The sequence below is a fragment of the Amaricoccus tamworthensis genome (assembly GCF_049800875.1).
GTDB lineage: Bacteria > Pseudomonadota > Alphaproteobacteria > Rhodobacterales > Rhodobacteraceae > Amaricoccus > Amaricoccus tamworthensis.
Genome location: NZ_JBNAFV010000005.1, coordinates 223,573 through 280,450, shown reverse-complemented (window position 1 = coordinate 280,450; position 56,878 = coordinate 223,573). Strand labels below are relative to the sequence as shown.

General features: G+C 62.9%; 54 protein-coding genes (2 of these 54 running past the window's edge). 21 read left to right on the top strand and 33 right to left on the bottom strand.

Annotated features, from left to right (window positions below):
- A protein-coding gene (locus tag ACP15P_RS11740) for a Y-family DNA polymerase (RefSeq protein ID WP_424928651.1) crosses the window boundary here: on the top strand, positions 1 to 433 show its final stretch. Its footprint begins 1,208 nt before the window's first position; only the last 433 of its 1,641 coding nucleotides appear in the window; its start codon lies beyond the left edge, outside the window; its stop codon occupies positions 431 to 433.
- A gap of 101 nt (positions 434 to 534) precedes the next feature.
- Here ACP15P_RS11740 and ACP15P_RS11735 read toward each other — a convergent pair whose 3' ends face one another.
- Positions 535 to 717, bottom strand: a complete 183-nt coding sequence (locus ACP15P_RS11735; protein ID WP_424928650.1) for a hypothetical protein — start codon at positions 715 to 717, stop codon at positions 535 to 537.
- 92 nt (positions 718 to 809) lie between these two features.
- Here ACP15P_RS11735 and ACP15P_RS11730 point away from each other — a divergent pair, with 92 nt between their 5' ends.
- From ACP15P_RS11730 to hemA, 3 genes are all read left to right on the top strand, one after another.
- On the top strand, positions 810 to 3,611 hold the full coding sequence (locus ACP15P_RS11730; RefSeq protein WP_424928649.1) for an error-prone DNA polymerase: 2,802 nt from the start codon (positions 810 to 812) through the stop codon (positions 3,609 to 3,611).
- Between the two features lie 116 nt (positions 3,612 to 3,727).
- The gene (locus ACP15P_RS11725) at positions 3,728 to 4,927 is read left to right on the top strand and encodes an APC family permease (protein ID WP_424928648.1); all 1,200 of its coding nucleotides are present in this window, start codon (positions 3,728 to 3,730) and stop codon (positions 4,925 to 4,927) included.
- A 245-nt stretch (positions 4,928 to 5,172) separates the two neighbouring features.
- Positions 5,173 to 6,387: a 5-aminolevulinate synthase gene (hemA, locus tag ACP15P_RS11720; protein WP_424928647.1), complete on the top strand. Its 1,215-nt coding sequence runs from the start codon at positions 5,173 to 5,175 to the stop codon at positions 6,385 to 6,387.
- Between the two features lie 7 nt (positions 6,388 to 6,394).
- On the opposite strand, the gene ACP15P_RS11715 is transcribed toward hemA, so the two are convergent.
- Positions 6,395 to 7,411, bottom strand: a complete 1,017-nt coding sequence (locus tag ACP15P_RS11715; RefSeq protein WP_424928646.1) for a LacI family DNA-binding transcriptional regulator — start codon at positions 7,409 to 7,411, stop codon at positions 6,395 to 6,397.
- 82 nt (positions 7,412 to 7,493) lie between these two features.
- Here ACP15P_RS11715 and ACP15P_RS11710 point away from each other — a divergent pair, with 82 nt between their 5' ends.
- The 5 genes from ACP15P_RS11710 to ACP15P_RS11690 all read left to right on the top strand — a co-directional run bounded on the left by ACP15P_RS11710 (position 7,494) and on the right by ACP15P_RS11690 (position 13,479).
- Entirely contained in the window at positions 7,494 to 8,675 is a 1,182-nt protein-coding gene (locus ACP15P_RS11710) for a phytanoyl-CoA dioxygenase family protein (protein WP_424928645.1), read from the top strand.
- A gap of 83 nt (positions 8,676 to 8,758) precedes the next feature.
- Complete coding sequence (locus ACP15P_RS11705) at positions 8,759 to 9,706, top strand: TAXI family TRAP transporter solute-binding subunit (protein ID WP_424928644.1); 948 nt, start codon at positions 8,759 to 8,761, stop codon at positions 9,704 to 9,706.
- Between the two features lie 183 nt (positions 9,707 to 9,889).
- Positions 9,890 to 11,338, top strand: coding sequence for a xylulokinase (gene xylB / locus ACP15P_RS11700; RefSeq protein WP_424928643.1), 1,449 nt, complete (start codon positions 9,890 to 9,892; stop codon positions 11,336 to 11,338).
- A complete protein-coding gene (xylA, locus tag ACP15P_RS11695; RefSeq protein ID WP_424928642.1) occupies positions 11,335 to 12,645 on the top strand; it encodes a xylose isomerase in 1,311 nt (436 codons plus the stop codon). The genes xylB and xylA overlap by 4 nt, the downstream gene beginning before the upstream one ends.
- A gap of 72 nt (positions 12,646 to 12,717) precedes the next feature.
- A complete protein-coding gene (locus ACP15P_RS11690) occupies positions 12,718 to 13,479 on the top strand; it encodes a SpoIIAA family protein (protein WP_424928641.1) in 762 nt (253 codons plus the stop codon).
- A gap of 9 nt (positions 13,480 to 13,488) precedes the next feature.
- Here the strand turns inward: ACP15P_RS11690 and smpB are convergent, their stop codons facing one another.
- From smpB to ACP15P_RS11655, 7 genes are all read right to left on the bottom strand, one after another.
- Positions 13,489 to 13,971, bottom strand: a complete 483-nt coding sequence (gene smpB / locus ACP15P_RS11685; RefSeq protein ID WP_424928640.1) for an SsrA-binding protein SmpB — start codon at positions 13,969 to 13,971, stop codon at positions 13,489 to 13,491.
- Between the two features lie 82 nt (positions 13,972 to 14,053).
- Positions 14,054 to 14,881, bottom strand: coding sequence for a class I SAM-dependent methyltransferase (locus tag ACP15P_RS11680; protein WP_424928639.1), 828 nt, complete (start codon positions 14,879 to 14,881; stop codon positions 14,054 to 14,056).
- A 135-nt stretch (positions 14,882 to 15,016) separates the two neighbouring features.
- Positions 15,017 to 15,868 (bottom strand): sulfotransferase family protein, encoded by an 852-nt coding sequence (locus tag ACP15P_RS11675; protein WP_424928638.1) that lies wholly within the window; start codon positions 15,866 to 15,868, stop codon positions 15,017 to 15,019.
- 40 nt (positions 15,869 to 15,908) lie between these two features.
- Complete coding sequence (gene pnp, locus ACP15P_RS11670; protein ID WP_424928637.1) at positions 15,909 to 18,032, bottom strand: polyribonucleotide nucleotidyltransferase; 2,124 nt, start codon at positions 18,030 to 18,032, stop codon at positions 15,909 to 15,911.
- A gap of 211 nt (positions 18,033 to 18,243) precedes the next feature.
- Positions 18,244 to 18,513, bottom strand: a complete 270-nt coding sequence (gene rpsO, locus ACP15P_RS11665; RefSeq protein ID WP_424928636.1) for a 30S ribosomal protein S15 — start codon at positions 18,511 to 18,513, stop codon at positions 18,244 to 18,246.
- Between the two features lie 476 nt (positions 18,514 to 18,989).
- A complete protein-coding gene (locus ACP15P_RS11660; protein ID WP_424928635.1) occupies positions 18,990 to 19,541 on the bottom strand; it encodes a HEPN domain-containing protein in 552 nt (183 codons plus the stop codon).
- Positions 19,542 to 19,552: 11 nt separating this feature from the next.
- Positions 19,553 to 20,197 (bottom strand): DUF2238 domain-containing protein, encoded by a 645-nt coding sequence (locus ACP15P_RS11655; protein ID WP_424928634.1) that lies wholly within the window; start codon positions 20,195 to 20,197, stop codon positions 19,553 to 19,555.
- Positions 20,198 to 20,238: 41 nt separating this feature from the next.
- Between ACP15P_RS11655 and ACP15P_RS11650 the strand changes: the two genes are divergently transcribed.
- On the top strand, positions 20,239 to 20,958 hold the full coding sequence (locus ACP15P_RS11650; RefSeq protein ID WP_424928633.1) for an endonuclease/exonuclease/phosphatase family protein: 720 nt from the start codon (positions 20,239 to 20,241) through the stop codon (positions 20,956 to 20,958).
- On the opposite strand, the gene ACP15P_RS11645 is transcribed toward ACP15P_RS11650, so the two are convergent.
- Positions 20,948 to 21,472, bottom strand: a complete 525-nt coding sequence (locus tag ACP15P_RS11645; RefSeq protein WP_424928632.1) for a 2,4'-dihydroxyacetophenone dioxygenase family protein — start codon at positions 21,470 to 21,472, stop codon at positions 20,948 to 20,950. The two genes, ACP15P_RS11650 and ACP15P_RS11645, sit on opposite strands and share 11 nt — an antisense overlap.
- Before the next feature lie 13 nt (positions 21,473 to 21,485).
- The gene (locus tag ACP15P_RS11640; protein WP_424928631.1) at positions 21,486 to 22,190 is read right to left on the bottom strand and encodes an SDR family NAD(P)-dependent oxidoreductase; all 705 of its coding nucleotides are present in this window, start codon (positions 22,188 to 22,190) and stop codon (positions 21,486 to 21,488) included.
- Positions 22,191 to 22,496: 306 nt separating this feature from the next.
- On the opposite strand from ACP15P_RS11640, the gene ACP15P_RS11635 reads away from it, so the two are divergent.
- Positions 22,497 to 22,925 (top strand): hypothetical protein, encoded by a 429-nt coding sequence (locus ACP15P_RS11635; RefSeq protein ID WP_424928630.1) that lies wholly within the window; start codon positions 22,497 to 22,499, stop codon positions 22,923 to 22,925.
- 2 nt (positions 22,926 to 22,927) lie between these two features.
- On the opposite strand, the gene truB is transcribed toward ACP15P_RS11635, so the two are convergent.
- Together truB and rbfA are read right to left on the bottom strand one after the other, a co-directional pair.
- Positions 22,928 to 23,848, bottom strand: coding sequence for a tRNA pseudouridine(55) synthase TruB (gene truB, locus ACP15P_RS11630; protein ID WP_424928629.1), 921 nt, complete (start codon positions 23,846 to 23,848; stop codon positions 22,928 to 22,930).
- 24 nt (positions 23,849 to 23,872) lie between these two features.
- Positions 23,873 to 24,271, bottom strand: a complete 399-nt coding sequence (rbfA, locus tag ACP15P_RS11625) for a 30S ribosome-binding factor RbfA (protein ID WP_424928628.1) — start codon at positions 24,269 to 24,271, stop codon at positions 23,873 to 23,875.
- A 58-nt stretch (positions 24,272 to 24,329) separates the two neighbouring features.
- On the opposite strand from rbfA, the gene dapB reads away from it, so the two are divergent.
- The 4 genes from dapB to ACP15P_RS11605 all read left to right on the top strand — a co-directional run bounded on the left by dapB (position 24,330) and on the right by ACP15P_RS11605 (position 28,073).
- Entirely contained in the window at positions 24,330 to 25,145 is an 816-nt protein-coding gene (gene dapB, locus ACP15P_RS11620; protein ID WP_424928627.1) for a 4-hydroxy-tetrahydrodipicolinate reductase, read from the top strand.
- Between the two features lie 260 nt (positions 25,146 to 25,405).
- Positions 25,406 to 26,641 carry a multidrug effflux MFS transporter gene (locus ACP15P_RS11615; protein WP_424928626.1) on the top strand — a complete coding sequence of 412 codons (1,236 nt, stop codon included), beginning with the start codon at positions 25,406 to 25,408 and terminating at the stop codon, positions 26,639 to 26,641.
- Between the two features lie 16 nt (positions 26,642 to 26,657).
- Positions 26,658 to 27,230, top strand: a complete 573-nt coding sequence (locus ACP15P_RS11610) for an AAA family ATPase (RefSeq protein ID WP_424928625.1) — start codon at positions 26,658 to 26,660, stop codon at positions 27,228 to 27,230.
- A gap of 54 nt (positions 27,231 to 27,284) precedes the next feature.
- Positions 27,285 to 28,073 (top strand): EAL domain-containing protein, encoded by a 789-nt coding sequence (locus ACP15P_RS11605; RefSeq protein WP_424928624.1) that lies wholly within the window; start codon positions 27,285 to 27,287, stop codon positions 28,071 to 28,073.
- A 40-nt stretch (positions 28,074 to 28,113) separates the two neighbouring features.
- Here the strand turns inward: ACP15P_RS11605 and ACP15P_RS11600 are convergent, their stop codons facing one another.
- The gene (locus tag ACP15P_RS11600; RefSeq protein ID WP_424928623.1) at positions 28,114 to 28,563 is read right to left on the bottom strand and encodes a thiol-disulfide oxidoreductase DCC family protein; all 450 of its coding nucleotides are present in this window, start codon (positions 28,561 to 28,563) and stop codon (positions 28,114 to 28,116) included.
- 222 nt (positions 28,564 to 28,785) lie between these two features.
- Here ACP15P_RS11600 and ACP15P_RS11595 point away from each other — a divergent pair, with 222 nt between their 5' ends.
- Both ACP15P_RS11595 and ACP15P_RS11590 read left to right on the top strand, forming a co-directional pair.
- The gene (locus ACP15P_RS11595; RefSeq protein ID WP_424928622.1) at positions 28,786 to 30,720 is read left to right on the top strand and encodes an acyl CoA:acetate/3-ketoacid CoA transferase; all 1,935 of its coding nucleotides are present in this window, start codon (positions 28,786 to 28,788) and stop codon (positions 30,718 to 30,720) included.
- Positions 30,721 to 30,822: 102 nt separating this feature from the next.
- A complete protein-coding gene (locus ACP15P_RS11590; protein WP_424928621.1) occupies positions 30,823 to 32,232 on the top strand; it encodes a methyl-accepting chemotaxis protein in 1,410 nt (469 codons plus the stop codon).
- On the opposite strand, the gene ACP15P_RS11585 is transcribed toward ACP15P_RS11590, so the two are convergent.
- From ACP15P_RS11585 to ACP15P_RS11540, 10 genes are all read right to left on the bottom strand, one after another.
- Positions 32,220 to 32,735 carry a P-loop nucleotide/nucleoside kinase family protein gene (locus ACP15P_RS11585; RefSeq protein WP_424928620.1) on the bottom strand — a complete coding sequence of 172 codons (516 nt, stop codon included), beginning with the start codon at positions 32,733 to 32,735 and terminating at the stop codon, positions 32,220 to 32,222. The genes ACP15P_RS11590 and ACP15P_RS11585 overlap by 13 nt on opposite strands.
- Positions 32,736 to 32,748: 13 nt before the next feature.
- A complete protein-coding gene (locus ACP15P_RS11580) occupies positions 32,749 to 33,168 on the bottom strand; it encodes a DUF4345 domain-containing protein (protein WP_424928619.1) in 420 nt (139 codons plus the stop codon).
- A gap of 110 nt (positions 33,169 to 33,278) precedes the next feature.
- Complete coding sequence (locus tag ACP15P_RS11575) at positions 33,279 to 34,301, bottom strand: AraC family transcriptional regulator (protein WP_424928618.1); 1,023 nt, start codon at positions 34,299 to 34,301, stop codon at positions 33,279 to 33,281.
- Positions 34,302 to 34,342: 41 nt separating this feature from the next.
- Positions 34,343 to 35,164, bottom strand: coding sequence for an MBL fold metallo-hydrolase (locus tag ACP15P_RS11570; protein WP_424928617.1), 822 nt, complete (start codon positions 35,162 to 35,164; stop codon positions 34,343 to 34,345).
- A gap of 49 nt (positions 35,165 to 35,213) precedes the next feature.
- Entirely contained in the window at positions 35,214 to 36,008 is a 795-nt protein-coding gene (locus tag ACP15P_RS11565) for a transporter (RefSeq protein ID WP_424928616.1), read from the bottom strand.
- A gap of 36 nt (positions 36,009 to 36,044) precedes the next feature.
- The gene (locus ACP15P_RS11560; protein ID WP_424928615.1) at positions 36,045 to 37,919 is read right to left on the bottom strand and encodes an amidohydrolase; all 1,875 of its coding nucleotides are present in this window, start codon (positions 37,917 to 37,919) and stop codon (positions 36,045 to 36,047) included.
- Between the two features lie 203 nt (positions 37,920 to 38,122).
- On the bottom strand, positions 38,123 to 39,307 hold the full coding sequence (locus ACP15P_RS11555; protein WP_424928614.1) for an amino acid aminotransferase: 1,185 nt from the start codon (positions 39,305 to 39,307) through the stop codon (positions 38,123 to 38,125).
- Positions 39,300 to 39,881 carry a GNAT family N-acetyltransferase gene (locus ACP15P_RS11550; protein ID WP_424928613.1) on the bottom strand — a complete coding sequence of 194 codons (582 nt, stop codon included), beginning with the start codon at positions 39,879 to 39,881 and terminating at the stop codon, positions 39,300 to 39,302. The genes ACP15P_RS11555 and ACP15P_RS11550 overlap by 8 nt, the downstream gene beginning before the upstream one ends.
- Entirely contained in the window at positions 39,878 to 40,729 is an 852-nt protein-coding gene (gene sseA, locus ACP15P_RS11545) for a 3-mercaptopyruvate sulfurtransferase (RefSeq protein ID WP_424928612.1), read from the bottom strand. The genes ACP15P_RS11550 and sseA overlap by 4 nt, the downstream gene beginning before the upstream one ends.
- 64 nt (positions 40,730 to 40,793) lie before the next feature.
- Positions 40,794 to 43,283 (bottom strand): ATP-binding protein, encoded by a 2,490-nt coding sequence (locus ACP15P_RS11540; protein ID WP_424928611.1) that lies wholly within the window; start codon positions 43,281 to 43,283, stop codon positions 40,794 to 40,796.
- Positions 43,284 to 43,585: 302 nt separating this feature from the next.
- Between ACP15P_RS11540 and ACP15P_RS11535 the strand changes: the two genes are divergently transcribed.
- Entirely contained in the window at positions 43,586 to 45,484 is a 1,899-nt protein-coding gene (locus ACP15P_RS11535) for an alpha-amylase family protein (RefSeq protein WP_424928610.1), read from the top strand.
- 10 nt (positions 45,485 to 45,494) lie between these two features.
- Here the strand turns inward: ACP15P_RS11535 and ACP15P_RS11530 are convergent, their stop codons facing one another.
- The 3 genes from ACP15P_RS11530 to ACP15P_RS11520 are packed head-to-tail and all read right to left on the bottom strand — an operon-like array spanning position 45,495 to position 48,292.
- Complete coding sequence (locus ACP15P_RS11530) at positions 45,495 to 47,138, bottom strand: FAD-binding oxidoreductase (protein ID WP_424928609.1); 1,644 nt, start codon at positions 47,136 to 47,138, stop codon at positions 45,495 to 45,497.
- A gap of 22 nt (positions 47,139 to 47,160) precedes the next feature.
- Positions 47,161 to 47,787, bottom strand: coding sequence for a glutathione S-transferase family protein (locus ACP15P_RS11525; protein ID WP_424928608.1), 627 nt, complete (start codon positions 47,785 to 47,787; stop codon positions 47,161 to 47,163).
- A 28-nt stretch (positions 47,788 to 47,815) separates the two neighbouring features.
- Entirely contained in the window at positions 47,816 to 48,292 is a 477-nt protein-coding gene (locus tag ACP15P_RS11520; RefSeq protein WP_424928607.1) for a nuclear transport factor 2 family protein, read from the bottom strand.
- Between the two features lie 135 nt (positions 48,293 to 48,427).
- Here ACP15P_RS11520 and ACP15P_RS11515 point away from each other — a divergent pair, with 135 nt between their 5' ends.
- Together ACP15P_RS11515 and ACP15P_RS11510 are read left to right on the top strand one after the other, a co-directional pair.
- Positions 48,428 to 49,324: a LysR family transcriptional regulator gene (locus ACP15P_RS11515; protein ID WP_424928606.1), complete on the top strand. Its 897-nt coding sequence runs from the start codon at positions 48,428 to 48,430 to the stop codon at positions 49,322 to 49,324.
- Positions 49,325 to 49,457: 133 nt separating this feature from the next.
- On the top strand, positions 49,458 to 50,012 hold the full coding sequence (locus ACP15P_RS11510; RefSeq protein WP_424928605.1) for a hypothetical protein: 555 nt from the start codon (positions 49,458 to 49,460) through the stop codon (positions 50,010 to 50,012).
- Positions 50,013 to 50,026: 14 nt separating this feature from the next.
- Here ACP15P_RS11510 and recQ read toward each other — a convergent pair whose 3' ends face one another.
- From recQ to ACP15P_RS11495, 3 genes are all read right to left on the bottom strand, one after another.
- Complete coding sequence (gene recQ / locus ACP15P_RS11505; protein ID WP_424928604.1) at positions 50,027 to 52,096, bottom strand: DNA helicase RecQ; 2,070 nt, start codon at positions 52,094 to 52,096, stop codon at positions 50,027 to 50,029.
- Entirely contained in the window at positions 52,093 to 52,686 is a 594-nt protein-coding gene (gene rsmD, locus ACP15P_RS11500) for a 16S rRNA (guanine(966)-N(2))-methyltransferase RsmD (RefSeq protein WP_424928663.1), read from the bottom strand. Before rsmD ends, recQ begins: the two co-directional genes overlap by 4 nt.
- 108 nt (positions 52,687 to 52,794) lie before the next feature.
- A complete protein-coding gene (locus ACP15P_RS11495) occupies positions 52,795 to 54,021 on the bottom strand; it encodes an NAD(P)/FAD-dependent oxidoreductase (protein WP_424928603.1) in 1,227 nt (408 codons plus the stop codon).
- 85 nt (positions 54,022 to 54,106) lie between these two features.
- On the opposite strand from ACP15P_RS11495, the gene ACP15P_RS11490 reads away from it, so the two are divergent.
- Positions 54,107 to 54,592, top strand: coding sequence for a peroxiredoxin (locus tag ACP15P_RS11490; protein WP_424928602.1), 486 nt, complete (start codon positions 54,107 to 54,109; stop codon positions 54,590 to 54,592).
- A 173-nt stretch (positions 54,593 to 54,765) separates the two neighbouring features.
- Here ACP15P_RS11490 and ACP15P_RS11485 read toward each other — a convergent pair whose 3' ends face one another.
- From ACP15P_RS11485 to ACP15P_RS11475, 3 genes are all read right to left on the bottom strand, one after another.
- Entirely contained in the window at positions 54,766 to 55,050 is a 285-nt protein-coding gene (locus tag ACP15P_RS11485; protein WP_424928601.1) for a 4a-hydroxytetrahydrobiopterin dehydratase, read from the bottom strand.
- Positions 55,043 to 56,239, bottom strand: coding sequence for a GNAT family N-acetyltransferase (locus ACP15P_RS11480; protein WP_424928600.1), 1,197 nt, complete (start codon positions 56,237 to 56,239; stop codon positions 55,043 to 55,045). The genes ACP15P_RS11485 and ACP15P_RS11480 overlap by 8 nt, the downstream gene beginning before the upstream one ends.
- A gap of 69 nt (positions 56,240 to 56,308) precedes the next feature.
- Positions 56,309 to 56,878: the 3' portion of a glycerophosphodiester phosphodiesterase family protein gene (locus ACP15P_RS11475; protein ID WP_424928599.1), read on the bottom strand. The gene runs 222 nt beyond the window's last position; 570 of the gene's 792 nt are visible here — the last part of the coding sequence; its start codon lies off the right edge, out of view; it ends in the stop codon at positions 56,309 to 56,311.

Here is a 56,878-nt window from a genome sequence, read left to right as displayed (position 1 = left end):
CATGGCGGACCTGCTCGGCCGTCTTGGGTCGCGGCTTGGTCTCGATGCCCTGACGCGTCTGCACCCCGCCCAGAGCCATATTCCCGAGAAGAGTGCCCTGGTCATGGCTGCGGGTTATGCGGACCCCGCGACGGACTGGCCGACGGCGGCCATGCCCCGGCCGCTGACACTGTTCCCGCCGGAGCCCGTGAAGCCCGACGATGATGGCTCGCCTCCGTCCAGTTTCACCTGGCGTCGACAGCCGCAGACGCTGGCCGCCGCATATGGACCTGAGAGGATTGCGCCGGAATGGTGGCTGGACGATCCCGCCTGGCGGACCGGCGCGCGGGACTACTGGCGAGTGGAAACCGGTGACGGCACCCGGCTCTGGCTTTTTGAGGCCCATGGTGACGATCTGCCCGCAGGCTGGTTCGCCCATGGGGTGTTTGCGTGATGTGCGTAGTTTTGCCCGGTTCCGGTAAGCGGTCGGCGCTGCCCGGCGTTGCCGCCGGGCGTCACATCAGAAACAGGCGTTTTCGCCCAAAAAACCCGTCGTCAGGTCACCCGCGGCCCGCGCAGCTGATGGATTTTCGCCCGCACCCTCTGCCACTGTTCCGCACCCGCGGAATCGCCGTTTTCCTCAGCGGCCTTGGCCTTTTGGGCGGCCTCATACTCGGCCCTGTCGCCATGGGCGGCATACAGACGGCTCGCGTAATCGTCGATCTGAATCATGTCCATGGTGTTCCTCCATTTGTTTTTGGGAGACGACACTACCACAAATACGTGTGTTTTTACACCACCTGCCTGAACCGTGCGGGGGTCTGTTGAGCATGGCCTTCGCGGAACTCTGCATTACATCCAATTTCACCTTCCTGACCGGAGGCAGTCACCCCCAGGAATACGCCCGCCGTGCCCTTGAAATGGGCCTGCCCGCCTTCGCCATTGCCGACCGGAATTCCGTGGCGGGCATCGTGCGCGCCCACAGCGAGTTGCGCGAAATCCGGCGTGATCTGGGCGATTACGCGCATTTCGCCCCGCGTCTTTTGCCCGCCACGCGCCTTTGCCTGCAAAACGGGCTTGAGATCACCGCCATTCCGCGCAACCGCCCCGCCTGGGGACTGCTCTGCCAGACCCTGTCCCGCGGCGCACTGAAGGCCGAAAAGGGCGACTGTCTGCTCCAGCCCGCCGATCTCGCCGGTTTTGGCCCCGACATGCACCTGCTGCTTCACACGCCTTCAGGCTTTACGGGCGCCGACTGGCTGCCCGCCGCCCGTGCCTTTGCCGAACGGCATCCTCACGCTCATCTGGTTTTGAGCCCCCGCTATGACGGCCAGGACGCGCCGCGTTTCGACAAAATAACCCGCCTTGCCGCCGATCTGCGCCTTGTCACCGTCGCCTCGGCTGAGCCGATGATGCATCACGGGTCGCGCCGCCGTCTGACCGACATTCTCACCTGCATCCGTGAGGGGCTGAAAATCGACACCATCGGCCGCGCCGCCCAGGCCAATGCCGAACGCCGCCTGCGGTCCGAGGCCGAAATGCTGCGTATTTTCCACAACCACCCCGATGCCGTTCACCGTGCTGGTCTGATCGCCGACGACTGCACCTTTTCCCTCGACGAGCTGCGCTACGAATACCCGAAGGAAATCTGGGACGGTGAGGATCCGCAGGACCGTCTCACCCGTCTGACCGTGCGGGGTTTAAAATGGCGCTATCCCTCCGGCGTTCCGGAAAAGACCCGCGCCCAGGCCGATCACGAACTCGACCTGATCGGGCGACTGAAATACGCGCCCTATTTCCTGACCGTGCATGACGTGGTCGAATTCGCCCGCTCGCAGAACATCCTCTGCCAGGGCCGGGGCTCCGCCGCCAATTCCGTGGTCTGCTACGCGCTGGGCGTCACTTCCGTCAGTCCCGAAATCGGCACCATGGTCTTTGAGCGTTTCGTCTCCGAGGCCCGCGACGAGCCCCCCGACATCGACGTGGATTTCGAACATGAGCGCCGCGAGGAGGTCATCCAGTACATCTACCGCCGCTTCGGCCGCCACCGCGCCGGGCTCTGCGCCACCGTCATCCACTACCGTGGCAAACGCGCCATCCGCGAGGTCGGCACCGCCATGGGCCTGTCCCGCGACACCGTCGCTGCCATGTCCAGCCAGATCTGGGGCTGGGGCAGCGGCGATTTGCCCACGGCCCGCCTCCTCGAACTCGGTCTCGACCCCACCGACCGCCGCCTCGCCCAGACCATGCAGCTTGTGGACGAGATCATCGGCTTCCCCCGCCACCTCAGCCAGCATGTGGGCGGCTTCGTTATGACCGAGGGCCCGCTCGACGCTCTCGTTCCCATTGAGAACGCCACCATGGAGGACCGCACGGTCATCTGCTGGGACAAGGACGACATCGACGCGCTCGGCATCCTCAAGGTCGACGTGCTGGCGCTGGGCATGCTCACCTGCATCCGCAAGGCCTTCGACCTGATGGCCCAGCATTTTGGCACCCGCTATACCCTCGCCACCCTGCCTGCCGAGGACGCGCAGGTCTATGACATGCTTTGCCGTGCGGACAGCCTGGGCGTCTTCCAGGTCGAATCCCGCGCCCAGATGAACTTTCTCCCCCGCATGCGCCCGCGCTGTTTCTATGACCTTGTCATCGAGGTCGCCATCATCCGCCCCGGTCCCATCCAGGGCGACATGGTCCACCCCTACATCCGCCGCCGCCGCGGTGAGGAGGAGGTCAGCTTCCCCTCGGATGAACTCGGCGCGGTTCTCGGCAAAACCCTGGGCGTCCCGCTCTTCCAGGAACAGGCCATGCAGATCGCCATTATCTGCGCGGGCTTCTCCCCCGAACAGGCCGACCGCCTGCGCCGGTCGCTCGCCACCTTCAAGAAACACGGCAATGTCAGTGAATTCCGCGAGCTCTTTCTCTCCGGCATGGCTAAAAACGGCTATGAGGCCGACTTCGCCGAACGCTGCTTTTCCCAGATCGAGGGGTTCGGCTCCTACGGCTTCCCCGAAAGCCACGCGGCCTCCTTCGCCCTGCTGGTCTACGCCTCGGCCTGGATCAAATGCCACCACCCGGAGGTCTTCGCCTGCGCGCTCCTGAACTCCCAGCCCATGGGCTTCTACGCCCCGGCCCAGATCGTGGGCGACGCCCGCAAGCATGACGTCACCGTTCGCCCCGTCTGCATCAACGCCAGCTACTGGGACAACACGCTCGAACCCGACGGGCGTGGCGGCCTGGCCCTGCGTCTCGGTTTTCGCCAGATCAAATCCATGCGCGCTGACGAGGCCGACTGGATCACCGCCGCCCGTGGCAACGGCTACAGCGACGTCGCCGCCGTCTGGCGCCGCGCCGGTACCCCGCCGCGTCTGCTCACGGTCCTGGCCGAGGCCGACGCCTTCGCCTCCCTTGGCCTCACCCGCCGCGAGGCCCTCTGGCAGGTGCGCGGCATCGCCGGCGACAAACCCCTGCCGCTCTTCGCGGGCCTGGAAGGCGAGGGGGACCTCGAAGGCCCCGTCACCCTGCCGCCCATGACCCTGGGTGAGGAGGTTGTGGCGGACTATTCCTCCCTGCGCCTGACCCTCCGCGCCCATCCCATGGCCCTGATCCGGCCTTTGCTGGATGCGGGCTGATCCACGAAAAGACCTTGCCTCCACCCCGCCATTTGGCCAGTCTCCGGCACGGGTCACATCACCCGCACGGATGTCAAAAGGCGTATTGTTTTCCGCCTGTTCCAAATTGAGGTTCGGTGATTTTAAACGGACTGATCATCTTCGTAACCGTTTTCACGGGCGGGCTTCTGCTTCACCCAAAACTGGCGCAGGCCCGGATGTGGCGCGCCGCGATCACACCACTGGCTTCCATCATCGGCAGTGGTTTCCTCGTCCTCGGACCGGTCCTCGACGCCTCCTATGGCAAATACGCGCCCCTCGTGATGGGCCTGCTGTGCCTGACGGCCTATCTTTTTGGCTCGGCGATCCGCTTCAACATCGCCCGCATCGCGCAACATGGTCCAGGCCTCGATCCTGTCGGGGACCTCCTTGAGAAATCCGCGTCCTGGGTTCTTGCATTCGCCTATACGGTGTCCGTCGCCTATTACCTCAACCTGCTCGGCTCCTTCGCCGTCAGCCTGACCGACCTGAACGACGCCTACCACGCCAGGCTGGTCACCACCGGGGTGCTTGCCGTTATCCTGATCGTTGGATGGACCCACGGGTTTCGCGCGCTTGAGCACATGGAGCAGATCTCGGTGGGCGTGAAACTCGCCATCATTGCCGGGCTGCTGTTTGGACTCGGCTGGTTTTTCGCCGAGCGTGTCGCGACAGGCGATCTGGTTGTGAAACCGCCGCAACTGCACGGCTGGCCTGCCATAACCCTGATTTTCGGACTGCTCATCACCGTTCAGGGGTTCGAGACCTCCCGCTATCTTGGGGATGAGTATGACGCCCCGACACGCATCCGGTCCATGCGGCTGGCCCAGTGGATGTCGACCGGGATCTACATGGTCTACATCATTCTCATGTCGTATCTTTTCGCCCCCGACATGCTTCACCTCAGCGAAACCGCAATCATTGACCTTATGGCAATCGTTGCCCCCGTCCTGCCGGTTCTCTTGATCGCCTCCGCCCTCAGCGCCCAGTTCAGCGCGGCCGTAGCCGATACCGGTGGCACCGGCGGTCTGCTTGAGGAACTCACCGGCGGTCGAATTTCACCCCGTGTTGCCTACGCGATCCTGGTGGCCTTCGCCCTGCTTCTGACCTGGGTCATGAGCGTGTTCGAGATCATCAGCTACGCGTCACGCGCCTTTGCGCTCTACTACGCCTTCCAGGCCATGATTGCAGCCAGGGGCGCCTACCGACAGGCACGACTGAACCATCTGACACTGCTTTTCACCTTTCTTGCACTCCTTGGTCTGACCATCGCGGTCTTCGGAACGCCGGTCGAATAGCACGGGTGTTTGCTTAAACGACGGGTCCGTAGCCTCACGGGCCGAAATCCGGTAAATTTGATCAAAGTCAAGGACCGGGCTCGCAGTCCTGGGACAAAAGTCCGCGTAAAGTGAACGATACCAATACCAAAGACCCGGCCGCCCAGGCTGGACTTTTGGCCCCTGGAATGCCAAATCCCTGAAACCGGAAGTTCCGTGGGGCGGACGGTACGGCGACAAGGGGAACCGGAAAGAGGGTACGACCCATGGATTATGACGCTCTGTTTGAAAAACACCTGTCGGCTCTTCGGGATGCGGGAAACTACCGCGTGTTCGCCGAGCTTGAACGGTGCAGCGGCGTTTTCCCCCAGGCCAAATGGCATCACGACGGCGCCACATCGGACGTAACCGTCTGGTGTTCCAACGATTATCTCGGCATGGGCCAGCATCCCATCGTCACCCAGGCCATGCATGAAGCCATCGACCGCTGTGGTGCGGGCGCGGGTGGTACGCGCAATATTTCCGGCACGAACCACGACCATGTTCTGCTCGAGGCCGAACTGTCCGACCTCCACGGCAAGGAAGCCGCGCTGCTGTTCACCTCCGGTTACGTCTCCAACTGGGCAAGCCTCGGCACGCTCGGATCGAAGCTTGAGAACTGCGTGATTCTCTCCGACTCGCTCAACCACGCCAGCATGATCGAGGGCATCCGCCACTCCCGCGCCGAAAAAATGATCTGGCGGCACAATGACCCCGAGGATCTCGACCGCAAACTCTCCACGCTTTCCCCCGACCGTCCCAAGGTCGTGGCCTTTGAAAGCGTCTATTCCATGGATGGTGACATCGCGCCCATGGAGGAAATCCTCGACGTGGCCGAAAAACACGGTGCCATGACCTATCTCGATGAGGTTCACGCGGTTGGCCTTTATGGCCCGCGCGGCGGCGGCATCGCCGAGGAACGCGGCCTGATGGACCGCGTCACCCTGATCGAGGGCACACTCGGCAAAGCGTTTGGCGTGCATGGTGGCTACATCACCGGCTCCGCCGCCCTGATCGACTTTATCCGCAGCTTCGCCAGCGGTTTCATCTTCACCACCGCCCTGCCACCCGCCGTGGCCGCCGGTGCCCGCGCCAGCATCCGTCACCTCAAGGAAAGCAGCGTCGAACGCGACCTGCAAAAATCCAACGTGGCCCTGCTGCGCAAACGTCTCGATGCGCTCGGAATTCCCCATCTGCCGAACCCGAGCCACATTGTCCCGGTGATGGTCAAGGACCCGGTCAAATGTAAGATGATCTCGGACATTCTGCTGTCCGACTACGGCATCTACGTGCAGCCCATCAACTACCCGACCGTCCCCCAGGGCACCGAGCGTCTGCGCTTCACGCCGTCACCGATGCACACCACTGAGGACATCGACCACCTGACCCGCGCTCTCGGCTCCCTCTGGAGCCAGTGTGCCCTTGCGCGGTCGGTCGCCTGATCCACTGTCAGCCCACGTTCTCCGGCGTCAGAACCTGAACCGACGAAATTGCCGCCTCCACAGGTTCGGCCGACAACCCGTGATAGGCCAGGAAGGCGGCATACGCATTCCCCATATCCTCGCGCAGATCGTGGTGCAGGATGAAGTCCAGCCTCCGGACCCGGATAAGGGCACGGTTCTCCTGATCGAGGTCATGCGCCACATAGACCTGCGGGGCATGCCCGCTGTCGCCCAGCGTCTTCAGAATTGAGCGGTTGCCGCCTCCCATTGAATAAACCGCGCGCAAATCCGTCACGCCTTCCATGGCCCGGGCAAGTACCTTCGACGTCTCATGGCCGAGCCCTCCACCCCCCTGAACCGGCAGCATCCGCAGGTTCGGGCACCGGGCCGCCAACGTTGCGGCGAACGCGCTTTCCCGTTCCTCCTCCCCGAGAAACCGCTCGTGACTGCGCGTCGCCAGCACCGTACCGGGCCCGTCTCCAACAATTTTCGAGATGATCCAGCCCGCCGTCCGGCCCGCACCTGCGTTGTCGAGCCCCACATAAGCGAGGCGATCCGTGCCGCCCATATCCGTGACCAGCGTCACGACCGGAATTCGCGTGGCCATCAGCGCATTCACGGCCTCCCGAATTCGCGGTGTGTCCCGCGCTTTCAGGCACACCCCTTGGCTGCCACGCTTCAGAATGCGCTCCAAAACGCGGACGACCTCCGCCTCCTCCATCACTTCCTGCAGGACAAACCGTGGCCGGAACACCGCCGCCCCAACACGGGGCAGGATCGACTCGGCCGCCGCCCGCACCTCCCGGCTGAACCGCGCCGGAGCTTCCACCACAAAATCGACAAACAGCCGTCGGCCCCGGGCGCTCAGCTGCGCCTCCTGCGCCGTCAGTTCCTCAATGGCCGCCTTTACCCGAGACCTTGTCTGCGGGCTCACATTGGACCGGTTGTTGAGAACCCTGTCCACCGTAGCGGTCCCGAGCCCGGCTTGCCGGGCAATCTCCTTGATGGGAAAACGATGCGTCATTTGATGTATTTCTGATGCGTTTTCCCGTCCAAAGCAATCCCGGATCCGGCTATCCTGCTCCCAACAAACGGGAGGACCCATCATGAAAGACACCATCGACACGACCAGCGGCTACTACGATCCGGACGCCTGCGACCTGAACGACTTCCAGACCCTCATCGATCAGGTGACGTCCAGCGCTGATGTCCCGCGTGCCGCATCCATTGAAAAGAACATCCCCGTCTACGACATGGCGGACCTGCGCCCCGAGCTTGAGGATCCCCGGACCCGTCGCGGCATCATGGCCGAATGGGCCCAGGTTCTGCGCAGCGGCGCGGGCGTGGTGGCGCTCAAGGGCACCTATGCTGACACGTCCGTCCTGGATGAGGCCACGGACCTCTACCGGACCATCATCGCGAAGGAAAAGGCAGGCACCGGCGGCGGTGGCGACCATTTCGCGGCGGCCGGTGCCAATGATCGCATCTGGAATTCCCTGCAAAAACTCTGCGAGGCGTCACCACGCGTATTTCTCGACTACTTCGCCAACACGACCATTTCCGCCATTTGCGAGGCATGGCTCGGTCCCAACTGGCAGATGACGGCCCAGGTCAACCTCGTGCATCCCGGCGGCCAGGCCCAGCAGGCCCATCGCGACTATCATCTCGGTTTTCAAACCGCCGACATCAGCGCGTCCTATCCCGCGCATGTGCATGACGTGTCACCGATCCTGACGCTCCAGGGCGCCGTCGCCCATTGCGACATGCCTCTCGAAAGCGGCCCGACCAAACTGCTGCCCTTCTCCCAGGCCTATCGTCCCGGCTACGCCGCATGGCGTCGCGAGGATTTTCGCGCCCTGTTCGAGGAACGCCACGTCCAGTTGCCGCTGGAAAAAGGCGACACGGTTTTCTTCAACCCGGCCCTGTTCCACGCCGCCGGAGCCAATACCAGTGAGGACATCCACCGTTTCGCCAACCTGCTCCAGGTGTCCTCCGCCTTTGGTCGCGCCATGGAAACCATCGACCGCGACAAAATGTGCCGGCTGGTCTACCCCCATGCCGTCGAGGCCCGTGAGAGCGGGCGCCTTAGCCCGGCTGAACTCGACGCCGCCATCGCCTCCACCGCTGAAGGCTATTCCTTCCCCACCAACCTCGACCGGGACCCGCCCAAGAACGGTCTCGCACCGGAAACCCAGGCCGCGTTCTTCCGCCGCGCACTGGCGGAGGGCATGGACCCGCGGTATTTCGGCGAACACCTCGACCGCATGAATGCGGCGCGCCGGGCCTGATCGCGCAATCGGCGCCAAGCCTGTAGTTGTGCGGGCTCCGATCCGGGACTAGACTTAAGGTCCCAATAAAACCGGAGGCCGCCTTGTTTCGTCTGTCCGTCCTGACCACCTGTCTTGCCCTGACCCTGACCATCCCGGTTGAGGCCCAGGAAGACCGTCTGGTTCGCCTGAGCACGGGCAGCCTGGCGGGCGCCTATTTCCCGGTAGGTGTCGCAATCTGTCGCACCATCAACAAAACCCGGCGTGAACACGGACTGCGCTGCGCGGCCATCGCGTCCGATGGTTCACTCGACAACATCAACCGCCTGCGCGACGGCGCGGCGGAAATGGCGCTCGTCCAGTCCGACACCCAGCGCGCCGCGGTCAACGGCCAGGTCGACGCACCCTTCACCGAACTGCGCGCACTGCTGTCCCTGCATGCCGAGCCACTCACCGTTGTGACCCGGGCCGACAGCGGCGTGACCGGTATCCAGGATCTCTCCGGCAAACGCGTCAGCATTGGCGGCTCCAGCCAGCTTCCACTCTGGCGCGGCGCGTCCGAAGCCGCCGGGCTCCAACCCGACAGCTATGAGGAGGTCAGCGGCATCGCCCCCGAACAGCAGGCCCGCGCGCTCTGCGACGGTGAGGTCGACGCCTTCGCCATGGTCATCGGCCACCCCGCCCGCACCGTGCAGGAGGCGACCCTGGGCTGCGAGTCCCGTATCCTCAACATCTCCGGCCCCGCCGTGACCGATCTGGCCGCCGAAAACGCCGCCTGGTTTCCCGCCGATATCCCTGGCAAACTCTACCAGGGCAATCCCGAACCCATCGACACCATCGGAGTTGGCGCCACCCTCGTCACCACCAGCGCCGTGCCGGATGCCGTCGTGGAAATCGTGTTGAGCAGCATCTTCGACAATCTCGACCAACTGCGCGGTTTCGAGCCCGTATTGGCCGATCTGTCGCAGACATCCATGACAGGCATCGGCCTCTCCGCTCCCCTGCATGCCGCAGCCGAAGCCTTTTACGGCGACAGGGGCTGGACCGAATAAAAACCATCACACCCGGGTGGAAACCCCTTTCGGGTTCAGGCGCGTTTAATCGGTTGCGTCCCCGGTCCCGGTAAAGAATTATGCGCCGAAGACGGGCACCCGACCGGGTCGTCCGCAAGTGGGAGGGCAAAATCGTGAGCATCATCAATTGCGGCTGCGTGTCCGGAAGGGCTGTGCGGTAACATGTATATTGGAATTGATATCGGCACCTCATCGGTCAAGACCGTGCTGTTCGACGGCGACCAGTACCTCGTCGACCAGGCCTCCAAATCCATCGAGGTAACCCGCCCGCATCCCTACTGGTCCGAGCAGAACCCGATGGACTGGTGGACCGCTGCTGAGGCAACCATCGACACCCTGGCCGATCGCAGTTCCCTCGCCGATGTGCGCGGCATCGGCCTTTCGGGCCAGATGCACGGGGCCGTATGCCTCGACGCAGCAGACAACGTCCTGCGCCCCGCCATCCTTTGGAATGACGGACGCTCCTCCGCCGAATGTGCCGAGATCGAAGAGGCCTGTCCCAACAGCCGTAGCATCGCGGGCAACATCGCCATGGCCGGCTTCACCGCCCCCAAACTCGCCTGGCTCCGCAAGCATGAGCCGGAGATTTTCGAAAAAACCGCAAGGGTACTCCTGCCCAAGGATTACGTGCGCCTGTGCCTTACCGGCGAATACGTCTCGGAAATGTCCGACGCCGCCGGCACACTCTGGCTCGACGTGGCCAAACGCGACTGGTCCGACGACCTTCTCGCCGCAACCGGCCTCACCCGCGACCACATGCCGTCCCTGGTTGAGGGCAGCGCGGATTCCGGCAAACTCCGCTCCGAACTGGCCGAACGCTGGGGCATGACCGGCCCGGTTGTCGTCGCCGGTGGCGCCGGTGACAACGCCGCCGCGGCCTGCGGGGTAGGGGTCGTCAAACCAGGCACGGCCTTCGTCTCGCTCGGCACTTCCGGCGTGCTTTTCGTCTCCAACGCAAAGTTCTCACCCAACACCGAAGGCGCGGTTCACGCCTTCTGCCATGCCATGCCCGAAACATGGCACCAGATGGGCGTGATCCTGTCGGCCGCCGACAGCCTCGAATGGCTGGCGCGCCTCACTTCCAAAACGGCCGTGAACCTGTCCGACGCCATCGGGGAGATCGAGCGACCCTCCGACGTGATTTTCCTGCCCTACCTCTCGGGCGAGCGCACTCCCCACAACGATCCTGGTGCGCGCGGCTCCTTCACCGGCCTCGCCCAAAGCCACGGCCCCGCCGACCTGGCCCAGGCGATCCTTGAGGGCGTGGCCTACGCCTTCGCCGATTGCCAGACCGCCCTTGCCGGGGCAGGCACGGACTTCGAGGCGGCTCTGGCCGTTGGGGGCGGTGCCCGTTCCAAAACCTGGCTCAAAATCATTGCAAGCGTCCTGAACCGGCCGCTGCTCGTGGCCGCCGACAGCGATGTGGGCGCGGCCCTCGGTGCCGCCCGACTCGCCATTTGCGCGGCGGAGGGTGCCGACCCACAGGAGGTGTGTTTCGCACCCGACATAATAAGCACCGTCGAGCCCGACGCGGGCCTGGTGCCACAATATCAGGAGGGGCTGGCCCGGTATCGCGGCCTTTACCCCGCCATTAGGGAGAAAATGGAATGACAGACTTTTTTGCGGGTATCGACAGGGTCGAATACAAGGGGCCGGACAGCGATGATCCGCTCGCCTTCCGCTTCTACGACGCCAAACGCGAGATCATGGGCAAGACCATGGAGGACCACCTGCGCTTCGCCGTGGCCTACTGGCACAGCTTCGCCTGGCCCGGTGGCGACCCGTTCGGCGGCCAGACCTTTGAGCGCCCATGGTTCCACGGCGACCCGATGGAAGCGGCCAAACTCAAGGCCGATGTGGCCTTTGAGATGTTCTCCATCCTCAACGCGCCGTTCTTTACCTTCCACGACCGGGACATCGCCCCGGAAGGCGACACGCTTCAGGAATCGAACGACAATGTCAGCGCCATCGCCGACATTTTCGAGCGCAAAATTGAGGAAACCGGCACCCGACTGCTCTGGGGCACGGCCAACATGTTCACCAACCGGCGTTTCATGGCCGGGGCCTCAACCAACCCCGACCCGGAGGTCTTCGCCTGGTGCGCCGCCCAGGTGAAGCACTGCATGGACGTCACGCACCGGCTGAAAGGTGCCAACTACGTGCTCTGGGGTGGCCGCGAAGGCTACGAGACCCTGCTCAACACCGACATGGGCCGCGAGCTCGACCAGATGGGCCGGTTCCTGTCTATGGTCGTCGATTACAAACACAAAATCGGCTTCGAGGGCGCCATCCTGATCGAGCCCAAACCCCAGGAGCCCAGCAAGCACCAGTACGACTACGACGTTGCCACCGTGTTCGGCTTCCTGCAGCGCTTCGGTCTGGAAAAAGAGGTTAAGGTCAACATCGAGACCGGCCACTCCGTTCTCGCCGGCCACACCTTTGAGCACGAGATCGAAACGGCCAACGCGCTGGGCATTTTCGGCAGCCTCGACGCCAACCGCAACGATTACCAGTCCGGCTGGGACACCGACCAGTTCCCCAACAACGTGCCGGAAACCGCAGTGGCGATGTACTACATCCTCAAGGGCGGCGGCTTCACCACCGGCGGTTTCAACTTCGACAGTAAGCTGCGTCGTCAGTCTCTCGACCCCGTGGACCTCATCGCCGGTCATATCGGCGGCATGGACGTTATCGCCCGGGGCCTGATCGCGGCGGCGGCCATGATCGAGGACGGCGGCTGGGCCGATTTCGTCAAACAGCGCTACGCCGGCTGGGACAAACCGGAAAACCAGGCCATGCTGGCCGACGGCGCCGATCTCGAGACCATCGCCGCCCGTGTGCATTCCGAGGGCCTCGACCCTCAACCCGTCTCGGGTCAGCAGGAACGGCTGGAAAACTGGATCAACCGGTTCGTCTAGGCACCCGCTTGAAACCTCTCCGCGTCGGGCGCATGTTGGTAACAGCCAACATACCGCACGCGGAGGGGAGCCATGCTGTCGATTGTTGAGGATACCAACCACAACTGTTTCATCCTGGAACCAACGGGCAAGCTGACGGAGAAGGACTTCTCCCAGCTGACCGAGCGGTTCAACAAATGGGTCAACGAAACCGACAGCATTCCAAACATCGTTGTCCATACCGCTGAATTCCCGGGCTGGTCCGACTTTGCCTCATTCATCGGCCATCTCAGCTTCATCCGTGACCACCACCGCATGGTCGACAAGATAGCCCTTGTCTCCGACGCCCGCGTGCTGGACGTGGCGCCGAAATTCGCAAAGCATTTTCTGGCCGCCCGCATCCGGCATTTCCCGGCGGATCAGCTTGAAAAAGCCCTAAGCTGGGTCTCCGAACCCGACGCCAGCCCGAACCACATCACCGTTATGGAAGACCTGCCCGACGATGTGGTTGGCTTTTCCGTCCATGGTGTCATCACGGCCCGCGACTATTCCGATCGGATCGTGCCGCTCATCCAGGACAAACTGAAGGATCACCGCAAGATCAAGCTGATCTATCGCATCGGCCCGGATTTCAAATCCATGACCCCCGGCGCGGTCTGGAGCGACGCGCGCGTCGGCATCATGCACCTGACGCAGTTCACCAAAATCGCCGTGGTCTCCGACCTCGACTGGATCCGCCACGCCACCCGCGTTTTCGCGCCGCTCATTCCTGGCCACGTCCACGTGTTTTCCAATGATGAGTTGCAGGCCGCAAAAACCTGGATCAGCGACGACGCGCCGGAGGACGACGACTGACCCCCTGGGTCAGCCCCGCTCGCGCAGCAGCCGCGCCTTCTGGCGGTTCCAGTCGCGTTTCTGCTCGGTCTGGCGTTTGTCAGCCACGTTTTTACCCTTGGCTACGCCGAGCAGCAGCTTCGCCATGCCCTTTTCGTTGAAATAGAGCTTCAGCGGCACAATAGTCATGCCCTCGCGCGCGGTGTTCTTCCACAGATTGGCCAGTTCCTTGCGGCTGACCAGCAGCTTCCGCCGCCGCCGTTCCTCATGTCCAAAAGTCTTCGCCTGCTTGTAGGCCGGGATATACCCGTTAATCAGCCACAACTCGCCATCCTCGATGGAGGCATAGCTTTCCGTGATCTGTGAGTGCCCGTTGCGCAGGGATTTGACCTCGGACCCCTCAAGCACGATCCCCGCCTCGAGCGTATCCTCGATGGAATAATTGTACCGCGCCTTGCGGTTCTCCGCGACAAGCCTGTTGTTGTCGTCCGATTTTTTCTTTTTTGCTGCCATGGTCTGCCGCATCTAACCATTGAAGGGGCTGCTGTCCAGCGGTGCCCAAAAATAGTCCAGCGACTTCAGACCAATTGCCGGGTCAAATGCGCGCTGCCGATACAACGACCGAAGGCGCGGCCACGCGATACCCATCGCCGGTTACCTCACCCTCACGCCGGACGCGCGCCGCCAGATCCGCCCGAATGGCGTTGCGCAGATCACTTGACTGTCCGCTCAGCAATGAGGCGGCCCGAACCGCGCCACGGTCAAAGGCATCAAATAACGCCTCGGGTTGCGGCACATCCAGTTCCGTCGCCACCCGCTCCGACGCGATATCCCGAAATCCCGCTTCGCCAACCATGTCCCGCGCAGTCGCATCATCCGCCAACTGATGCGCGTCCGGCCCCTCTGGCAGGGACACCGTGGGATCGCCCAGACGTCCCACCGCATCGAACAGCCATCCAAATGCACCGTTCGATCCCTTACCCTCCCAGATCGAAAACGCGATCCGCCCGCCGGGCTTGAGCACCCGGGCCGCCTGCTTCAATCCCGCCATCGTGTCGGGAAAATGCGGAACGCCGTACCCAATTGTCACCGCATCGAACGTGGCATCCGGGAATTCGAGCGCCATGGCGTCGCCCTGAACAATCCGCGCATCCGGTGCCGCGACCCGCGCCAGCTCAATCATGGCCTCAGAGAAATCCAAACCGGTCACTCTGGCCCCGCGTGACAGAAGCTCCGCCGTGATCAGCCCAGGACCACAGCACAGATCCAAAACCTCCATATCGGGACCCGCCGACACCGCATCCGCCAGTCGTTGCGCCATAAACCGTGACGCGTTTGAGAACCCTTTCGCGTATCCCGCAGCCGTGGACGGCTGGGACCATCCGTCCAGTTCCATTTTCTCAAATGCGGTCGTGTCCGGCATGATTTCTCCCCCGGTTCCCACTCAATTTAGCACAAATTTGCCAAAATTTGGAGACACCGCGGCCCCAGGGCATATGCCAAACAATAAAGGCCGCCCCATGGAGCGACCTCAAAACATCGAAAAAACCCGGAGTTGCTACGCCGGATCCGCCAATTCGGGTTCATCCGGCGCACACTCCGCGTGCCGATCCAGAAGCTGGCGCCACAGCGGTCCACACGCCGCCTCGACCCGGCGGACCTCCTCTTCTGTCAGTCCGGTACGCCACTTGCCTGAATTGGCCCGGATCGGCTGGCCCACCTGCTTCGTGCGCAACTGCATGTTGGGGGATCTGTGCTGTTTGCTCTCAAAAACCGTGTTTTCCGCCGACACAACCGCACCGTCAAATTCCAGCCCCATGAACGCGAGAATCCGGCCCAGCTCCCCGTCCGGGCGCTCCGTCAGCCGCTCGAAAAACGTGAAACAAACACCGTCCCGCCCGGACAGCGCGAGCGCCGCCTCATTATCGATCACCCAACGCTCAATCCCGTAATTCAGATCGTTGAACCGGGTCTTGAATGAGAGACAGGTGTCATACGGATTGCGCAGAGCCACAATCACCCGCGCATCGGGCAGGATGCGTCGGATACGCTCCACCGAATGCACATGCTTCGGCGTCTTTTCCACCAGACATGCCGCGCCTACATCCGTCGCCTCTTCCAAATACTGAGAAATACGCCTCCTCGCCGTGGAAAGCCTGCGTTTGACCTGAAGAAACATGCTGGTTTCTTCGGGGATCGCCATAATTTTGGGATGGCTGCCAAGACGCGCCGCCAGCAGCGTCGTACCGGAATGCCCGCACCCGACCACAAAACAGGTTGATACAGGACATATTCCGGAGGGAATGGGCTGCACGCCGCGATCAAGCGCCGTGAGCAGTTTCATGGTCAGCCGGTCCAGCTGAACCTTGGCCCAGGTCCGGTTATGGCGAATTCTGTATGGGTTGATCATACGTCACATTCCGCCATGTCCGGCCCGGGCCGCAATGGGATCAGGCGTCCTCGGAGATTTCCTCACCGGTTTCCTGGTTGACCACTTTCATGGACAGGCGAACCTTGCCACGGTCGTCGAAGCCCATCAGCTTGACCTTCACGGACTGACCCTCGGACACGACGTCTTTCGGGTGGCCGACGCGCTCGTTGGACATCTGGCTCACATGAACCAGACCGTCGCGCTTGCCGAAGAAGTTCACGAATGCACCGAAGTCCATGATCTTGACGACCTTGCCGGTGTAGATCTTGCCGGGCTCCGGCTCGTCCACAATGGAACCGATCATCTCACGGGCTTTCGCGATCGACTCGGCATTGGCGCTGGCGATCTTGATGATGCCCTCGTCATTGATGTCGACCTTGGCACCGGATTCCTCAACGATGGACCGGATCACCTTACCACCGGAACCGATAACCTCACGGATTTTGTCCGTGTTGATCTGCATGGTCTCAATGCGCGGTGCGTGTGCGGAGAATTCCTCACGACCGGAGGTCAGGGCCTGGGACATTTCGCCGAGGATGTGCATCCGGCCGGCTTTCGCCTGTTCCAGAGCCTGCGACATGATCGCGGGCGTAATGCCTGCAACCTTGATGTCCATCTGGAGCGAGGTGATGCCGTTCTCGGTACCCGCAACCTTGAAGTCCATGTCGCCGAGGTGGTCCTCGTCACCCAGAATGTCGGTCAGAACCGCAAAGTCCTCACCTTCCAGGATCAGACCCATGGCAACACCGGCCACCGGCGCCTTGAGCGGAACACCCGCATCCATCATGGACAGCGAACCGCCACAAACCGACGCCATCGAGGACGAACCGTTCGACTCCGTGATCTCGGAGACAACGCGGATGGTGTAGGGGAAGTCGGTTGCCGCCGGCAGAACCGCCTGAAGCGCACGCCATGCCAGTTTACCGTGACCAATCTCACGACGGCCCGGACCAGCCATACGACCGGCTTCACCGACGGAGTAGGGCGGGAAGTTGTAGTGCAGCATGAAGTTCGAGCGGGTCGTACCCTGCAGCGCGTCGATCATCTGCTCGTCGTCACCGGTGCCGAGCGTGGACACGACCAGGGCCTGCGTCTCACCACGGGTGAACAGGGAAGAACCATGCGTGCGCGGCAGGATGCCAACCTCGGCCACAATCGGGCGCACGGTGGTCAGATCACGACCGTCAATCCGGCGGCCATGGGCCAGGATGTCACCACGAACAACGCTGGACTCCAGCTTCTTCATCGCGGAGCCGAGGTTTTCGTCCTCCCGCTCTTCCTCGGACAGCGCTTCGAGGATGGACTCCCGGGCTGCAGAAATCGCGGAGGTGCGCTCCTGCTTGTCGGTGATGGCGAAAGCCGAACGCATCGCGTCCTCACCAACGGATTTGATGCGCTCATAGATGGCGGAGTAGTCGGGAGCCTGGAAATCAAACGGCTCTTTCGCGGCCTCCTCGGCCATGTCGATGATCATGTCGATAACCGGCTGCATCTGCTCGTGACCGAACTTCACGGCACCCAGCATCTCAGCCTCGGACAGCTCATAGGCTTCCGATTCGACCATCATCACGGCGTCTTTGGTGCCCGCAACAACCAGGTCGAGACGCTGCTCGGGGTTTTCCCGCAGCTTTTCCATGTCGTCAGCGGCCGGGTTCAGAACGTAGGAGCCGTCAACAAAACCAACCCGTGCGGCCCCGATGGGTCCACGGAACGGTGCGCCGGACAGGGTCAGGGCGGCGGAGGCTGCGATCATCGCAACGATATCCGGGTCGTTCTCCATGTCGTAGGACAGAACGGTACAGATCACCTGGGTTTCGTGCTTGAAGCCTTCCACGAACAGCGGGCGGATCGGACGGTCGATCAGACGGGACGTCAGCGTTTCCTTCTCCGTGGGCCGCGCCTCACGCTTGAAGAAACCGCCGGGGATCTTGCCGGCCGAGTAATATTTTTCCTGGTAATGGACGGTCAGCGGGAAGAAATCGAAGCCCGCTTTCGGTTTTTTCTCAAATACCACCGCCGCCATTACGGTGGTTTCGCCATAGGTGGCGATGACGGTTGAATCCGCCTGGCGCGCAATCTTCCCCGTTTCGAGCGTGAGCGTATCATGGCCCCACTCGATGGATTTTTTCACGATATTGAACATGTTTTTCCCTTACATGGCGGTGGAACCCCCTGGTTACGCACCGCTTGATCCGGCCTCATGCCGGTGACCCCGGTTCGGTGATCCAGCCTTGTCTCCGGGGTCGGGAGGGGCTGACGGACATGTGCCGCAGGTAGGGGCGTGTCCCCCGGCGCCGGCACGGACGCCTTTTCGATGGCAAAAGCGCGCCACAGGGGCGCGCTTCAAACCTTGTTCAGCGACGGATGCCGAGGCGTTTGATCAGGTCCTGATACCGTGCCTCATCCTTCTTCTTTACATAGTCCAGCAGTTTACGGCGCTGGGACACCATTTTGAGCAGACCACGGCGGGAATGGTTGTCCTTTTTGTGGGTCTTGAAGTGCTCGGTCAGGGTGGTGATCCGGCTGGTCAGAATGGCAACCTGAACTTCCGGCGAACCCGTGTCGCCTTCCTTGGTTGCGTATTCCTTGATCAGCGATTCTTTTACGTCTGGCGTAATCGACATCGATTCATCCTTGTATAAAACGTGAAAATTCCCTTTTGCCCTCGGCCACAGCCGGGATGTCGTCCAGCAGGGTCACGAACAAAAAGGGCTGCGCAAACGCCTGGGCATTCCGCAGCCCGCGCCGTATAGCGCCTTTCGTGTTGTTTGGAAAGGGGGGATGGTGCGGCCGGAACGATGCGACCGTTATTGGATTCTCCGGCCCGTCTTGTCCCACGCTTTAGCTCGTACGGTGAGGGCAGCGTCGATGGGCGTGGCGCATTTGCTCCGCTTGGCGGCAGGTTTGAGCAGGCTGGCGCGAACGCAGAGCGGAACGGCGGAGATGCGCTTGCTTGGAGATCACCTGACAGCGGATACGCACCACAGGTACAATTCCCGTCCGGCGGCAATATATCGGCGAAAAACTTATCAATTGTTGAGAGTTCGCCATGTTTGAACGCGTCCATTTTGGCCGCAAAACGAACCGCATCGCAAATTGTTCATGCACCCGAACCGAATTTGGACAATTCGAAATCTCTGGGGTTTCTCACAAAATCTTCTGAGACGTGCCAAAGGGTTTTTACTAATAAAGGAGTCCTTGGTGCCAGTGGGTCAGGTTCAGAATAATACCGAAGCGCGTAGGGTTGCCCACCATGCAATTCCCCGAGACGAAGAATGGCTTGCTTGAACATAGGCAAAATCTCGTCCTTTGGAGGAACATCAGGATAGTCTCCGCTCGCGCGGTCCTGCTCGGCAACGCGTGCGGCTTTCGAAAATGCAAGGCGCCGAACTGGCTCGCTTTTGGCGTCATTCCATAGACCATTGATGTCGTGACCAGCCTTTCCGCTTGTTGGTGGTTTGCCGCCGTTCCAGAGAATGCAGGCTTTCAAAATCAGTTCCAAACCTTGACCGGCCAGATGCAAAGTAGGCCGGAATATTATCTTCCGCCTGCGCGCATCAAGGTTTGTGTCTTCGAGGATCAGTGCGGCTTCCATGAATTGTTTCGCCACCATTGCGCATTTGCCGGCCTCTGTGTCGAAAAAATCCGTCATGTTGCCACCCCTCAATCCTTCTTGCGCAGCTTCCCGTAGAACCGCTGGTTGGCGTGCACAAACTGCTCCATCACACGGCCCAGGCCGCCAAGCTGCCGCTCCTTGAGATATAGAAACCCAAACAGAGCCCCCAGAGCCGCCCCGAATGTGTCGATGATCAGATCCTTCATCGTGTCCATGAGCCCCGACTTCTGCATGTTCATCCCGAAGATCTGGTCCATGCTGAACTCGAAAATCTCCCACAGCGCCCCGATGGACAGCCCCACGCTGAACGCCAAAACCGACAGCGCCCAGGGCGGCGCGGCATAGCGGTCGCCCTCAAACAGCATGAAGATGAGCAGAAACCCCATCAAACCAAAGGTCATGGCGGATGTGAAATGAAGCACCACATCCCACCACCAGAACCGCTCATAGAAATCCGCCATCTCACCCAGGAACATCGAGGCAAAGATAAAAACCACAATCGCCGTCAGGATCGATCGCGGCAGCTCAATGCCCAGCATCCCCGCAAACCGCTGCGGCAGAAACGTGAGGCCCAGCGTCGAGGCCGCCACAAAGACCGCCGACCACGTCCGGGTCATCACACCGGTCATGATCTCCATCACCAGGACGCCCTGGATGATCAGAATGAGTATGGCGCTTTTCGATCTCGGCATTGGGCCTTCCAAATTTCGTTTTCCGGTCCAATATAGGGACCATGTCGGATTTCGCACCCCTGCGGCTCGCCAGTTACAACATTCGTGCGGGCCTTGGCACTGATCTGCGCCGCGACCCCCTGCGCGTGCTGTCGGCCATCTCCGCGTTCGATGCGGATATCGTCGTTCTTCAGGAAGCTGACTTTCGCATGGGGGAGCGCCCCTCGGCGCTGCCCCGCGACATGATCGAACCCCATACCGGACTGCGCCCGCTGCCCGTGGCCGAAAACGGTGTCAGCATCGGCTGGCACGGGATTGCCATGCTGGCCCGCCCGGATCTCGAGGCCGAAGTCGTCAACCGCTTCCCGCTGCCCGGGCTTGAGCCACGCGGCGCCATTGCCGTGGATCTGCCACACCTGCGCGTGGTCGGCGTCCATCTCGGCCTCCTGCGCCATTCCCGGCGGCAGCAGCTCGACCACATCCGCGATGAGCTTGAGGCGCTCCCACAAATGCCCACCGTGATCCTTGGGGATTTCAACGAATGGTCCCGCAAGGTCGGCCTCGGCCGCCTTGCCCGCAGCTACGCAATTCTCACGCCTGGCCGCACCTTCCCGGCAAATCTGCCGCTTGGCGCCCTCGACCGCGTGGCCCACTGTGATGCCCTGAACGTGCGCATGATCGATCCCCCGCGCCGCGCGAAAGGCAGTCATCCCTCCGACCACCTTCCCATTCTCGCGGAGGTCACCCCGGTGCAGACCGCACCCGTCCCGGTCAGCGAATAAACCGCTCGACGTAGTCCTCACCGAGACCCACCTCGGCGAAATGCTTCCAGCACATGTCGATCTTGGTGAAAACGTCCTCGTATCCGAGCACCTCACCCCAGGGATCGACGTAACACATCACGCCGTTCACCTGGAAAAACGTGATCATTTCCTCCACGTCCTCCGGCACGACCAGCGTGTGCGTCTCACCTGGCGGCTCAAAAACATAGCCGCCTTCCTCCGCCACCCAGTCATGCTCCAGGTAGTGCCAGCGCCCCTTCAGAACAAAGCCATGTACCGGCTGCGGATGCCTGTGGCGCGACAGAACACCGGCCTTGCGCACCCGCAGAAGGTTCATCCAGTACCCCTGCGACCGGTTCAGGCACAGCGGCCGAAACCAGACATTGTCCGCCTGGGGCACCCAGAGCCTCTCATCGGTCGGCACCGCATCCGGAATGACAATCTCCTCCAGCGCATCCTTCGGGAAGGGCAGCTGATAGGGCATCCTTGGGTCGTTTTCTTTTCCGTCCGCCATCGTAAGTCTCCTTTTAAACCGCCAGATACCCGCCATCGACCGGATAGACCGACCCGGTCACGAACCCGGCCTCATCCGACAGCAGCCATTTGACCAGAGCGCCGACCTCGCTGGTCTTGCCCCAGCGTTTCAGCGGCGTGCGCTCCATGATACCCGCTTCCCGCTCCGGCGCGTCCCGCAAACCCTGGGTCATTTCCGTCTCGATCCAGCCCGGCGCAATCGCGTTCACCCGGATCCCATCCACCGCCCATCCGGCCGCCAGCGCCTTGGTCAGCTGCGCCACGCCTCCCTTGGACGCGGAATAGGCCGGCACAAGCGGCCCGCCAAAATAACTCAGCATCGAGGCCGTGTTCACGATCGCCCCGCCGGTTTGCGCCAGCAAAGGCCGCGCCGCGAGACAGCACCGCATGGTCCCGGTCAGGTTCACGTCGATGACCTTCTGAAAAACCTTGATGTCATATTCGTCATTGCGAATGAGTATGCCCGCGCAGTTCACAAGCCCCGCCAGATCCGTCAGACCGCCGAAGAAGACGTTTACGGCCTCCGTATCGGTCACATCCAGCAGGCGCGGCTCAATCCGCTCCACGCCCTTGAACGCCGCGATCTCCGCTTCAGAAACAGTCGCTGCAATCACGTTATACCCGGCCGCCGCCAATACCTCCGCGGTCCCCGCACCAATCCCGCGCGTTCCGCCCGTCACCACGACTGTCCCGGTCATTTTCTCCACCCCTGTCGACTTTTTTACCGATGGTTAGCGGTTGCACTCCGTTATGTCCAAGTCTTTGTGCTTTCGGACTTTCCCGCCATTCCGCGTCGCGCGCATGTTTGCGAGTGCCCAACGCCTCCATCAGGCAATTTTCGCAATTCCGCAGTCCATCCAGCGCAATTTTTGCACCAGTTACCCTGGTTGACGTTACGGAAATCTGACGGATTCCGCCTGGCTCTGTGATGGCATTCACAGTGTCCGGGCGGCCATACACGTAAACAACTCCCTAATGACAGCAGTCGTAAAGGGAGTAATTCAATGCTGAACTTTTCGTTTTCGGACCATCGAATAAACACCCGAACGTGGGAGGAGGATGGGACCAAAGTCCGCAGCCACACGCTTGAGTTGTATTCAGAAGATGGCAGTCGCGACCAGGCCATCCTGGTTTTCGACGCCGAACTGGACACCGACCGGCTGGGCGCCATCGTCGGCTACGTCACCCATGAACAGGGGCAGGGCACCTCCGTTGTCGGCTGGTTCCCGCTGGAGGAATTCGGGAAATACAAACGCATTCTCGAACGCGGTGGCGATCTCAGCGTACATTACCGTCTGCGCGAGGGTGAAACTGACAACGGATACCTGGAACATCTCGGCATCGGACCGACCAAAACCATCATGTCGGTCGCCCGGGCCTGCGAACCCGCCAACAAATCCGCGGCACCGGCCCGCGCCCTGGCCCGCATGTGATGTTACGCGCCCGGTTCAGACACCAGTATGCGCTCGGGATGAAACCGTCCTCCCGAGACCCGGCCAAGGCCCATGGCGCGGCCCGCGTGACGGATCCACACCGGTTCATCCTCCGCCGGTTCCGCCCCTGGCAGGACCATCACCGGATTGCCGTTACGCAGGCGCTCAATCTCACCCGGCAGGCAGTCCACCACCGGTAGGTCCGCAAGACCGTCCTCCACCGAGACCAGGTTCCGCTCCAGGTCGCTGCCCCGCTCCGCACCGGTCAGCCTCTCCCAGTCGATGGCCTGATCGAGCGAAAACCGCCCGCTCCGCAGCCGCCGCAGGCTCAGGACATGACCCAGACAGCCCAGTGTTTCGCCCAGGTCGCGCGCGATCGACCGCACGTAACCGCCCTTGCCGCAGGTCATCTCGAACACCGCCGTATCCGCGTCCGGGCACTCGACCAGCTCCAGACGTGACACGTGCAGCGGGCGCGGCTCGATCACCACGGTCTCCCCGTCGCGCACCCGCGCATAGGCCCGCTGTCCGTCGATCTTCACCGCGGACACCTGCGGTGGCACCTGCATGATGTCACCGCGGAAGTCATTGAGTGCTGCCCGGATCGCCGCCTCACCCGGCCGCGCCTGGGATGTTGCCGTGACCTCACCCTCCGCATCATCCGTGGAGGTCGAGGCCCCCCAGCGCACGACGAACCGGTAGGTTTTCTCGCCATCCATCACATGCGCCACGGTCTTGGTCGCCTCGCCAAAGGCAATCGCCAGAAGCCCGGTCGCCGCCGGATCGAGCGTCCCGGCATGCCCCGCTTTCCTCGCGTCCAGCATCCATTTGGCCTTCGCCACCGCAGCGGCCGAGGACACCCCGGCAGGTTTGTCGAGGATCAGCCAGCCATGCACCGGCCGGCCACGTTTGCGTCGTGCCATGGCGTCCGTCCCGTTCGCGCGATGTCAGTCTTCGTCGAGGTCGCGCCGGACTTCCGGCGAATTGAGCAGATCGCGCGTGCGGTCCATGCGGTCAAAACTCTCATCGGCCTGAAAGCTCAGCATCGGCGAGTATTTCAGTTCGATCTGTTTCGTCACCTGTCGCCGGATCTCGCCCCGGTTCCGGTTCAGCGCCGCCATGACCTCATCCGTGTTCTGCCCGCCAAGCGGCAGAACGAACACCGTCGCATTGCGCAGGTCCGGCGAACAGCGTACTTCCGACACCGTGACCGACACATGCGCGAGGTCAGGGTCGTGAACGTCACCGCGCGCAAACACGTTGGACATCGCACGGCGGATGACTTCCGCCACACGAAGCTGTCTCTGGCTCGGCGCACTGCTGGATTGGGGTCTTGAATTTGCCATGCGGCTCACATCCTATCGCGCGGAGCAGGAGTCAAGGGCGGGAAGAAGGAGAAATGCAATGACCGACACCCCAGGCATCGCGGTTGTGGGCGCATCGGGCCGCATGGGTCAGATGCTGATCAGGGCCGTAAACGCCACCGAGGGCGCCCGGATCAGTGGTGTCACTGAGCGTCCCGGCCATGACTGGATCGGCCGCGATTTGGGCGAGGTCATGGGTGGCGTCCCCTCCGGCATCACCGTGCTCGACGACCCGCTGGAGGTCTTTGCCCATTCCCAGGCCGCTCTCGATTTTACCACGCCGGACGCCACGGTGCACCACGCCGAACTTGCCGCCCAGGCCCGCCTGACCCACGTGATCGGCACAACCGGGCTGGAGCCCGCGCATATGGAACGCCTCGAGGCTGCCGCCCGCCACGCCGTTGTGGTTCAGGCAGGCAACATGAGCCTCGGTGTCAATCTCCTGACCGTTCTCACCCGCAAGGTCGCAGCGGCGCTCGACATGGATTTCGACATCGAAATCGTCGAAATGCACCACCGCCACAAGGTCGACGCCCCCTCCGGCACCGCGCTGATGCTGGGCGAAGCCGCAGCGGCGGGCCGCGGCGTCAGCCTCGACACCACCCGCGACAGCGGCCGCGACGGCATTACCGGCGCCCGCAAACCCGGCGACATCGGCTTCGCAGCCCTGCGCGGCGGCGATGTCGTGGGCGAACACGAGGTCATCTTTGCGGGCGAGGGCGAGCGCATCAGTCTCAAACACGTCGCCTCCGACCGCATGCTCTTCGCCCGCGGCGCCGTTAAAGCCGCTCTCTGGGGCCAGTCCAAAGGCCCCGGCCTCTACAGCATGATCGATGTGCTGGGCCTCGGGGACTGAACGGGCAAATGCCAGTTCCAGCCTGTCCGCCCGTTGCCTGAGGGCAGCGCAAACCGCGGGCGAAGCGGAGCGCCGCCCATTGGGGGCGGTTGGCGCTGCCCGGCGTCATCGCCGGGCGGGACGGCTGAACTGACCGATACCAATCAAATACTCGACCCCCCAAACCAAAACCCACAACCCCGGGATGGTAAAATCCATCCCGACGGACTACCTTCCGCCAGCGGACGGATTTTTGGGTTCCGCTGACTGGACCAGCATCAATGACGACAAGCTCCGGGCCGACACCGGCCAAAATGTTCGACCGCACGACGCCGCCCCATATTCTGACCCTGGTTCTGATGACCGGGCTGGCGACGCTCAACATGAACATGGTGCTGCCCTCCCTGCCCAGTCTCGCCGACTGGTTCAGCGAGGATTACGCGGTGGTTCAGCTTGCGATCTCCGCCTATCTCGCCATGACCGCGGTGCTGCAGCTCTTCATCGGCCCCATGTCCGACCGGTTCGGCCGCCGCCCCGTGGTGCTGGCCTCATTTGGGCTGTTCCTCGTCGCGACCATTGGCTGTCTCTTCGCGCCCAGTTTCGAGACCTTCCTCGCTTTCCGCCTCATCCAGGCCAGCGTCGCCTCCTCCATCGCGCTGAGCCGCGCCATCGTGCGCGACATGGTCCCGCCCGAGGAGGCCGCCAGCATGATCGGCTATGTCACCATGGGCATGGCCGTGGCCCCGATGATCGGCCCCATGATCGGCGGTGTCCTCGACCAGATTTACGGCTGGCAGGCCGTGTTCTGGATGACCTTCATCTTCGGCGCCTTCGTCTACGCCATGCTCTGGCTCGACCTCGGCGAGACCAACGACCACCGCACCGCCGATTTCGGGGCGCAGTTCCGCGCCATGCCGGAACTGGCGACCTCCCGCCGGTTCTGGGGCTATTCCGGCACAGCCGCCCTGGCATCGGGCGCGTTCTTCGCCTTCCTCGGTGGCGGGCCCTTTGTTGCCACGCAGATCCTCGGCCTCTCCTCCGCCAGTCTCGGCGCGTATTTCGGCATGATCGCGCTGGGCTACATGCTTGGCAACTTCGTCTCCGGCCGCTACGCACGGCGCATCGGCATGAACCGCATGATGCTGCTCGGCACGGTGTTTTCCACCTTCGGCACGGCCTTCATCCTGCTCCTGTTCATGCTGGGTTTCGTGTCCGCGCCGATATTCTTCAGCTCCATGTTGCTCGTGGGCTTCGGCAACGGCATGACCCTGCCGAGCGCCAATGCCGGCATGGTCTCCGTCCGCCCGCATCTCGCCGGCAGCGCCTCCGGCCTCGGCGGCGCCATGATGATCGGCGGCGGTGCCGCGCTTTCGGCCCTTGCCGGGGCATTGCTGCACGACGATTCCGGGGCCTGGCCGCTTCTGTACATCATGCTCGCCTCCACCTTCCTCGCGATCCTCTGCGCGCTGGACGTGGCCCGCACCGCCAAACGCAAGGGCGAACTGGGGATCCAGTAACCCGCCCGGATGTCAGATGTCCGATCGCCTTCACATCATCACCGGTGGCCCCGGATCAGGCAAAACCAGCCTGATCGCGGCCCTCGCCGGACACGGCATCGCGCACATGCCCGAGGCCGGTCGCGCCATCATCCAGGCCCAGGTCAGGATCGGCGGCACCGCCCTGCCATGGGCCGACCGGGCCGCATTCGCCGAACTGATGCTGCTGTGGGAACTCCGCTCCCACGTCGAGGCCACCGCCATGTCCGGACCCGTCCTCATGGACCGCGGCATCCCGGACGTTATCGGCTACCTCACCCTCTGCGACCTGCCGGTCCCGGACCACATGCACCGCGCCGCCCGCCTTCACCGCTACAACCGCCGCGTCTTTCTCGCGCCGTTCTGGCCGGAGATTTTCACCCAGGACGCCGAGCGCAAACAGGACCTGGCCGAGGCCGAAGCCACCTGTGAGGCGATGCGCGCCACCATGCTCCGGCTCGACTACGACATTGTCGAACTCCCCCGCGCACCGGTGGCCGAACGCGCCCGGTTTGTCCTCGACCACCTCCAAAAACCTCCCGGTTCTAAGGCTTTTTTCACCCCGGCATGATCTACCCGCTCCCAATCGTCCTGTCCAACCGCAACATCAGGAGGGGAGCCCGCAATGTCAGGGACATCCAACCCGAAGCCGTGTGACCTCTGCTCCACCCGGCCGGGCTCGAAATTTACCGAAGACATCACCATGGCCTTCCAGCCCATTTTTGACACCACCACCGGGCGGGTCTACGCCCAGGAGGCGCTGGTGCGCGGCGCGGACGGGCGCGGCGCCGGTCAGATTTTCGAGCATGTCACCGACGCGAACCGCTACCACTTCGACCAGACCTGCCGGACCACCGCGATCCGGGTCGCGACCGAACTCGGCATCGACAGCCCGATCTCGATCAACTTCATGCCCAACGCGGTTTATGAGCCCAAAAACTGCATCAAACAGACCCTGCGCGCCGCCGAACGCTACGATTTCGACATCCGGCGCATCATCTTCGAGTTCACCGAAGCTGAAAACGTCATGGATTCCAGCCACCTGATTTCCATCATCGGGACCTATCGGGAGCTTGGTTTCCGCACCGCCATCGATGATTTCGGCGCGGGCTATTCCGGTCTGAACCTGCTCGCCGATATCGTACCCGACATCATCAAACTCGACCGGCATCTGATCATCGACATTGACCGCGACCGCACCCGCCAGATCCTGGTTCGCAATTTGATAAAGATGTGCGGCGATCTCGGCGTCGTGCCCATCGCCGAGGGCATAGAGACCGCCGCCGAGCTGGAAACGCTCCAGTCACTCGGTCTGCGCCTCATTCAGGGCTACTACCTCGCCAAACCGCTGTTTGCGGATTTCACGACGGAACCCCTCAATCCAATCCGCCCCGGTACCAGCGACGCGGCCTGATCCTGACCAAAAAATCGGTCCGGGCGCCCAACACCTCCGCTCACCCGATCAGCCGCTTCTGAAACTCCGGGTCGGGCACGGCGCACATGTCGCCCTTGCCAAACAGCCTGTAACGGTTCCGCGCCACCAGCCGGTAGACGCGCTTCCGCAAAAACCGCGGCAGGATCAGCATCAGCGACGCCAGCCGCCCCCAGCCGCCAAACGTGCGGCCCACCTGGATCAGAGCATCCATATCCGAATATGCAACGCCATCCTCAATAAACAGCCAGCTGTCCGGGTTCTCCGCCCTGTATCCGTAATGCCGCATCAGCCCCGTCCCCAGCGGCGACTGTATGGGACAGATCCGCACCGCACCGCTCCGGTCCATCCCGTGGATCGTCCGCGCCCCCCAGCTGCACAGCGCGCAGTCCGCATCCATCACCACGACCGGCTCCGCATCATCAAACGGCGGAACCTGCGGATCATCGCGGTACGAATACGGCTCTCTCATGGAGCCAACTGTCGGCTACCCGATCCCCCAACGCAAGCCGTGTTTGCGCCGGACCGGGGGGTCCGGTCCGGCGCAGGCACGGCGGGGCTTCGCCCCTGGATTCCGTGCCCAGGGTCTCCCGGCACAAACGTGGTTTACCACCGCGTCCATCCCACGCCCCGTATTGCGCAAACGCACAAACCGGCCCTAAACTTCCCCATCGGGACCAGCGGGGGCCAGCCCATGAAAAAGATCATCACCGCCGCCGAGGCAGCGGCACTGGTGCGCAGCGGCGATACCATCACAACATCCGGCTTCGTGGGCATCGGCGTCCCGGATGAGCTGCTCAAAGCCATCGCCGACCGCTTCCAGGACACCGGCGATCCCCGCGACCTCACGCTTTTCTTCGCGGCGGGGCAGGGGGATGGCAAAACCCGAGGCCTCAACCGCCTCGGCGCCGACGGCCTCCTCAAACGTGTCATCGGCGGCCACTGGGGCCTGATCCCGAAGGTCGCGGAACTGGCCCTTTCCGGCCGGATCGAGGCCTGGAACCTGCCCCAGGGCGTGATCAGCCACATGTACCGTGACATCGCCGCCGGCAAGCCTGGAACCCTGACCCGCGTCGGCCTCGGCACCTTCGTCGATCCCCGCCGCGACGGTGGGCGCATTAATGACATCTCCACCGACGAAATCGTCCGCCTGATGCCCGTGGATGGCGAGGATTACCTCTTCTACCGCAGCTTCCCCATCGACGTGGCGCTCCTGCGCGGCACCACCACCGACGAGGATGGCAACATCACCATGGAGCGTGAGGCCCTGATCCTCGACAACCTTTCCCAGGCCATGGCCGTCCACAACTCCGGCGGCGTGGTCATCGTTCAGGTCGAACGCGTCGCCGCCGCGCGCAGCCTCGATCCCCGCCGGGTCATCCTGCCCTCCGCGCTCGTCGATGCCGTGGTCATCGCCAGCCCCGAAAATCACATGCAGACCTACGCCACGGCCTATTCCTCCACCTTTTCCGCCGCGCTCAAGGCGCCGGAGGGTGCGCTGCCGCCCATGGCGCTCGACACCCGCAAGATCATCGCCCGGCGCGTCTCCTTCGACCTGCCGGTCAATGGCGTCGTCAATCTCGGCATCGGCATGCCCGAGGGCGTGGCCTGTGTCGCGGGTGAGGAGGGGCTCCTGAACCACCTCACCCTCACCACCGAGCCCGGCGTCATTGGCGGCCAGCCAGCCTCCGGTCTCGATTTCGGCGCGGCCGTGAACACCTCCGCCATCGTCGCCCAAAACCACCAGTTCGACTTTTACGACGGCGGCGGCCTCGACATGGCCTGCCTCGGCATGGCCGAGGTCGACCGCGAGGGCAATGTCAACGTCTCCCGCTTCGGCCCCAAACTCGCGGGTGCGGGCGGCTTCATCAACATCAGCCAGAACGCCCGCGAGGTCGTCTTCGCCGGCACCATGACCGCCGGGGGGCTGGAGGTCGCCATTACCGACGGCGAGCTGAAAATCGTCACCGAGGGCCGCGCCCGCAAGTTCATCGGTGACGTGGAACAGGTCACCTTCGCCGGTCGCCTGGCGGCGGAGTCCGGCCGTTCGGTCCAGTACGTCACCGAACGCTGCGTCTTCAACCTCACCTCCGACGGCCTCGAACTCACCGAAATCGCCCCCGGCATCGACCCCGAACGCGACATCTTCCCGCAAATGGGGTTCCGCCCCATCTGGTCCACGCCGCTTCAGATGGACCCGCGCATCTTCCGCGAGGGACCGATGAACCTCAAAAACGACCTGCTTCACCTGGACCTGGTCGACCGCCTGCAACGGGACGACGCCCGCAACCTGCTCTACTTCAACTTCGAGAAAATGCGCATCCGCACCCCTCATGACATCAAACAGATCCAGGACCGGGTCGAGCAGCTCTGCGCGGGCCAGACCCGCCGCGTCGATGTCATTGCCAATTACGACGGCACCTATATCGCCGAGGAGGTCGAGGATGACTGGAGCGACATGGTCGCGGGCCTGACGGACAAATACTACGGCACCGTCACCCGCTATTCCTCCTCCGCGTTTTCCCGCATGAAACTCGGCAAAACCTTCGAACGCGACCGCGCCCTGCACATCTTCGAGCGTGCCGAGGACGCCCGCGCGTTTCTCTCCTCCCGTCAGACCGGAAGCTGAAAAAAAGGCACGGCGTACCGGTACCGTACCAAAAGCGCGTTATACTTAACGGGTGGCTAACCCTTTGGGACTACCTCTTCGCAGGATTGCAGGGAGGCAGAATTGAATACCCGTGCGGTAGCTCATCACCAACAGAACGATTTCGCGGAACGCCTTACGATACTGGCCGAGACCGCGTCCCGGCTGGGGTTTGAAATTGTCGATGTGGCTGGATTCCTTGACCATATCGAACACAGCTCCTTCGATCAGCTCGCCCTTCTCGATACCGTCAAAAACCGGACCGAACAGGTCATGGGCGCCAATGTCTCGGTGCGTGAGGCGGTCCAGGCCGTGGTTGATTCGACCGACCAGGCCATGGGCGTTGTCGACGGAACCGTCAAAAACGTCCGCCAGGCGGGCGACCGCACCCAAAAGGTCGCCTCCTGGGTGTCGGAACTGAACGCGCGCATGGAATGCGTGGCAAAGACCCTGCGCGACGTGGAATCCAACACCGCAGGCATCGCCAAAATATCCACCCAGGTAAACATCCTCGCCATCAACGCCAAGATCGAGGCCTCCCGCGCCGGTGATGCCGGTCGCGGCTTCGCCGTGGTGGCGGAGGCCATCGCGGATCTCAGCCGCCAGACCGACGCGGAAGCCGCCAATATCAACGACAACATTTCCCGCCTGGCCGAGTGGATCAAGGAACTCGACCGGGAAAGTTCCGAGATCGGTCGCGAGGCGGACTCGGTGATCGAGGAGGCCAAACAGACCGACACCGACCTCTCCCGCATCTGCGAGGGCGTCTCAACCGCCCGCGACGGCGCCTCCCGCATCGCCTCCGAGGCCGACCAGGTCCGCGAGGCCATCGACACGTTCGGCCCCGCCATCAGCAGTATTCTCGAGAGCGTCAACAAAACCGCCAACGGCATCAAACTCGCCCATGAACGCGTCGAAAATCTCGTCGACCAGAGCGAGCGCATCGTTCAGACCAGCGTCGAATTCGGCGGCGCCAGCAGCGATTCCCCCTTCATCAACCGCGTGATTGGGGACGCGGACCGGATCGGCAAAATCTTCTCCGCCGCCGTCACCTCGGGCCGGATCAGCATGGAGGAGCTGTTCTCCCGCGACTACAACCCCATCCCCGGCACCGATCCGCAGCAGTATCACACCTCATTTGTCGATTTCACCGACGAGGTTTTGCCCAAAATTCAGGAGGCCGCGCTCGACTTCATGCCCGAGGTCGTGTTCTGCGCCGCTGTAAACCCAGACGGTTTCCTGCCCACCCACAACCTGAAATTCGCCAAAACCCCCGGCGACGATCCCGACTGGAACCAGGCAAACTGCCGCAACCGCCGCATCTTCAACGACCGCGTGGGCCTGAAATCCGGCAACAACACCGAGCAGTTCCTGCTCCAGGTCTACCGCCGTGAAATGGGCGGCGGCGAGTTCGTTCTGATGAAGGACGTCTCCGCGCCGATCTTCGTCAACGGCCGCCACTGGGGCGGTCTGCGCCTCGCCTACCGGACCTGACCGGCCTCATCCGCCCGATGCACCACCAGGGTCAGCCCCTCTTCCGGTGAGGGCGGCACGAAGTATTTGGTAATCTGCACAAACTGTTCCTCCGTCGCCGCGAACGGATGATCCCCCTGCGCATTCCGCGCCTTCAGGCGCGCGAGGCACACCTCATCCGGCACGTCCAGGTAATGCAGCCGGTGATCCACGCCCGCCGCCTCCGCAACGCCGTGCATCCACCGCCGCGCGTCAACCGTGTTGGCCTGAAAATCCAGAACCACTGACATGCCCGCCCGGAGCAGCCCGGCCACATGCGGCCCCATGACCTGCCGCAGCCTGCCCGAACAGCGCACGAAATCCCGCGGCGTGGCCATCTCATCGCCATAAAGCGCGTGCAGCCACTCATCCTCCGCAATCAAAACCGTCCCCGGTTCCTCAAGCAGCCTCGCCGCCAGGGTCGATTTCCCGGCGGCGATCTTCCCGCACAGCATGTGCAGCGTTGCAAAATTTCCCGGTGTCATCCCGCCTCCTGTTTCAACCAGGCACTCCAGCCCCGGGCATCGCGGCCCGTCTCCGCCAACCAAACGCCGCAAACAGCAGCAATCCGATCAGTATCTCAATCGCAAGTGCGCCAAGTATCCCACCCGAGGGCATCCCGTCCAGGATCAATCCCATGATCCGCCCCGCCGGAAATCCAGCAAACACGATAAAGGCCACCACAACCGCGGGCCTTGTCCATGCCGTCCACATGATACCCGCCAGCATCAATATCCCGGATGCGAGCAGACCCGCCGCCGGTGCGCGCAATTCGCTCAGCAGGCTTGCATTCGTGCCCAGCTCCACACCATAGCCCGCATAAAACGCATGCGGCGCGACCAGTATAAACGCCGCAATGCAGCTCGCGGTCAGCCCCGCGATGGCGAGAGCGGTTTTCTGAAAAAACGTTAGGTTCATGGCTTACCCCCTGTCGGTCGTTACCCCCCGAACCTGGCAGACCGACCGCTCCCGTGTATGTGCGCCCGCCGCCAGAGCCTGTGCTTTCCGCGCCAAAACAGGCCTGTCTCCTACTGAATTCGCTCCCTGCGCCGATACCCCGCCGGTGTCAGCCCGTTCCAGCGTTTGAAGGCCCGGCTGAACGTGCTCTGGTCCGAGAACCCCGTCAGAAACGCAACCTCCGTCAGCGCAAACTCCGTCCCTGTCAAAAGCTTCCCCGCGAGGCTTCGTCGCGCCTCAGTGACAATGTCCTGAAATGCGAGATCCTCCGCCGCCAGCCGCCGCTGCAATGTCCTCCCGCTCATCCCCATCCGCCCCGCGATCTGCGCCAGCGTCGGCACACCCCCACTCAGGGCATTCAGCACTGCGTCAAACACCTGCGCGCGCAGGTCGTCAAGCTCCATTAGACTGACCAGCCTTTCATTCAGGTGATCATCGAAAAACCCGGAAACACCCTGGTCCCCCAGCCGGTTCGCGCGATCCAGCACCTCATCGGGCAGCACCATTCCCGTCCGTTGCGCTCCGTACTCAACCGGACATCCCAGATGTTCCGCCAAGCCCACATCTCCGCCCGGATCGTCATGAGCAAACTCAACCAGCACCGGCGCAAAACCGGCCTCCGATACCTCGCGGCAGATCTGCACCGCCGCCGCAATGGCCAGCTCATCTGTCATGAAAAGCCCCAACCGCGTCTCCCGCCCCGGAATGATCTCCATGACGACGTCAGTATCCTCATCCACCAGCCTGAAGTTCGAAATCGACGTCACAACCCGCCCATACCGCTCCACCCGCCCCAGAGATTCACGCAGGGTAGGCGCCGTTTTGAATGCAAGCCCAAACGCGCCATAGTCGTCACAGCGCATCGCCGCCCCCATCCGCCATGGAATATGCCGTCCCGCCGGATGTTCTTCGGCAATCCGCTCCAGGAACCCGAAATACCGCTCTTCTGATATCATCCGACCCGGATCGACCGCCTCACCCGGCTCAATCCCCGCGGTCAGCAACAGCCTTCGCTGGGCAGCGTCAGGCAGGTCACACGTCTCCCCCAAAGCCTCCACCGCCCTGTAGGCAAAAATCACGGAAATCCATCCCATGGCTGGATCGTAAAACCACCCCGCCCAAGGTCAAGCGCCTCTCAGATCAGGTCGTCGTGCCGCCCCGTGATCCAGTCGATATGCCGCCGCGCCGACACCCGCACTGCCTCATCCGCATCTTCCAGGATCGCGCTTTTGAAATTCGCGTACATCCGCTCAAACGGATGGTCCCGCACCGCCGCGACCGCGTTTTCGACCGCCTTCACGGACAGGGGAATGCGGTTGGGAAAGCTCCGCATGAAACACGCGGTTCTGCCATCCGGGTTCGACCCGATGGAATCGCTCCCGAGCAGCACCCCGCGCCCTTCCGCGCCATCGGCCCAGTGGATCACCGCGCTGCCCGGAAAATGCCCGCCAACCCGAATGAGCCGCAGGCCCGGCACCAGCTCAAAATCCCGGTCCCAGATCACAATCGCCGCGCCATCCCGCGCCAGCCAGTCCTGGTCCGCGGAGGCCACCAGCACCGGCGCATCCGCCAGCGCCCGGCTCCATTCCAGCTGCACCCCGAACATGTGCGGATGGCTTGCAACTATGGCCCGAACACCGCCCAGACCCTCGATCCTCCGCACCGCGTCGTCATCGATAAACCCGACCGGATCCCAAAGCACATTGCCCCCCGGCGTCACGATCAGAAACGACCGGTGCCCTATGCCCACACCCGGCTCGGTGGAGATCGACCACAGGTTCGGCTCGACCTCCTCAAATGTCACGCGCACGCCGTCTGCACGCATCTCCGCCAATGAGGTCCAGACCTGCCCACCACGCGGCACGTACTGCCGCTCATCCGCGCAGATGTGGCAAATTTCCGCGCCCGGCGAATGCTCCACCCCACAGGTGGCACAGATCATGAAACCGTCAGCCAATGTCACATCCCTCCCGTTGGCTCTGGTACCGAGATGCCGTGGACCCGATCTAGGCCGGAAACAGGAACGTCATGATAAACCGCGCACCCCAGCCTTCAGGCCCGTTCGGCGCCGGATCAGCCCAGTACCGGATACCCCCGCCGAAACTTACGGGCTGGTCACCAAACTGCACCACCTTTGTCACCACGCCGTTGAGCGGGACCGACCACTCCTCGCTCTCCCAGTCATAGGTGGATTCCGAGTTGAGCGTGAAGGTCCAGGCCTCCGGCGTCGTATAGCTCATGAAGGGCTGCATAAACGTGGAGCTGATATCTGTATCGCCGCTCACATCCCAGATATGGTTGGCGAGGCCGCCATAGGTCCAGGGCCCGCTCTGACGCAGGACCACGCCCGTCACACCGGCACCCCATTCCCCGACGCCGAACCGGTCATCGGTCGATGTCGGCACCAAGAAAGCCGGCCCGGCCCCAACGATCCAGCCACCGCCGACCGTGTCCTTTGGCGAGAAAAAGAAACTCTGCACCGTATCGGCCAGTCCCGTATGCGTCCCGCTGCCCGGCGGCAGACCATCGGTCGACACCACCGGAAGGATCGTGCGCGAAATCAGGTTCCAGTCGTCATTCAGCGAAAACGGAATGACCGGCTGAATGTTCAGCGTCCAGCGCGATCCCCCGTCGTCCGGCCCGATATTGTCGTCGTAGTTAAGCTGAAACGGAACGCTGATCAGATCCGCCACCGGGTTGGACAGATCCTTGGCCAGTTCCTCCGCATCCTGTGCCTGTGCAAAGGACGCGCCGCCAAGCGAAAGGACAAGGGCCAACACTGCCGTTTTTGAAATCATCATAAAGCGGGTTTCCTCATTAATACGTGTCAAAATTACCTACATCGGTTGCGCGAAAGCCCCCAGAAGGCGCCGGCACTGCGCCTCTGACAGCATGCAGCCAATACGCCGCTCCACGCCCAGCCCCTGGTTCATCGCATGAAGGATCCGGTGCGCGGTATACGGATCATTGAGGAGCGGCTGATCCCGCAGGTCGGTTTTCTTCACATCCCCCGCCGCGTCGTAAATCACCTCACCGTCCTTGATCGTCATTTCGATCTCAATATCGGCCAGCGTTTCCGGGTCCACCGCCGTGGGATCGTCCGACAGGATCACCAGGTCCGCGATCTTGCCCACCTCGATCGAGCCCTTACTGTCCTCCTCGAAATGCTGCCAGGCGGGCCAGATGGTCAGCGCTTTCAGCGCATCCATCACACTCACCCGCTGCGCCGGCCCCAGAATATCGCCCGACCGCGTGCGCCGCGTCACCGTCGCGGACAGAACCCGCATGCTGTTGGGGAACGCCACCGGCGCGTCGTGGTGGGAGCCAAAAATCATGTCCCGCTGACGCACCCAGCCGGTGGGCGAAATATTGTCCGCATTGACCGGCCCAACCGTATGATCCCGGTGCCAGTCCCCCCAGTAAAACGTGTGCATGGGAAAGAGCGACGGGAAAATCCCCAGCTCCTTCAGGCTGTCGACCTGATCCTCGCGCAGAAACTGCCCATGGATCAGAACCGGCCGGTTGTCCGCACTCCCATGTTTTTCCTCCGCCGCCCGCACCGCGGCGATCAGCATGTCCGACGCGCCCTCGCCATTGGCATGGGTCAGAATCTGAATGCCGCGCTCGTAGCACCAGTCAACCGTGTCATTGGTCTGCTGCTCGGTAATCGCGGCATAGCCCCGGTAGCCTGGCGGATAATCCCCCACCGGATCGTAATAGGGCCGGTCGCGCAGGGCCGTGAACCCCTGGGGCGACCCGTCAATGGTCAGCTTGCAGCCGCCGACCCGGACATTGCCCTCGTAATCCCCGGAAACGTTTGCCTCGATAAAGTCGCGGTTCTCAAGTGCATCGGGAAACGCCACCACATCAATCGGCAGCTCGCCGCGCGCATCGACCGCCCGCAGCGCGTCGACATTGCCCGCACTCGACCGCCCTTCCTGGCCGGTCGTGTAGCCGAACCGCGCCCACATCTCCGCACCCGCCTTCGCGAACTGCTCAAACCCGTCCGACCCCAGCCGACCGAGCAGAGGCACCAGAGCCCCGAAAAAGGCATATTCCTCCAGCACACCGTCCGGCTCGCCATCATCCCGGCGGCGGATCACCCCACCTGCCGGGTTCTCGGTCTCGGCCGTGTACCCGACGATTTCCAGAGCTTTGGAGTTCAACGCGCCAAAATGCCCGGACTGATGCACGATCAGGATCGGCACCTCCGTCGACACCGCATCCAGATCCGCGCGCGTCGGATGCCGCAATTCCGCAAGCTGCGCCGGATCATACCCGAACCCGATCACCAGCTGCGTGTTCTCCACCGCTTCCTGATTTTCAGCGATCCAGTCGCGCAACGTCTGCTGAACGCCCTCAATATCCGTGGCCTCACCATCCGGCGGCGCCAGCAGATTGGCCGACAGGGCCTGAATCCCGCCCAGGACCACATGGCCGTGACTGTCGACAAATCCCGGAACCATCGTGCGCCCGGCCAGATCCACCATGTCCGTGGCGTCACCCGCAAGTGACGAGACCTCGTCCATCGGCCCCGCGGCTACAATCATGCCGTCCCTGACCGCAACGGCCTCCACCGAGGGCTGATCGTCATTGATGGTGAGAATGGGCCCGCCGGAATAAATCGTGTCGGCCACATCCTGCGCGGCCGCATGTGTGCCCCAGGCCACCGCTCCGATCACCAGGGCGGTTCCGGTAAATCCTGCCGCCATTTCAAAGCCTCCCCAATGACAAAGCAAACATCGACATGGCCGACCGCAAAACCGGCCACCGGCGACATTTGAGTACGGTAACCTCCCGATCACCGCACGTCATATCACTTTTTGGGTTTTGGCCCGTGGATCAGGTTCCGCCCGATCCACGCTGTCCCGTCACATGGCCGGACCTGAATGGTCCCGGCCACGTCGTGGGATTATCAGATTCCGACCGCCACAATGGCTTTGGCGAGATCGTCGAGACCATCTTTGGGAAGTCCCGCAATATTGATGCGTCCGGTGCCGACCATGTAGACACCATGCTCCTCGCGCAGCGCCTTCACCTTCTCGACCGTGCCACCAAGCTGCGTGAACATGCCGCGATGCTCGGCGATATAGTCAAAGCGGTCCGAGTTGGATTCCCGGCGCAGTGCCTCGGCCAGACCCTCGCGCAGCGTCAGCATGTTCTGCCGCATGTCCTCCAGTTCCGCCTTCCAGTCGGCGGTCAGTTCCGGATCGTTCAGGATGATCGACACGACCTTCGCACCGTGATCCGGCGGAAACGAGAAGTTCAGACGGTTCAGCGTCGCCAGATTGCCCTTCGCCACCTCAGTGGTCTCCGCATCCTTGCCAATCAGGATCGCAGCGCCCACACGGTCGCGGTACAGACCGAAATTTTTGGAGCAGCTCGCGCCAACCATCATTTCCGGCATGTGGTGAGCCATGTAGCGCACGCCCTCGGCATCCGCATCCAGACCGTCGCCGAAACCCTGGTAGGCCAGGTCCACCAACGGCACCAGCCCCTCGGCCAGACAGATCGCCGTCACCTGCTTCCACTGGTCCAGCGTCAGGTTCGCACCCGTCGGGTTGTGACAGCAGCCATGCAGGATCACCACGTCACCCGGCGCCGCACTCTTCAGCGTCTCGGCCATCACGTCGAAGCTGACCTGACCGGTCGCCGCGTCATAATAGCTGTAGGTCTTCGCGTTCAGCCCAACATGCTTGAGGATCGCCGGATGGTTCGGCCAGGTCGGATCGGAATACCATACCGTTGCATCGGGCGAACCCTTGCGGATGAGCTCACAAAGCTGATGAATCGCGCCCGTGCCGCCAGGGGTTTGCGCGCCACAGATCCGCTCCTTCGCCACCTCACCCGCGAAGATCAGATCAACCATGCCGTCCACGAAGGACAGATCGCCCAGCATGCCCAGGTACGCTTTCGTATCCTGCTCCGCCACCAGGCGACGCTCGGCCTCCTTCACGGCCCGCATCACCGGGGTTTTGCCGTTCTCGTCCTTATAGACACCAATGCCCAGGTCGAGCTTCTGCTCACGGGTATCCGCAGCATAAAGTCCGATCAGCTCAATGATCTTGTCCGGCGGCGTCGGGGACAGGTTTTCAAACATTCTGCGTCTCCTGGGTTGGCGGGTCGATGAGATCCCGGTCTCTGGTCAGCACCCGGCTGACCGTTTCCCGGCGGTATGGCTCAAATCCCACCTTCTGGTAAAGGGGCAGGGCGCGTGGATGATCCAGGGAACAGGTGTTTACCGTCACGCGCTCCGTCAACGGTATGTCCCAGGCCATGTGAACGGCGGTCGAGAGCAGATACTGCCCCACCCCCCGGCCAATCGCCTGCGGCACCAGCCCGAAATAACTCAGGTCAACAACGCCCTCTTCGCGCGCATCGAGAATGAAAAAACCGTGCGGCCAGCCGTCGCGAACGAGCGAAAACAGCGTCACGTCCTTGTGGTGCAGAAACGCCTCGATCTCCTCCGTGCTCTGCTGATGCCTGTCGGTCCACTCATATTCGGACCCGACCGCGTCATAAAGGCTCAGGAAATACCAGGCCGGTGGAGTATCCGCCGCCACCAGGGCCGACACCGGCCCGCTTGGCATATGCGGCCGCGCCACGTCCGGACGCGCGGTCATCTCAAGATACGTGATCGCATACTCAACCGTTTCTCCGGCCCTATGTCTCATCCCGTCTCCACTTTCAGATCGGGGTAGGCCCCCCATTCGGTCCAGGAGCCGTCATAAAGCGAATGCTGACGGTTGCCCAAAATCTCCAGTCCCAGCGACAGAACCGCCGCCGTCACGCCCGAGCCGCAGCTGGTGATCGCGGGTTTGCCAACATCGACACCCCCCGCCTCAAACGCGGCCTTCAGCCCCTCGGGGCTTTTCATGGTGCCATCCTCATTCAGAAGCGTCGTGAACGGCACGTTCTTCGAGCCCGGAATATGCCCGGACCGCAGCCCCTCACGCGGTTCCGGTACCTCGCCCCGAAACCGCTCCGGCGCGCGCGCATCCACGATCTGCACATCCCCAAGCTTGGCCGAGGCCGCCACCTGCGTCACGTCCCGGATCAGCCCGGAATCCCGCCGCGCCGTGAAATGCCGCGCCCGTGGCAGAACATCCGTGTCATCCACCGGTTTGCCTTCGGCCTTCCACTTCGGCAGACCGCCATTCAGAACCGCGACATCATCCTTGCCAAAGAGCCGAAACATCCACCACACCCGCGCGGCGCTGAAGAGGCCCTGACTGTCATAGACAACGACCCGGTGGCCGTCCCCAATACCCATCCCCCGGACCCGCGAGATGAATTTCTCAATCGGCGGCGCCGTATGCGGCAGGTTCGAGGCCGTATCGGAGATGTCGTCAATATCGAAGAAAACGGCCCCTGGAATGTGCTCTTTGGCATACTCCGCCCGGCCATCGCGCCCGGTCGCCGGCATGTGCCAGCTGGCGTCGATCACTTTCACGTCCGGGGCGTCGAGATGGCCGTAAAGCCAGTCGGTTGAAACCAAAAGCCGGGGATCGCTCTGCCGCATGAGTCCCGTCCGCAAGAATTACATGAATTCCCCGAATATCCCCGAAACCCAACGGGAGCAAGCCTCAGAACCCGACGGCCGTCCGGTCCATATCCGCCATGCCGCCCCGCCCAGGTGCGGCAACCCGCGCGATGGTGGCGATCAGCTCCTTACGGTCGATGGGTTTGGTGACATACTCGGTCATACCCGCGGCCAGATAGGTCTCCCGGTCACCCTGAACCGCATTGGCGGTCAGCGCGATAATCGGAACGGCGGCACCTGGCCCCTCCATAGCGCGAATGATCTCCGTGGCCTCGATCCCGTCCATCTCCGGCATCTGAATGTCCATCAGAACGACGTCGAATTCCATGTCGCGTATCGCCGAAACCGCATCGCGTCCGTTGCTCACGAGCGTCAGGTCATGCTCGCTGCCCAGATAGGCCCGGATCAGATACTGGTTGGTCGAATTGTCCTCGGCCACCAGAATGCGCAGGTTCTCCGGCCCCTCCTCCGAAACCGTCTCGCCCTGCGGCACCGCCCCGGACGGCGCCTCGGCAATGCGCGTACGAATATGAAAGGTAAAGGTGCTGCCCTCGCCCGGACGGCTTTCAACCGATATTTTCCCGCCCATCATCTCCGTCAGCTGCCGCGAGATCGCGAGGCCAAGCCCGGTCCCGCCCGACTTGCGCGAGGCCGAGGAATCCGTCTGGTAAAACTTGCCAAATACCGTTTCGATCTCGTCCGCCGGAATACCCATGCCGGTATCCATTACCCGGCAGACCAGCCTGCGCATGTCACCGCCCAGATCCTCACACTCCAGGAAAACCTCAACCCGGCCGGTGGTTGTGAACTTGATCGCGTTGTTCACGAGGTTCGACATGATCTGCCGGTAGCGGATCGGATCAATCTCCAGCCACTGCGGCACGCTGTCGGAAATCGTACAGGACAGGCCCAGACCCTTCTGACCCGCACTCGCGGTCATCAGATCGGTTGTATTATGTGCCAGTTGCCATACATCCGTGCTCTCCGGCTCCAGTTCGATGCCATCCGCCTCGATCTTGGAGAAATCCAGAATGTCATTCAGGATCGCCATCAGGTTTTGCGCGGATTCCTGGGCGATCGTCACCCGGCTGTGCTGAAGCTCACCCAGATCCTCCTCCGACAGCAGGTCAAGCATGCCCAGAATGCCGCTCATCGGTGTGCGGATTTCATGGCTCATTGTCGCGAGGAACTGCGACTTGGCCACGGTTGCGGCCTCCGCCTGCGTGGTCCGCTCCGCCAGTTCGTCCTGACGCCGGATGTCATCGGTCACGTCCCAGATCACGCCGACCATGCGCACCGCATCACCATCTCGCCAGATCATGCTCGCGGTAGTCCTCACATGGCGTATTTCATTGCCCAGCTTCAGGCGGTATTCGAGGTTCAGCTTGCGATGTTCCTCTATCGCGCGGTCGACCTCGGCCTTGACCGCAGGATAGTCCTCGGGATGCACCACATTGGCGAAGTCCGCTGCCGTTGTGATCCCCGGTCCGTCCATATGGCCGTAAATCCGCCGGGCCTGTTCGTCCCAAATGGTCTTACCCGACTTCAGGTCGGCGTCCCAGATGCCCACACCCGACGCCTTGAGCGCCAGTTCCAGACGCGTCGCCAGGCTTTCCCGCTCACTTTCTGCTTCCCGGATGCGGTTGTGATAGGACTGCCGCGCATCGAGCAGAACGGTCGCCCCCAAAATAGGCCCGGCGACCATAAGAACGGTGAGCGCGAACATCCCGCGCACCTTCCAGTTGATCGGCTGCGCCTCCCAGCCGCCCTTCGGCGTCGCGTAAAGCTTCCACGTCCCATAGGGCAAAACAACATCCACATGCACGGGATCGCGGTTCAGCAGGTCCGCATCACCAAAAAACAGCTGGCCAAGGGCGGGTCTGCCATCCACACCCTTCAGAGCCACGTCAATCTGAAGGTCTGGATGCGTCAGCCCCGCATCACGGTACAGCGCCTGGGTATCGATCACCGTCGAAACGATGCCCCAGAACTCCCTTCCGCCACCTTCCCGGTGCGTGTACACCGGCAGCCGCCCGATAAAGCCCTGACCTCCCTGAACCAGATTGACGGGACCGGCCAGAACGATGGACCCGGTCCTCATGGCCAGAAAGACCGACCCGTTCTGGTCCTCCTTTTCCCGGTAATTCAGCCCCAGCGCCGCCTCATTGCCTTCCAACGGATGAACCATGGTGTTCACCAGATCCGGCGCACCGGCCAGATTGCGAATCTGGCGGTTGTTGATGACGATGGAATCTCCCAGAAGCGAAAACTCTTCCTGCGTGATATCCGGACGGAAGCCGATCACCGCAACCAGCCCCTGTGCCGCCAGAATGTTGCGGCTGATTTGCGTCTCAAGCCGCGAACGCAGCTGGTTGGCCTGGTTCAGCACCTCAATGCGCAGCTTCTGTGCGTGCGATGCCGTGACCTGCCGTTCAAAAGCAACGGCGACAACACCAATCACCACCAACGCTATAAGGGACGAGATAAACGGGAGCCGCGTCAACAAGACACTGGATTTGCGAAGAAAGTTCAATGGAGTGCCCGGATCTGTTGACGTTGTTCCTGGTAGGCGCATCCCTTCGCTCACCGGCCCGTTCTGGACGCCCACGCATCGGGTGCACGATATTGGTATCCTCCCGGTGTTACCAAAAAGTTTACCTTTCGCCGTGCCAGGTGCCTGAAAATGTAACCAAAATTACCAAATCGCCCACCCGGCCACGGACCGGATTTCATGGCCCGGTACCTTCGCGGGCGCAGTCATGACCGGAAGCAGGGGGCTCTCTATTGAATTTGCGCCCCGTTCACCACAAACTCTCCGCAAACAGGGGGGAATACATGCCAGAGACCAAACCAACCTCAATCGACTTCAGCGACCGGATTTTCGACCTGCGCCGCGAGCGCAGCCATGACGACCTCTGGTCCATGCTCGACCGTCTCTACGGCACCCATCCCGACTACGCGAAGTTTTCCAAGGCACTGGACCGCGCCATGCGCGTGGCCTGGCGCGACCGGCCGGAGGATTTGCGGCTGCTCGACCTGAAACGCGACCTGGAACCCGACTGGTTCCAGCGCCCCGACATGGCGGGCTACGTGTTCTACATTGACCGTTTCTGCGGCACCCTGGCCCGCGTGCCGGAAAAGCTCGACTACCTCGCCGATCTCGGCATCAATTACGTGCACTTCATGCCCTGCCTGAAACCCCGCCCGGCCCCCAATGACGGCGGCTATTCGGTGATGGATTACGGCAAAATCAACCCCGCCTACGGCACGATGGACGATTTCGAGGCCGCCACCACCGCCTGCCGCGAACGCGGGATCAGTGTCTGCGTCGACATGGTCCTCAACCACACCGCCAAGGAACACGCCTGGGCCAAAAAAGCCCGCAGGGGGGACCCGAAATACGTCGACTACTATCTCATGTTCGACGACGACACCCTGCCGAAGCAGTATGAGCGCACCCTCGTCGAAATCTTCCCCAATGACGCGCCCGGCAACTTCACCTGGTATGACGACTGCCAAAAATGGGTCTGGACCACCTTCAACGAGCATCAGTGGGACCTGAACTGGGCCAACCCCCAGGTCTTCCTCGAAATGGCCAAAATCATGCTCAACCTCGCCAATCGCGGCGTGGATGTCCTGCGTTTCGATGCCGTGGCTTTCATGTGGAAACGCATGGGCACCCGCTGCCAGTCGGAGCCGGAATGCCACATGCTCCTCCAGGCCTTGCGCGCCGTCTGCCGCATCGTCGCCCCCGCCGTCATCCACCTGGAGGAAGCCATCGTCAGCCCCGCCGAGATGCTGCCCTATCTCGGTCGCGGCGAACATGACGGTAAGGAGGGCAACCTCGCCTACCACAACTCCCTGATGGTCCAGTTCTGGTCGGCCCTCGCCTCCAGTGACACGCAGCTCATGACCTATGTGATGGGCGCCCACTTCCCCCCCAACCTCACCAACGCGACCTACGCCACCTATCTGCGCTGCCATGACGACATCGGCTGGGCCGTGACGGACGAGGACGCCGCCGTCGTCGGCCTCAACGGCCATCTGCACCGCTCCTTTCTTTCCGATTTCTACGAGGGCACTTTCCCAGGCAGCTTCTCGAAAGGCGAGCTGTTTCAGTACAACCCCGAAACCGGCGACAAGCGCATCAGCGGCACCTGCGCCTCCCTCGCGGGTCTCGAAAAAGCCCTCGACGCCAAGGACGCCATCGCCACCGACCGTGCCATCGACCGCATCCTCATGGGCCACGCCCTGATCGCCAGCAGCGGCGGCATCCCCCTGATCTACATGGGCGACGAACTCGCCCTGACCAACGATTACGGCTACCACGACGTCCCGGCCCACGCCCATGACAGCCGCTGGCTCCATCGCCCCATGATGGACTGGGCCGGTGCGGAGATCGCCCGCAGCGACCCCGACAGCGTTCAGGCCAGGGTCTGGACCGGCATCCGCGGCATTCTCGCCCGCCGCGCCGGCGTGCGCGAGTTCCACGCGGCATACCCCACCGAAATCCTGCAAACCGGCAACGCGGCCCTCTTTGCCCTGGCCCGCCGCGCCCCCTTCGGCAGCGTCGTCTGCGTCTACAACTTCTCCGACTGCTGGACCGCCCTGCCGCAAAGCTGGCTGGTCCAGCACGGCATGACCCGCCATGTCGACATCCTCTCCGGCGGCGCGGTCGCCTCCGACGGCGGCGCGGTCCCCATCGCGCCCTACGCCCGCGCCTGGTTTCGCTAGGGCCGGGGCCTCACGCCCCCACCTTCCCGTCCGGACCGAACCGCTCAAACAGGATATGTCCGGGCGGCACGCCACAGCCCTCCAGCCCCGCCTGCATGTCCGTCAGAAACCGCCCCGGCCCACAGAGCAGATACCGCGCCTCCGCCGGGTCCTCCAGCACGGCAACCGCCTCCGCGCTCATTCGCCCCGCCACGTCAAACGCCACACCCGGCACATCCGTCCGGTCCGGGCGGCTGTAGTAAACCTGCCGCCGCAGGTTCCTGTGCCGCGCCATCAGACCGTCCACCTCCGCCCGCATTGCGTGGTCCCGTCCGTTCCGCGCGCCATGCACGAACCAGACCCGCCGCCCGCTCCCGGCCAGCGCATGCAGCATCGACACCATCGGCGTCAGCCCCACACCCGCACTGACCAAAACCACCGGCCCGTCACCGTCCGGAACACCAAAATCCCCGGCGGGCGGCCGCGCCTCGATCATGTCGCCCTGGCACAGATGGTCGTGCAGAAACCGCGACATCAAACCCCGGTCCTCCCGTTTGATCGACAGCCGGTAATGCGACCGGTCCGCCGCAACACCCGACAGGGAATAGCTCCGCTCCGTCATCCCGCGCTGCCCCGGGATTTGCACCGCCACCGGCAAATGCTGCCCCGGCCTGAACTCCGCCAGCGGCCGCCCATCCACCGGAGAAAACCAGAACGACGTGATCCCGTCCGATTCCCGCACCCGACGCGCCAGGCGCAGCTTCCGCGCCTCCCCGTCCAGCCGGGTCCAGCGCAGCGACAGCGCCCCGGGCCGGTCCACCACCGCCTCGATCTCCACCTCGATCAGCCGCAAGGCATCCGGGTCCACACCACCCCCCGGCGACCAGTCCACCCGCGCCCGACCCGTGACATGCAACAGTCCCCCGGTTTCAAAATCGACGAACACCAGCCCCACACGCGGGTCCGACATCAGGTTGCCAATGGTGTTGAAGAAATTATTCCCCGCATAATCCGGGACCAGCAGCCGGTTTGGCCCCTCCACCCGCACAAATCCCGGCGCACCCCCGCGATGCGAGGCGTCAAACCCGTTCGAGGCCGCACCGCTTCCGTCATGATGCCCCGACCCGATAAACAGCGCATCGGCCCGCGAAATCCGCGCCATCTGCGCCTCCGACAGGGTCTCACTCCGCCGCGCCGCCGGCGCCTCCCGCCGCGCCACACGGGTGAGCCCACGCGGATGAATATACTGCGGGCAGTTCCCAAAGGTCTGGCGCATGTCGATCACCAGCCCGGTGTCTCCGGCCGAAAGCCGCCCGCTAAACCGGTTCCGCCGCCGGGTGGCCAGTTCAATCCCAAGCGCCCCGATATCCCCGCCCGCCGCAAACAGCGCGGCCAGCGGATCGGTCCCATCCACCACAGTATCCAATGTAAGCCGTCCTGGATCAGGCGAACGGATAAACCCGTCCTCCCCATCCACCAGCGTTGTCCAGATACGCCCCTCCGCATCCGCTCCGGCAAACACCATGAAGGGCAGGGAGGTATAAAAGGCGCGGTGCTGCTCCGGCAGATGGTCCCGCACGAAACCACCCGCCCATTTCGACACGTCACCCACGCCCGCACGACGCTGCGCGTCCCGCTCTCCCGCGTGAAACGGGCTCTCATCGACCTGTGTCATCACCGCGCCTCCGGGACTTCGCTCAGACCAGTTCGGGAATGGGCGACGTCGCCATCCCGACAAACCCCGGCTGCCGCTCAATACGGCTGAGCCAGCCACGAATGTTGCCATAGGGGGCGAGATCCACACCGCCCTCGGGCGCATGGGCGATGAAGCTGTACCCCGCCACATCCGCGATGGTGATCTCCTCCGTCGCCAGCCAGTCCCGACCGGCCAGATGCGCGTCCATCACCCTGAACAGATCATGCGCCTTGCGCACCGCCGCCGCATGGTCAAGCGGCGCGTTGAAAACGGTCACCAGCCGCGCCGCACATGGCCCTGAATAGACGTTATCCGCTGCAACCGTCAGCCAGCGCTGCACCTCCGCCGCATCCTTCGGCGCCTGGGGCAGCCAGTGCGAGCCTTTCGCGTAGGTCTGAACCAGGTAAACCAGGATCGCATTGCTGTCGGCCAGGGTATAGCCGCCATCGTCAATCGCCGGCACCAGGCCAAACGGGCTGATCTTCAAAAACTCCGGCGCCTTATGCGCCCCGTTCGCCATGTCGAGATCAACCGTCTCATAGGGCAGGCCAAGAAACGCGAGCATCAGCTCAACCCGGTGACAGTGGCCTGATTTCGGGGTGCGATAAAGTTTGATGGGGGTGGTCATGGGTCAAATCCTTGGTAAGATTGAAAAATCAGAGGCCGAGATCGCTCAGCCCAGGGTGGTCGTCCGGCCGCCGTCCCAGCGGCCAGTGAAACTTCCGTTCATCCTCACGGATCGGCTTTTCGTTGATCGAGGCATGGCGGTTTGCCATGTATCCGTCCGCGTCAAACTCCCAGTTCTCGTTGCCATAGGCCCGGAACCAGTGTCCGCTGTCGTCGCGGTATTCATAGGCGTAGCGCACCGCGATGCGGTTGCCGTCATGCGCCCAAAGCTCCTTGATCAGCCGGTAATCCAGCTCCCGGTCCCACTTGCGCGTCAAAAACGCCTCAATCTCGGCACGACCCCGCGGAAACTCCGCCCGATTGCGCCACGCACTGTCCGGCGTATAGGCCTGCGCCACTTTCGCCGGATCGCGCCCGTTCCAGCCATCCTCGGCCAGCCGGACTTTCTCGCGGGCGGTCTCATTGGTGAAAGGCGGCAGGGGGTGCCGCGGTGCTTCCCGTGTCATGGTCACGTTCCTTTCGCATCACGCTTTGGGGCGCGGAAAATGTCAGTGACCGGAAACTAATTTACCCCAATTAGCAAATGAATATACTCAATCTGAAAGAAACTGTTTTGCGAAACGACAGCAATGAGGCCCGCAATGGACCGTCTGCAAAGCCTCGAGGTCTTCATCGCCGTGGCCGAGGCAGAAAGCTTCGCCGAAGGTGCCCGACGCATGGGTCTCAGCGCCCCGTCCGCCACACGCGGCGTCAACGCGCTCGAGGAACGTCTCGGCGCGCGCCTTTTCACCCGCACCACCCGCCGCGTCCGCCTGACCGATGTGGGCCGCACCTATCTCGAGGATGCCCGCGCCATCGTGGCCCAGCTTCAGGCCGCTGACGAGGCCGCCTCCGGTGCCGCCGCCAACCCGGTGGGCGAGTTGCGCATCACCTGTCCCAACGAGTTCGGCCGCATCTACATCACGCCTATCCTCGCGGAGTTTCTCGACACATACCCGGACGTCACCGCCGATGTTGTCATGGTCGACCGCGTCGTGAACATGGTCGAGGAAGGCTTCGACATCGCCCTGCGCATCGGCCCTCTGCCCTCATCCGGTCTCATCGCCGTCCGGGTCGGCAGCGTCCGCCTCATGGTCTGCGGCGCGCCCGCCTATTTCGAGCGCCACGGCCGCCCAAAAACCCCGGCGGAGCTCGCGAACCACCGCATCATCGCCACCGCCCCGGCCAGCCGGTCCACCGAATGGCGTTTCGGCGCCGACCGCTCACAAACCGTACGCGTCCAACCGCGCCTCGCGCTCAGCAGCATCGCCGCCGCCCGCGAGGTCGCCGAACGCGGCTGGGGCCTCACCCGCGTCCTTTCCTACCAGATCGGCCCCGAACTCGACGACGGCCGCCTGCAGGGCGTGCTTGAGGATTTCGAGCCCGACCCGCTCCCGATCCACCTCGTCCACGTCGAAAACCGCCGCGCCCCCGCCAAAATCCGCAGCTTCATCGACTTCGCCAAGCCCCGCCTCCGAAGCATCCCCGTCCTGGGGTGAGGCCCTCCGGCGGCTTTCCGTTAACCCTGACAAAAATTAACCCTGACATCCCGGCCTCCGCCAGGAACCTGTTAATCACTCGCCTTAAAATTGCGCGGACTTCGACCGATTATTTTTTTTGAGGTATATATATATGTACATTAATGTCCGGAGCGCTTTTGGCGATCCCGAAATCCGCCAGATCATGTCGTTAAGGGACGATGTCATCAGCCGGTTCAGCCCGCTCTTCCGCAACCCCGCGCGCCTGACCCGCGACGATTACCTCGAATTTCTGACCATCCGGAACACAAACCACTGGTCCGACGTCGAACGCCGCGACCATGAGGCCGCCGATGACATGGATCACCTCCGGACTGCCATCGCGCTCCTCGTCGACCATTCCGCCCCGCTGCCTGCACGGATCGATACCGTGCGCGACATGCTGCCCACCGTCAGTGTCGACACCCTCACGCCCATTCTCCTCGTGGCGTATCCCGATCACTACGGCATCTGGAGCGAAACAAGCGAGGCCGCCCTTAAGGATCTCGGCCACTGGCCCGATTTTGAGAGCGGTGCCACCACCGGCGAAAAATACCAAAAAATCAACGAAACGCTCCTGCGCCTCGCCGACGAACACCGCGTAGACCTCTGGACCCTCGCCGCCCTCTGGCTGCTGGAGCGCCGCCCAAAGGCGCCCACACCCGGGTAACCCGGGGGGCCGAACTACCCCCGCCCCTCCGCCTCGATAATCTCCAGAAACCGCTCCCCAAACCGCTCGGTCTTGCGGGCGTTCATCCCTGAAATCGCCTCCAGGTCGTCAAGCGTCCCAGGCCTGCGCGCCGCAATTCGCGAGAGCGTCGCGGCATCGCAGGACAGGGGCCGGTCCATGCCGTTTCCGCCCCGCGCCAGTTCCACCTGGGCCTCCTGCAACCGGTCGAACAGCGATCCGCTGCCATTGCCCTCCGAGGCCAGCCGCATCCGCGCCGGGTGGGGCCGCTCGCCGCCCGCTCCGGTCAGCACGTCGAGGAAATCCGGGCCATAGCGGTCCAGTTTCACCGCGCCGATCCCCGTGATCCCGCGCATGTCGTCGATCGTCTGCGGCTTGCGGCTGACCATCTCCACCAGCGTCTGGTCATTAAAGACAATATAGGCCGGCACCCCCTGCGCATCCGCCAGTTCCCGCCGCTTCGCCTTCAGCGCCGCCAGCAGCCCCTCATCCTCTTCCGCCACCAGCGCCATCGGCGCGGCCCGCCCAGCCTGTTTCCGCGAGGCCGTCACCGTATCCGCCCGCAGCGTAACGCTCATTTCCCCGCGCAGCAGGGGCCGCGCGCTCTCCGTAAACCGCAGCGCCCCATGCCGCGACGCATCGGGTCGCAGGTAATCGAGCCCCATCAGCTGGCGGAACACCGTCTGCCATTCCGCCTTGGACCGGTCCTTTCCAACCCCAAAGGTCGGCAGCCTGTTATGCCCCCGCTGCGTCACCCGGTCCGTCGCCTCGCCGCGCAAAACGTTAATCAGATGCTCCGTCCCGAAATACTCACCCGTCCGCAGCACCGCGGAAAACGCTTTCCTCGCATCCTCCGTCCCGTCGAACAGCTTCGGCGGCGTTTTGCACAGGTCACAGTTCCCGCAGGGCTCCGCCCCCGTCTCACCGAAATACGCGAGCAACACCTGCCGCCGGCACCCCTGCGCCTCCGCCAGGCCCAGCAGGGCATTCAGCCGCCCATGATCCGCGTCCTTGCGCTCCATCGGCGACGGGCTCTCGTCAATCCGCGTCCGCTGCAACCGGATGTCATCGGCCCCATAGAGCGTCAGCGTATCTGCCGGCGCCCCGTCGCGCCCGGCCCGGCCAATTTCCTGGTAATAGGACTCCACCGATTTCGGCAGATCCGCATGGGCCACAAAGCGAATGTCCGGCTTGTCGATCCCCATGCCAAAGGCAATCGTCGCACAGACCACCAGCCCGTCCTCACGCTGAAACCGCGCCTCCGCCGCCTCGCGCTCATCCCGCTCCAGGCCCGCGTGATAGGCCATCGCGCGGTGTCCCGCCTCGTTCAGCGCCTGGGCAAGCGTTTCCGTCTTGTTGCGGCTGGTGCAGTAGACAATCCCCGACAGCCCCCGGTGCAGGTCGACGAAATCCAAAATCTGCCGCCGCGGCGAGTTCTTCACCTGAAAGGCCAGCGACAGGTTGGGCCGGTCAAACCCGCCCAGGAATGTCTCCGGCTCCCCGCCCGCGAAGAGCTGGCGACAGATTTCCTCCCGCGTTTCCGCATCCGCCGTCGCGGTCAGCGCCACGGTCTGCACCCCGCCAAGCTGTTCCCGCAGGCCACCAATTCGCAAATAATCAGGCCGGAAATCATGCCCCCACTGGCTCACGCAATGGGCCTCATCAACCGCCAGCAGGCTGATCCCCGCCCGCCGCAGAAGCGGCCCCGAGGACCCCAGCCGTTCCGGCGCCATGTAGAGAAGCTTCAGCGTGCCGTCATCAATGCCCGAGAAGATCTCCTCCAGGTCCATCTCATCGGAATGCGAGGTCAGCGCCGCCGCATTGACCCCGGCGGCTTTCAACGCCCGCACCTGATCGCGCATCAGCGCAATCAGCGGCGAGATCACCACCGTCAGCCCCTCGCGCATCAGCGCGGGAAGCTGAAAACACAGGGATTTACCACCACCCGTGGGCAAAATTGCCAGCACGTCGCGACCGTCGGCGACCGCGCCCACAATCTCGTCCTGCCCTGGCCTGAAATCCGAAAACCCAAAGACCCGGTCGAGGATCTCCCGCCTGTCACTCATGTGCCGTCAAACCTGAAAATCGAAATCACCGTGTCCCCATAGCGCCTTTCGTCCAGCCGCGAAAACCCCTGTGGTTTGCGAACCGCGTCAGACTCTTCCCAAACGATCACCGACCCCGGCGCGATCCAGCCCCCCGCCGCCGCCGAGGCAAGCGCCTTTTCCCCCAGCTTTTTGCCATAGGGCGGGTCGAGAAACACCAGCCGGAACGGATCGGACACGCATTTGCCAAGCCGCGTCGCGTCCTTCGGGATCACTTTGGTCTGGGGCAATACGCCCAGCTTCGAGATGTTTTCCTCAAGGATTTTCTGCGCCTTGCGCCCCTGGTCCACGAACACCGCCTGTTCCGCCCCGCGCGACAGAGCCTCCAGCCCCAGCGCCCCGGTTCCGGCAAACAGGTCCAGCACCCGGTACCCTTCCGGCAGGGGCCGCTCCGCGTAACCGCCATGGGCCAGCAGATTGAACAGGCTCTCCCGCACCCGGTCCGTCGTCGGCCGCAAATGCGCCGCCGCATCGCCCCTGCCCACCGAGGCGAGGGCCCGCCCGCGATGTGTGCCACCTATGATGCGCACGTCTTTAGACCTTTCCGCCAGTTCTCTGAGGGCATCGCGGACCTCGGGTGGCGCGATAGCGCCTCCCTGGGGGGAGGTCAGCGCTGCCCGGCGTCGCCGCCGGGCGGGACAGTTGAATCCGTCGCCGCCTCAAGCCAACCCCTTCAACTCCACACCCGGATCCGCCACCTGACCCGCATCCGGCGACACTCCCGCCTCGATCCAGCGCTTCGCCATCATGTAACTCCGCGGATCGTTCATCGCATCCACCGCCAGCAACTCATCCCCGGCATAATACCACACCGACTGCGTGCCCTCACGCACGCCCGGACGCACCACCGTCCGGTCATAGCCCGCATTCAGCCCGGCAATCTGCAACTTGATATTGTACTGATCCGACCAGAACCACGGCTTTGCCACGTAGTCCACATCCCCGCCCAGCATCGCCGCCGCCACGGCCTCCGCCTGGTCGATCGCATTGGGCACGCTCTCCAGCCGGATCCGCACCCCCCGATAGGGAAAATTCGTGCAGTCCCCGGCGGCAAAGATCGACGGATCTGACGTGCGCCCCGCACCGTCCACAACAATCCCGTTATCAAGCTCCAGCCCCGCATCCCGCGCCAGCCCGTCGTTTGGCACCACACCAATGCCAACCAGCGCCACATCCGCCGGGATCACCGTGCCGTCGCTCAGCTCTCCACCCGTGACCCGGCCATTCTCACCCACCAGCCGGGACAGCATCACGCCCTCGCGGATATCAACCCCGTTGTTCCGGTGCAGATCGCGAAAGAAATCCGCCGTCTCCGCTGACGCCACCCGCGCCAGAATACGCGGCGCCGCTTCCAGAACCGTGACCTTCAAGGCCTTCTCGCGCAGCACCGCGGCGGCCTCCAGGCCAATATACCCGCCCCCCACGATCAGCGCCGCCCCATGCCCCCGCGCCAGCCCTTCGGCCAGAGCATCCGCATGCGCGAGCGACCGCATCACATGCACGTCGTCCAGATCACCGCCAATGTCACCCGGCAGCCGTCTTGGCGTCGTCCCGGTGGTCAGCGCCAGCAGATCATGGCCAATCCGCCGCCCGTCTTCCAGCACGACCTCCTTCGCCGCGCGGTCAATTGACACCACGCGCACCCCGGTCAGCACCTCAATATTCTGATCCGCGTAAAACGTCGCGGGCCGCAGGTACAGCCGCTCCAGCTGCATCTCCCCCTTCAGATACGCCTTCGACAGGGGCGGCCGCTGATAGGGCAGGGATGGCTCATCCCCGATCAGCGTAATCGGCCCCCGATGCCCCAGATCCCGCAGCTTCGCCACCAGGGACGCCCCCGCCTGACCGGCACCAATCACTGAAATTCGGGCGTCCAGGTTTTCCATGGCGGTCTCCGGTCTGGCATTCATCGGTCAAACGTCTATATGCCGTCATGCGTTTGGCGCAACCAGTACATTGGGGGACAAGGGAATGAGCCTGTCGATCGGAGACAAACTGCCGGAAGCCGAATTTCTTGAAATGATCGGAGAGGACATGGAAACGCTTTCCACCGGCGACCTCTTCACCGGAAAACGCGTGGTCGTTTTCGCACTGCCCGGTGCCTATACCAGCACCTGCACCAACCGCCACCTGCCGAGCTACGTTCAGAACGCCGACAGGATCCGGACCAAGGGCGTCGATGACATCATCTGCCTCTCGGTCAACGATCCCTTCGTGATGAGCGCCTGGGGCGAGGCCAATGGCGCGTCTGGCGGCAACGTCCGCATGATCGCCGATGCGACCGGCGCATTCACCAAAGCCGTCGGCATGGATTTCTCCGTCCCGTCCCGCGGCCTGATCGACCGCTCCCGCCGCTACTCGATGATCGTCGACAACGGCGTGGTCGTCGACCTCTTCGCTGAGGAAGGCACCGGCTGCGAGATCAGCGCCGGCGAAACCATGCTCGAAAAACTCTGATTTTCAGATCCCGGGCGGTCGTGCCGACATGACCGCCCAATCGCGCCAAATGGTCAGCAAAACGGGACGGTTTTCGCAAAACCCCGCGCAATCTGTGCCATTTGATTCACAATCTGTGCCAAATCCCTGCACATCTGTGCCACTTCGGTGTCAGATTGTGCCACCTGGGCACCCTATTGTGCCAGCTGATCCATCTTTTTCGCCAGCTTCAGATCAAGGTCCGACAGCCCGTCAATGCTGTGGGTCGTTAGCGTCACATCCACCGTTTTATAGACATTCGCCCATTCCGGATGGTGGTCCCATTTCTCCGCCCAGAGCGCCACGCGGGTCATAAATCCGAACGCCTCAACGAAGTTTTTGAAGACGAATTTCTTCGAAACCGCATCGCGCTCTTCCAGAAATACCCATTCGTTTTCAATGAGTTCCCTGCGTCCCGCCTCTGCCAGCGCCTCAGCCATTTTCACTCTCCCCTTTGCGGAACGGGGCGTAATCCATCATGATCTGGATCTCCTCCCCAATGTGTTCCGCCTCCTGTTTCAGGTAGTTTTCGACCGCCCTCGAAAACCCCTCATCCCGGAACCAGTGCAGCGAATGCGTCACCGTCGGCAGGTATCCCCGCGCCAGCTTATGCTCCCCCTGCGCCCCGGCCTCAACCCGGTCGATCCCATTTCCGATAGCAAAATCAATGGCCTGGTAGTAGCACAACTCAAAATGCAGGCAGGGGTGATCCTCGACACACCCCCAATACCGCCCATAAAGCGTCTCCGCCCCAATAAAATTCAGCGCCCCCGCAACCCATCGCCCATCGCGCTCCGCCAGCACCAGAAGCATGTCGTCGCGCATGGTTTCATGAGCAATATCAAAGAATTGCCGGGTCAGATACGGCGTGCCCCATTTCCGCGCGCCCGTGTCCTGATAGAACGCCCAGAACGCATCCCAGTGCTCCGGCTCGATTCCATCCCCGGTCAGCGCGACGATCCGTCCGCCAAACTCCCGCGCCTTTTTGCGCTCCTTGCGAATGGCCTTCCGCTTGCGTGAACTGAGGTCCGCGAGAAAGGCGTCAAAATCGGCGTAGTCGCGATTTTCCCAATGAAACTGGCGGGTTACACGGCCCAGAAGCCCGACGCTTTCGCCCCATTCCCGCTCCTCCGCCGTGCAGAACGTGGCATGAAATGACGAAACCTCACTATTCGTCGCGACCTGTATCACCCCCTGCAACAGCGCCCCGCGCCCGATGGTCTCATGCCCCGCCCGCGTTAAAAACCGCCGCCCCGTCACCGGCGTAAACGGCGCCGCTGACTGAAGTTTCGGGTAATATCGCCCCCCCGCCTGCTCATAAGCATGGGCCCAGTCGAAGTCGAAAATATACTCGCCCTGGCTGTGCCCCTTGGCATACATCGGCATCACCGCAATGACCTCGCCCGCCATGCGTGCAACGAGGTGCCGGGGCTGCCATCCGGTGCCGGGGCCGACACTGCCGGAGCGTTCCAGAGCATCGAGAAAACGGTGTGTTATGAAGGGGTTCTCGGGTCTGTCGCCCGGCTGGTCGGCACAGGCGTCCCACTCCGCGGCGCTGATCTGCGCCACGGAATCGAGCATGGAAATTTCGAGTGTTTCGCCGCCGTCCATCGCTGCCTCCGTCCCCATGATCTGGCACCCGAAGCGCCGCCGTCAATGGCCCGGAGGCCCCGTTGCGATCACAACAGGTAATGTCGCCTAAAAAAGCGGCGTCGGCTCCGGAATTCTGGGCCTGTAGCCCTCAAACGTGATGTTGTCCGCGATCTCCCGCACCGCGTCCTCCTGCTCCTGCGACCGCACGGTCCAGCACAGCACCGGGAAGCCCTTGCGGCGGATACGTTCCACCGCCGCTGTGTTCAGGTTCCGCGCGTCATGGGAGATAAAGACGGAACCGGAGCGGTCAAATCCCTCAATGTTTGCAAGGGTTTGACGGCGCTGTTCCGGCAGGTCCCACTCCGCGTCCTGAAAGTCGCAGGTCACCAGACCACGCGCCACCGCGAGGCCAAAGCGGCCAAACGCGGTGACGGAATGCGGGTTGAAACTCATTACCGCAACCGGCCCGGCATAGAGCCGCAACAGATCGGCGACACGTTCCTCCAGCGCCCCAACATCGGGCGAAAGCGAATGCCCCGGCTCCTTGATCTCAAGCAGCAGCGGCACTTTTCCGCGAACGATTTCAAGGGTTTCCTTGAGCGTGGGAATGGCGTCGGTGGAATCCGTCAGGACAATCTCGCGCAACTCATCCGCCGTGCGTCCGTTCACCGGCCC

Excerpts from the sequence above, each read along its gene's own strand:
- ACP15P_RS11735 (WP_424928650.1), bottom strand. The coding sequence starts at position 717 with ATGGACATGATTCAGATCGACGATTACGCGAGCCGTCTGTATGCCGCC.
- ACP15P_RS11605 (WP_424928624.1), top strand. The coding sequence starts at position 27,285 with ATGTCAGGGACATCCAACCCGAAGCCGTGTGACCTCTGCTCCACCCGG.
- smpB (WP_424928640.1), bottom strand. The coding sequence starts at position 13,971 with ATGGCAGCAAAAAAGAAAAAATCGGACGACAACAACAGGCTTGTCGCG.
- ACP15P_RS11610 (WP_424928625.1), top strand. The coding sequence starts at position 26,658 with ATGTCCGATCGCCTTCACATCATCACCGGTGGCCCCGGATCAGGCAAA.
- ACP15P_RS11520 (WP_424928607.1), bottom strand. The coding sequence starts at position 48,292 with ATGACACGGGAAGCACCGCGGCACCCCCTGCCGCCTTTCACCAATGAG.
- ACP15P_RS11585 (WP_424928620.1), bottom strand. The coding sequence starts at position 32,735 with ATGACACCGGGAAATTTTGCAACGCTGCACATGCTGTGCGGGAAGATC.
- xylB (WP_424928643.1), top strand. The coding sequence starts at position 9,890 with ATGTATATTGGAATTGATATCGGCACCTCATCGGTCAAGACCGTGCTG.
- ACP15P_RS11565 (WP_424928616.1), bottom strand. The coding sequence starts at position 36,008 with ATGATGATTTCAAAAACGGCAGTGTTGGCCCTTGTCCTTTCGCTTGGC.
- ACP15P_RS11525 (WP_424928608.1), bottom strand. The coding sequence starts at position 47,787 with ATGACCACCCCCATCAAACTTTATCGCACCCCGAAATCAGGCCACTGT.
- ACP15P_RS11715 (WP_424928646.1), bottom strand. The coding sequence starts at position 7,411 with ATGACGCATCGTTTTCCCATCAAGGAGATTGCCCGGCAAGCCGGGCTC.
- dapB (WP_424928627.1), top strand. The coding sequence starts at position 24,330 with ATGACCGACACCCCAGGCATCGCGGTTGTGGGCGCATCGGGCCGCATG.
- ACP15P_RS11495 (WP_424928603.1), bottom strand. The coding sequence starts at position 54,021 with ATGGAAAACCTGGACGCCCGAATTTCAGTGATTGGTGCCGGTCAGGCG.
- ACP15P_RS11730 (WP_424928649.1), top strand. The coding sequence starts at position 810 with ATGGCCTTCGCGGAACTCTGCATTACATCCAATTTCACCTTCCTGACC.
- ACP15P_RS11555 (WP_424928614.1), bottom strand. The coding sequence starts at position 39,307 with ATGTTTGAAAACCTGTCCCCGACGCCGCCGGACAAGATCATTGAGCTG.
- ACP15P_RS11560 (WP_424928615.1), bottom strand. The coding sequence starts at position 37,919 with ATGGCGGCAGGATTTACCGGAACCGCCCTGGTGATCGGAGCGGTGGCC.
- ACP15P_RS11635 (WP_424928630.1), top strand. The coding sequence starts at position 22,497 with ATGCTGAACTTTTCGTTTTCGGACCATCGAATAAACACCCGAACGTGG.
- ACP15P_RS11680 (WP_424928639.1), bottom strand. The coding sequence starts at position 14,881 with ATGCCGGACACGACCGCATTTGAGAAAATGGAACTGGACGGATGGTCC.
- ACP15P_RS11655 (WP_424928634.1), bottom strand. The coding sequence starts at position 20,197 with ATGCCGAGATCGAAAAGCGCCATACTCATTCTGATCATCCAGGGCGTC.
- recQ (WP_424928604.1), bottom strand. The coding sequence starts at position 52,096 with ATGAGTGACAGGCGGGAGATCCTCGACCGGGTCTTTGGGTTTTCGGAT.
- truB (WP_424928629.1), bottom strand. The coding sequence starts at position 23,848 with ATGGCACGACGCAAACGTGGCCGGCCGGTGCATGGCTGGCTGATCCTC.
- ACP15P_RS11510 (WP_424928605.1), top strand. The coding sequence starts at position 49,458 with ATGTACATTAATGTCCGGAGCGCTTTTGGCGATCCCGAAATCCGCCAG.
- ACP15P_RS11690 (WP_424928641.1), top strand. The coding sequence starts at position 12,718 with ATGCTGTCGATTGTTGAGGATACCAACCACAACTGTTTCATCCTGGAA.
- ACP15P_RS11675 (WP_424928638.1), bottom strand. The coding sequence starts at position 15,868 with ATGATCAACCCATACAGAATTCGCCATAACCGGACCTGGGCCAAGGTT.
- ACP15P_RS11710 (WP_424928645.1), top strand. The coding sequence starts at position 7,494 with ATGAAAGACACCATCGACACGACCAGCGGCTACTACGATCCGGACGCC.
- ACP15P_RS11530 (WP_424928609.1), bottom strand. The coding sequence starts at position 47,138 with ATGACACAGGTCGATGAGAGCCCGTTTCACGCGGGAGAGCGGGACGCG.
- ACP15P_RS11480 (WP_424928600.1), bottom strand. The coding sequence starts at position 56,239 with ATGGGGACGGAGGCAGCGATGGACGGCGGCGAAACACTCGAAATTTCC.
- pnp (WP_424928637.1), bottom strand. The coding sequence starts at position 18,032 with ATGTTCAATATCGTGAAAAAATCCATCGAGTGGGGCCATGATACGCTC.
- ACP15P_RS11645 (WP_424928632.1), bottom strand. The coding sequence starts at position 21,472 with ATGGCGGACGGAAAAGAAAACGACCCAAGGATGCCCTATCAGCTGCCC.
- ACP15P_RS11490 (WP_424928602.1), top strand. The coding sequence starts at position 54,107 with ATGAGCCTGTCGATCGGAGACAAACTGCCGGAAGCCGAATTTCTTGAA.
- rbfA (WP_424928628.1), bottom strand. The coding sequence starts at position 24,271 with ATGGCAAATTCAAGACCCCAATCCAGCAGTGCGCCGAGCCAGAGACAG.
- sseA (WP_424928612.1), bottom strand. The coding sequence starts at position 40,729 with ATGCGGCAGAGCGATCCCCGGCTTTTGGTTTCAACCGACTGGCTTTAC.
- ACP15P_RS11550 (WP_424928613.1), bottom strand. The coding sequence starts at position 39,881 with ATGAGACATAGGGCCGGAGAAACGGTTGAGTATGCGATCACGTATCTT.
- ACP15P_RS11640 (WP_424928631.1), bottom strand. The coding sequence starts at position 22,190 with ATGACCGGGACAGTCGTGGTGACGGGCGGAACGCGCGGGATTGGTGCG.
- rpsO (WP_424928636.1), bottom strand. The coding sequence starts at position 18,513 with ATGTCGATTACGCCAGACGTAAAAGAATCGCTGATCAAGGAATACGCA.
- ACP15P_RS11535 (WP_424928610.1), top strand. The coding sequence starts at position 43,586 with ATGCCAGAGACCAAACCAACCTCAATCGACTTCAGCGACCGGATTTTC.
- ACP15P_RS11485 (WP_424928601.1), bottom strand. The coding sequence starts at position 55,050 with ATGGCTGAGGCGCTGGCAGAGGCGGGACGCAGGGAACTCATTGAAAAC.
- ACP15P_RS11575 (WP_424928618.1), bottom strand. The coding sequence starts at position 34,301 with ATGGGATGGATTTCCGTGATTTTTGCCTACAGGGCGGTGGAGGCTTTG.
- ACP15P_RS11600 (WP_424928623.1), bottom strand. The coding sequence starts at position 28,563 with ATGAGAGAGCCGTATTCGTACCGCGATGATCCGCAGGTTCCGCCGTTT.
- ACP15P_RS11595 (WP_424928622.1), top strand. The coding sequence starts at position 28,786 with ATGAAAAAGATCATCACCGCCGCCGAGGCAGCGGCACTGGTGCGCAGC.
- ACP15P_RS11615 (WP_424928626.1), top strand. The coding sequence starts at position 25,406 with ATGACGACAAGCTCCGGGCCGACACCGGCCAAAATGTTCGACCGCACG.
- ACP15P_RS11650 (WP_424928633.1), top strand. The coding sequence starts at position 20,239 with ATGTCGGATTTCGCACCCCTGCGGCTCGCCAGTTACAACATTCGTGCG.
- ACP15P_RS11515 (WP_424928606.1), top strand. The coding sequence starts at position 48,428 with ATGGACCGTCTGCAAAGCCTCGAGGTCTTCATCGCCGTGGCCGAGGCA.
- hemA (WP_424928647.1), top strand. The coding sequence starts at position 5,173 with ATGGATTATGACGCTCTGTTTGAAAAACACCTGTCGGCTCTTCGGGAT.
- ACP15P_RS11580 (WP_424928619.1), bottom strand. The coding sequence starts at position 33,168 with ATGAACCTAACGTTTTTTCAGAAAACCGCTCTCGCCATCGCGGGGCTG.
- ACP15P_RS11660 (WP_424928635.1), bottom strand. The coding sequence starts at position 19,541 with ATGACGGATTTTTTCGACACAGAGGCCGGCAAATGCGCAATGGTGGCG.
- xylA (WP_424928642.1), top strand. The coding sequence starts at position 11,335 with ATGACAGACTTTTTTGCGGGTATCGACAGGGTCGAATACAAGGGGCCG.